We start from the raw sequence: 56,675 nt of genomic DNA, 5'->3' as shown, positions 1-56,675 counted from the left end.
GAACATGACGGAGAACCCTTCTCCTTCCGCGATCTGATCCTGGCCAGGAAATATGCCGGGTTGATCGCATCGGGCGCCAGCTGGGGCACGATCGCAAGGTCTGTGCGCCGATCCGGCTCGATCGCCTCGCTGACCGCGCTTTCGCTGCACGCCGACCGTGACAACGCCATCTATGCGCGTTCGGATGACGGCGTCAGCGAGCTCGACGGCCAGGCCTTGCTGCCGCTCGGCCGGGCCGAGCCGGAAGATCTCGACGAGCTCTTCGCCCTGGCGGAGGAAGCCGAGGAGGAGGGTCGGCATGGCGACGCCGCCGAGCTCTATCGGCGCTGCATCGCCATCGATCCGAGCGATCCGGTCATCTTCTTCAACCGCGGCAACTGCCTGCTCGCCGCCGGCAGAGCCAAGGAGGCCGAACAATCCTATCTCGACGTGCTCAAGCGCGACCCGCGCTTCGTCGAAGCCTGGTTCAATCTTTCCGGGCTGCTCGCCGGCGAAGGCAAGAAGGATACGGCACGCCGTCATCTGCTTGCCGCGATCGCCATAGACGGCGCTTACGCCGATGCCGTCTTCAATCTCGCAAACCTCGACTATGAAGCGGGTGATCTGGCCGGCGCACGCAAATGGTGGTCGCGTTATCTCGAGCTCGATTCCACATCGCAATGGGCCCGCACAGCCAGCAATGGCATCCGGCTGGTCGACCTGGCGCAAAGAACAGCGAGTTGAGCATGTCCTTCCTTTTCGACGGCCCGGAAGACGCCGCCTGTACCATCCTGCTCGGCCACGGGGCAGGGGCGCCGATGGACTCCGCCTCCATGAACGCCGCCGCCAAGGCGCTTGCCGAGGTCGGGTTTCGTGTCGCGCGTTTCGAATTCTCCTATATGGCGAGCCGGCGCACCGAGGGGAGTCGCAAACCACCGCCGCGCGCCGAGACCCTCAATCCCGAATATGCCGCCGCCGTAGCGGATCTGGCCGCCAAGGGGCCGCTGATTATCGGCGGCAAGTCGATGGGCGGCCGCATTGCCTCGATGGTGGCTGACGAGCTTTTCGCCTCGAGCAGGATCGCCGGCCTGCTTTGCCTCGGCTATCCATTTCATCCGCCGGCCAAACCACAGCAGCTGCGCACCAAGCATCTTGCCGATCTGAAGACGCCAACGCTGATCATGCAGGGCACGCGCGACGAGTTCGGTACTCGGGAAGAGGTGCCCTCATACGCGCTGTCGAAGGCGATCGAGGTTTTCTGGCTGGAAGACGGCGACCATGATCTGAAGCCGCGCAAGAGCGTGTCCGGCTTTACGGCGGCCGATCATCTCAAAACAATGGCCGAGAAGGTTTCGGCCTGGGCCGAAAAGCTCAAGCGCTGAGCGATGAAAATCGCGACGTTCAACGTCAATGGCATCAATGGCAGGCTTTCGGTGCTGCTCGACTGGCTGTCTGAGGCCGAGCCCGATGTCGTCTGCCTGCAGGAACTGAAGGCGTCGGGCGACAAGTTTCCGAAAACGGCACTTCGCGATGCCGGCTACGGCGCGGTGTGGCTGGGGCAGAAAAGCTGGAACGGCGTAGCGATCTTGGCGCGTGGCGTCGATCCGATCGAGACGCGGCGCGGCCTGCCCGGCGACGAGGACGACACGCAAAGCCGCTATATCGAGGCGGCAGTCTCCGGCGTGTTGGTCGGATGCCTCTATGCGCCAAACGGCAACCCGGCTCCGGGGCCGAAATTCGACTATAAGCTCCGATGGTTCAGCAGGCTTCAGCAGCATGCCGCGGAACTGCTCACCCATAACATCCCGGTCGTCCTTGCCGGCGACTACAATGTCATTCCGACCGAACTCGACGTCTACAAGCCCGAGCGCTGGCAGGATGATGCCTTGTTCCGCCCGGAGGTGCGGCTGGCATTGCACAAGCTCGTCGGCCAGGGGTGGACGGATGCCATCCGGGCGCTTCATCCCGATGAACGCGTCTACACATTCTGGGACTATCTGCGCAACGCTTGGGGCCGCAATGCCGGGCTCAGGTTGGATCATCTCCTGCTCAGCCCCGCAATCGCCGGCCAGCTCACCGCTGCCGGCGTCGACCGCGAAGTGCGCGGACGGGAAAAGGCCAGCGATCATGCTCCAGCGTGGATTGAGGTGTCGGTTTAGCCACAATACCGCGCTGGAAACCACGAAAAGATGTTGATCTTCGCGCTCAGCGCATTCGGCTTGCTGCTCGTGCAGGCCTAGGCGGGCTGTTTTACGCAGCCAATCGGACGCGGATCGCGATGACGAACACCTGGTATCAAACCTTCGCGCCGTCCAAATGACGAAATCTGTCGACTGCGAACAGGAAGTGAACTCGAACCTCGTGGCAGTCCTGCGTGGCCGTGTCCAACAGGCTAGACAAGTCGAAAATTCCGATAGCATTATCGGCGGAGGTGACGGGGCTTAGCAGGCGCGCAAGCGATGCCTGTTGGTGGTTGGAAGCAGCAAACCGGTACAGCCGTACTATCCACGGTTGTAGATGAGGGAACCCCAACGATGCCGAACCCAAGCCAAAATAGCGACCAATGGTGGATCAACGACCAGACGCCCGATAACCCCTATGGCAAGAGCGAGGATTACGAAGCCTACCTCGATTATCTTGGAGCATTGGACCGCAGCCTGACGCCAGCGATCGCGGCGGGAACGCTGAGGATCAACGTCTACGAACTCAACGACCACCCCGAATACAAGGCCGCCGCGATCGGCGCCCTGGAGATGTGGTCTCTTGTCACCCCTTTGAAGTTCGAAATCGTCGACGACGCGCCATACAACAGCGCGACTGACTGGATGCAGGTTGTCAGCCCCGAAGTGGGCGAGGAAGACGACGGCAGTGCCTATTCAAACGATCGTTATGTCAGCATAGGCCAGCGTTTCCACGACACGGAGCCCAACAAGACAGACATTGGCGGCTATGTGTTCGATTCCTTCATCCACGAATTCGGCCATGAGTTCGGCCTGAACCATCCCGGACTCTATAATTACAGCGGTCCCGGCGGCGTCCAGATCAACTATCTGAACAATGCGACCTGGACCTACGACCGTCAGCAATACAGCGTCATGTCCTATTTCGATGGCATCGACGTCGGCGAAACCAGCCGCTGGTCGGCTTCGACGCCGCTCATGGCCGACATCGAAGCCGTCATCCGTCGCTTTTTCTCGACCGTCGACGCGAATGGTGAGCGCACCTATCAGGAGATCAACCTCAACACGGGCGACAACGTCTACGGCTTCGGCAGCACGCAAGACGGCTACCGGCTCTCCGCCTCGGGCATGCAGCACGATATCGGTTTTACGATCCATGACACAGGTGGAACCGACACGATCGACTTCTCCGGTTCTACGGCGGGCACGATCCTTGACTTGCGCGCCGGGCAGTTCTCCAGCGTGAACGGCCATAGCAACAATGTGTCGATCTTTGCTGGGCACAATGCCGATACGACCGCCTATTACATCGAGAACGGCATCGGCAGCAGCTACGACGACATACTGATCGGCAATGACGGCGCCAACGTCCTCGACGGCCGCGGCGGCGGTGACCGCATGGCTGGTAATAGCGGCGACGATATCTACTTCGTCGACTCCCTCGATGACATCGTGCGCGAGGAAGCGAATGGCGGGAACGATACCGTCGTCCTGCTGTCCAGGGACCTGAAGATCGGGAAAATCGCGAACGTCGAAAACATCATTTACGCCGACGAGTCGACGCTTCAACCAGGAGGCGGTAGCCCCGAAACACCCGTCGTCGGCGACAACACGATGACCAGCATTATTTTCGGCACCGGCGGAAATGATACGCTCGACGGCGGTGGTGGCGATGACACCATCTTCGGTCAGGGTGGTGATGACCTCATCATCGGCGGTCGCGACTCGCTCGCCAGCCGCGACATCAACAACACGATCGACGTCGCGGACCTTGAAGACCAGACCGAGAGTGATGACGGCAATGACACGCTCTACGGCGGCGGTGGCAATGACACCATCCTCGGCGGCCAGGGCAATGACATCCTCGACGGCGGCGACGGCGACGACACGCTGAGCGGCCAGGACGGCATCGACATATTCAGGGGCGGCGCCGGCGTCGACACGGTCGACTACAGCAAGGAAAGCCCGTTCCAACTGCTCGTCAACCTGGAGACGAATGTCGCCAGCGGCGGCACCGCCTCCGGCGACACCTTCGACAGCATCGAGAATTTGATCGGGTCGGATGACCGCATCGACCGTTTCATCGGCACGTCGGAAGCAAATCATTTCTGGGGCCAGGGCGGCGGCGATTACTTCAACGGCCGCGACGGCGATGACATACTGGATGGCGGCAACGATGGCGACATCCTGTACGGTGAAGGCGGCAACGACACGATCATCGGTGGCGCCGGCCAGGACTATCTGGACGGCGGCGACGGTATCGATACGGTTGTCTATGCGGGCAGCTCCGACGGCGTGACCATCGACCTCGCCAATGGCACTGCCAGTGGCGGCGATGCCGATGGCCCGGTGCAGATCGTCGGGCGCGGCACCGTTATCCGGCACGATATCCTTGCCGGCTTCGAAAACGCAGTTGGTTCCTTCTTCGACGACCATATCATCGGCAACGCCCAGGCCAACGAACTGTCCGGCGGTGGGGGTGACGATATCCTGACCGGCGGCGGTGGTGCCGACAAGCTGAATGGCGGCGCCGGAAGCGACACGGCGGACTACGCCGATGCGACCAGCGGTGTCAAACTCCATCTCGGCGGCGGCAAGTCCGCCGGGGACACCTATATCTCGATCGAAAATCTCGCCGGTTCGGGCTTCAACGATCAATTGACCGGCGACGGCGCCGCCAATGTTCTGACCGGTCAGGGCGGCAACGACACGATCAACGGCGGCGGCGGCGATGACACCCTGCTCGGCGATTTCGCCTATCAGGGCGACGCACCGCCACGGCCGGGCATGGGTACCGGCTACGCCACGCTCGGGGCCGATGCGACGAACAATTCGATCGCAACCGCCTTCGACATCTCGAACAACTTCTCGCTGGCCGCCGACCCGGATATCTTCGATTCGACGACCACTCTTCACACCACCGTCAATGCCACCGGCAACGGCAAGGGCGGATACTATGGCATCACACTGGCGGCCGGTACGGTCATCTCGATCGACATCGACGGAATTGCCGATCCCAACGTCCATGACAGCTGGGTCAGGCTGCTGGACAGCAACGGCAACATCGTCGCCGAGAACGACGATGGCGGCGGCGATCCCGGCTCCACGACCAGCCGGGATTCAAGCGCGGTCTTCGTCGTCAAGGAAACCGGAACCTACTACATCCAGGAAGGCATGTGGTCGCCCGACGTGCCCGGCGATGGCTGGGCGGATGCCGTGCCGGAAGGCTCGACATACAAGGTGAACGTGTCGGTCGAATTCCCGCCTGCGCCGGCTCAGCCGGGCGTTGCAGGCGCCGACAAGCTCAACGGCGGCACCGGCAGCGACCTTCTGGATGGCGGTCTGGCGGCCGACACGCTGACCGGCGGCGCGGGCGAGGATTCCTTCCGCTTCTCGACAGCGCTTGGGAACGGCAATGTCGACTTGATCAAGGACTTCAACGTCGCTGACGACACGATCCTGCTGGACAACCTCATCTTTACGAGTGTGGGCGACGACGGCGCTCTTGCCTTGGGCGCATTCTTCAAGAGTGCGTCGGGTGTTGCCCATGATGTCGACGACCGCATCATCTATGACACCGACAGCGGAGCGTTGTCCTACGACGCCGATGGCTCCGGGCAAGTCGCGGCTGTTCAGTTTGCGCAACTGAACGCACATCTGAACCTTTCGGCAGCAGACTTCATTGTCGCCTGACCTCAGCACAGAAGGGGCGCTTTCGGGCGCCCCTTCTCTACACGGTGTTGGTCACCCTGTGCATTTAGAGCCTGCATAGGCACCGCAACGATCACGGAGAGTTTTGTGATGAAGCGCCCGACCAATCGCCGCACCGTACTGATGGCAGCGGGAGCCGCGGCTGTCGCCGCAGCCACCGCGACGGCCACCGCGCAATCAACAGATATTCGTGGGACGGTCACGTTCAAGGGCAACGTGGCCATCCCGGAAGGCCATATCGAGATTTATCTTGAGGACCCCGCCATCAAGAACAAGACGCAACGCCGTGCCGCGGAAACGCGCGTCGAAAGCAACGGCGGCTCAAAGAAGCTGGAATTCTCCTTGCCCCTGACCGCAAGCCCTGCTGCTGCATCGCCAACGCTGCAGGTCGTTGCGCGCCTGGAGCGCGCGGACGGCTGGCTGATCGCGCGGGGCAGCGCAAAAGTCGAGGCGGGCTCGCCCGTCCACGTCACGCTCAACACAGTCATGTACTAAGGGTCGAGACCAATGGCGAAGATGCCTCATTCCAATTGCGAGCTTGCATGAAGTCGACGCTATCGCCGTCGCTGACGCTGGTCGGAATTCTATCGTCTTTTCGACGTGCTTTTTCGGGCATTGTCCTGATGAGCGGCGTTGTGAACGTACTGACCCTGACCGGTTCGTTTTTCATGTTGCAGGTGTATGACCGGGTCGTTCCGGGTCGCAGCGTACCGACGCTGGTCGGCTTGGCGGTGCTTGCCGCCACCCTGTTCACGTTTCAGGGCGTGTTGGAGTTGATCCGTTCGCGCCTCATGGTGCGGCTGGGGCAGGGGTTGGACGCGAAACTCAGTCCCTCGGTCTATTCGGCGCTGATGCGTCTGCCGCTGCGCTCCAAAACTTCCGGTGACGGCTTGCAGCCCTTGCGGGATCTGGACCAGGTCCGCTCCTTTATCGGAAGTGCCGGACCGACCGCGCTGTTCGATCTGCCGTGGATGCCCCTCTACATAGGCATCTGTTTCATCTTTCATTTCTGGATCGGCGTTACCGCGCTCGCTGGCGCCATTGTCCTGTTCGCACTGACCCTTCTGGCTGAGTTCCGGACCAGCGGCCCGACCAAGATCGCCGGGCAGCATGCGGCGGTCCGCAGCACATTGGCTGAAGCGACAAGGCGCAATGCCGAAGCCATACAGGCCATGGGGTTTGGCGGGCGCATCGCCGAGCGGTGGTATGCCGTCAACGCCGACTACCTGAACGCACATGCGGCAGCCAGCGATGTTGCAGGAACGCTTGGCACGATCTCCAAGATTCTGCGGTTGATGTTGCAATCCGGAATACTGGCGATTGGCGCTTATCTGGTCATCCGGCAGGAAGCGACCGGTGGCATCATGATCGCAAGTTCGATCATGATGGGCAGGGCGCTGGCTCCGATCGAACTGGCGATAGCGCATTGGAAGGGTTTCGTTGCGGCGCGCCAGGGCTGGGCGCGCTTGAAGCAGCTTCTGTCCGCGCTTCCGGAAAGCGCAACCAGCGTGACCCTGCCGGCACCTGTCAGCGCATTGGCCGTTGAAACCGTCAGTGTCATGCCACCGGGCGAGCGGACACCGGTGGTCTGGGATGTGAATTTCACGCTGGCGAAGGGATCGGGCCTGGGGATCATCGGTCCCAGCGCTTCCGGCAAGTCGTCGCTGGTGCGTGCGCTTGCAGGCGTCTGGCTGCCGGCGCGGGGCTCAGTGCGACTGGACGGCGCGACGCTCGATCAGTGGCCGACCGATGAGCTGGGTAAACATATCGGCTATCTGCCGCAGGACGTGCAGCTGTTTGATGGAACGATCGCGCAGAACATTTCCCGCTTTGACCCGGACGCATCGTCCGAAATGGTGCTGGCGGCATCCAAGGCCGCGGGCGTGCACGATCTCGTCGTGCATCTGGCCGAAGGTTACGACACCAGGGTTGGCGAGGCCGGCGCCTCGCTGTCGGCTGGGCAGCGGCAGCGTATAGCCCTTGCACGTGCGCTCTATGGCAATCCGTTCCTGGTCATCCTGGACGAGCCGAATTCCAATCTCGATGCGGAGGGTGAAGCGGCGCTGTCCGGCGCCATCCGGGGCATCAGGGAACGCGGCGGCATCGTGATCGTCGTCGCACACCGGTCCAGTGCCCTGGCCAATGTCGATACGGTGCTGATGATGGCGAATGGACATGCTCAGGCCTTCGGCCCGAAGGATGAGGTGTTAAGCAAGGTTCTGCGATCGGCAGCGCCGCTGAAGGTCGTTACCGCGGAGAGAGGTGTCCCTGCATGAGCAAGGACACTTCGCATCAAAGACAGATCCGCCGCTATCTCGTAGCGGGGGTTGCTACCTGTCTGCTGCTCGTCGGAGGTGTCGGTGGCCTGGCGGCAGTGACCAAAATGTCGGGGGCGGTAATTGCTTCCGGCCGGCTGGTGGTCGATTCCAATGTGAAGAAGGTCCAGCATCCGACCGGCGGTGTGGTCGGTGAGATCCGGGTGCGTGAAGGCGACCTGGTCAAAGCCGGTGATGTTCTGGTGCGTCTGGACGAGACGACGACGCGCGCCAATCTGGCAATCGTCTCGACAGGTCTGGACGAGTTTTATGCAAGGCTGGCTCGCCTGGAGGCGGAGCGTGACGGCCACGACAAGATCACCTTTCCCGAGGTTTTGACATCGCGACGCGACGAATCCGGTGTCGCGGCGTCGATGGCTGGAGAACAATCGCTGTTCGATTTCCGGCAGCAGGCGCGATCTGGCCAGCGATCGCAATTGCGCGAACGGATCGCCCAGCTGGCGCAGGAGGCCGCCGGATTGACCGAGCAGAGGCAGGCAAAACGGCGTGAGATCGAGCTGATCCAGGTCGAGCTGAAAGGCGTGCGGGACTTGTGGGATCGCAAGCTGGTATCGATCAACCGCATGACGGCGCTGGAACGGGACGCTGTGAAGCTTGAAGGCGAGCATGGCCAATTGACCGCGGGAATAGCCCAGGCACATGGCAAGGCTGCGGAGGTCGAACTGCAGATCATCCAGATCGATCAGGATCTTCGCAGCGAGGTCGCGACCGAGCTGCGTGAAACGCAGGCAAAGATCTCCGAGTTCGTCGAACGCAAGGTTGCCGCCGAAGATCAGTTGAAACGCATCGACTTGCGCAGCCCACAGGATGGCGCGGTGCTTCAGTTGGCCGTGCACACAGTCGGCGGGGTCATCACGCCCGGCGAGGAGGTGATGCAGATCGTGCCGATAACGGATGACCTGACCGTTGAAGCACATATTGCGCCGCAGGATATCGACCAGGTGGCCATGGGCCAGGATGCGATCTTGCGCCTGTCGGCCTTCAATCGGCAAACCACGCCGGAACTGACAGGGACGCTGTCACGAATTTCGGCGGATCTCACCATCGACGAACGCGCGGGAACAAGCTTCTATGTCGCGCGGGTGAAGCTGCCGAAAACGGAGGTCGCCAAACTGCACGGGCTGGCACTGGCACCGGGTATGCCGGCCGAGGTGTTCTTCCCAACAGGCGATCGGACAATGCTTTCCTATCTGGTGAAGCCCCTGTCGGATCAGATCCAGAAAGCCTTCCGGGAAGAGTGAGGCCGCTCATTTGCGAGTGAGGCCGAGAGCGGTAGTCTTCTTTTGAGAAGGATGGTTGGCTGGGGAACCTGGATTCGAACCAGGACTAACGGAGTCAGAGTCCGTGGGTCTACCGTTAACCTATTCCCCAAAAAGCATTGAACTCAATGCTTTGGCGAAACGAGCTGAAGTGTGTTCCTGGCTGGAAGCCGGCGGCTCGGTATGCCGCGTGCCCGTTTCTGCGCTGCCTTGTAGCCATGCTCCGAAAATAGTCAAGCCTCGTCAGCGTTTCAATTGGCAGCACGGCCGAACTGCGAGCGCTCGAACAGCAGCACGACAATCAGGGCCAGGATGAGCGGGATGATGAGGTAGAACAGCCGGAACACCAGCAGCGCCGCGATGACGCCGGCCTGGTCCATCTGCGGCAGGCCGGCAAGGAACACGACCTCGAACACGCCAAGGCCGCCGGGTGCATGCGAGATCTGCGCCGCCGAAAAGGCGACAAGGAAGATTGCAAAGACGACGAGGTAGCCTGGATTGTTTTCGACAGGCAGCGCGAAATAGAGGATCGCGCCGGCCGCCAGGATTTCGAGCGGGCCGATCACCAGTTGGCGCGCCACGATCGGCAGCCTCGGGTAGTGGATCTGCACGGAGCCGATCTTCAGCGGGTTCAGATGCAACCAGCTGCCGAAGACATAGGTGCCCACCAGAAGAATCATGGCGATGCCGGCGCCCGCCGACAGCCCGCCATAGCCGATCTCTTTGAAAGCACTGACATCGGCGAATCGATCGAACAGGTCCGGGATGAGGATCAGCACGATGCCGCCCAGCAGGATCGACGACAGCACGAAGGTGATCCAGCAGATCGCCACCAGCACGCCGACTTGCTGGCCCGACAGGCCACGCGTGGCATAGGCCCGATAGCGGATGACAGCACCTGAGAACACCGAACCACCGATATTGTGCGACAGCGCATAGGTGGTGAAAGAGCAGAGCGTCACGAACAGCCACGACACCCGTTTTTCAAGATGCATAAGGGCGATGTGATCATAGCCGGCAAGGGCGGCGTAAGCGACGACCGAACTGAATGCCGCCAGCAGCCAATGCGTCCAGCGTATGGCGGCAAGGCTGGTCCAGACATCATCCAGCGAAATACCGCGCAGTTCGTTGAAGAGAACCCAAACCGAAAAAGCGACAGCCGCCAGCCCTATCACCGGCCAGATAAAACGCCTGAAATTCATGCCGTCATGGCCATCAGCAACCCCAACCCATCTTATTTCGATGCCCCGCGCAGGTTTTGCACCGACGACGAGCGCCAGCAAACCCGTTGAAACCAGAAATGCCTGATCGAAGCCGGCTATTCAACACTTGTGGCACGTTTACGGCGACACTTGTGACGCTACTGCGGCGGTCGACAATTTTCGTGCGGGTCTTGGTGATTGGGCCTTGCGCTGCTAGTCTGGCGCCAACTTACGAATATTCGTGCCAGCAGCGTCCGGACCACCGGTTCGCGCGGCACTGGAAGGAATTGACAGTGAAAGACCGCGACGCCGGCGCTGGAGCGCCGGAGGGCGGCATGTCGGAGAGGATTTCGGCATCGCCCGAGCCTGGATCCCGGGCCACAGGCCGCGAGGGACAGAGCCATGCTGGCGTGCGATGGGATTCGCATGCTTCAGCCCCACCGGGAGCCAAGGGACGTAAACGACGCAAGCGGCGGCGCGGGCGAAAGGTTTTTGCGCCCACGGACGGCGTCGTGCCGAGGCCTGCCACAACCGAGGCTCCGCAGGGAACAGGACAATCGTCCGTCGCCGCGAATCCTCAACCAGCGAGACCTGCCAACCCTGCCTCGCAGGAGCAGAGATCACGTTCGGCGTGGAACGGCGAATTGCCGGTCTTTGCCGCCCTCGACCTCGGCACCAACAATTGCCGCCTGCTGGTGGCGGTACCGGGTCGCCACGGACAATTCAGGGTGATCGATGCCTTTTCGCGCATCGTGCGGTTGGGCGAGGGGCTCTCGGCAAGCGGTCGGTTGGGCGACGCAGCCATGAACCGCGCCATCGAGGCGTTGAAGGTCTGCGCCGACAAGCTACGGCTTCGCAAGGTCGCGGGAGCGCGGCTGATCGCCACCGAAGCCTGCCGGTCGGCGGCGAATGGCGCCGAGTTTCTGGAACGGGTTGAACGCGAGGCCGGGCTGAAGCTGGAAATCATCGACCGCGAGACCGAAGCACGCCTCGCCGTTTCGGGCTGCGGCTCGCTGATCGAGCGCGAGACCAAGGGCGTGGTGCTGTTCGACATCGGCGGCGGGTCTTCCGAGATCGCATTGATCGATCTGAGTAACCGCCGCTCGCAACGCCTTGCAAATCATATCGTCTCCTGGACTTCCCTGCCGGTTGGCGTCGTCTCATTGGCCGAACGCTTCGGCGGCCGCACGGTGACGCGTGAGAGCTTTGCAGCGATGGTGGATGATGTCGCCGGGCGCCTTGCAGCCTTCGAAGGACGCCATCGACTGAGCCATCTGGTTGCCGGTCCGCATTTCCATCTGCTCGGCACCTCCGGCACCGTTACGACGCTTGCGGGGGTCCACCTCGATCTGGAGCGCTACGACCGCCGCCGCGTCGACGGCTTGTGGATGGGGCGCGAGAATGTCGACCGCATGGTGCAGAAGCTGCTGGGCTGGGATTTCCAGCAGCGCGTCGCCAACCCCTGCATCGGTGCCGACCGCGCCGACCTGGTTCTCGCCGGTTGCGCGATTCTCGAGGCGATTCGAGCCGTGTGGCCGTCGGAACGCCTGCGCGTGGCCGACCGTGGCTTGCGCGAGGGTATCTTGAGTGAATTGATGGCCGACGACCGCGCTGCGCGCGGTTCCTGGCGGACAGAGGGCCGGCAATGACCAACAAAAAGGACGGTGCTGGCAGCACGACGCGTGTCTTGCGCACCAAGGTCAAGAAGAAGCGCGGCCTGAAGGAATCGTCCCGGCGCTGGCTGGAGCGGCACCTCAACGACCCGTATGTCCAGCGCTCCAAGGCGGATGGCTATCGTTCGCGCGCTGCCTACAAGCTGATCGAGATCGACGACAAGCACCATCTGTTGAAACCTGGCCAGAAGGTGATCGACCTCGGTGCCGCGCCGGGCGGCTGGTGCCAGGTGGCGGCCGCGCGCACGAAATCGACGGCAGAGGCGCCGCATGTGGTCGGCATCGACTATCTGGAAATGGATGCCGTGCCCGGTGCTGCCATCGTGCAGATGGATTTCCTCGACGACGCGGCGCCGGGACGACTGATCGAAGAATTGGGCGGCGAACCGGATATCGTTCTCTCCGACATGGCGGCGCCGACGACCGGGCATCGCCGTACCGACCATCTTCGTACCATGCATCTGTGCGAGGTGGCGGCCGATTTCGCCATGTCGGTCTTGAAGCCCGGCGGCCACTTCCTGACCAAGACCTTCCAGGGGGGCACGGAAAACGAGCTGCTGGACATGCTGAAACGATCGTTCCGCTCGGTCCATCACGTCAAGCCGCCGGCCTCGCGTGACGAATCTGTCGAGCTCTATCTGCTGGCCAAGGATTTCAAGGGGCGGGCGCCGGCTCAAGAATAAGCGTGGCCCCTCAGGCCGTTGGCGCAGCGCTTTCGATCGGCTTTCCAGGCTGTGCCTTGTAACCGGAGACGGCATTGCCGGCATCCGGCGACAGACGCATGAAGGACAGCGCTGCCAGCGCGGCCACCGCGGCAACGATGAAGAAGGCGATATGGAAGTCGCTCAAGGTGAGCGGGCCGCCATGCACCTTGGTGGAGACCTCCAGGATACCGCCCGCCAGCGCCACGCCGAGCGCGATGTTCAACTGCTGCGCCACCGCCGTGATGGGCGTTGCCTTTGACGTGTCCTCGGCCGGGATCTCGGCGAAGGCAAGCGCGTTGACGCCGGTAAAGAACATCGAACGGATGAAACCTCCGGCAAGCAGCACGGCCAGCATCAGGAAATAGGGCGTCGTCGGCGTGAACAGCCCGTAGATGGCAATGGAGGCTGCCGCCAGAAGCGAGCCCCATATCAGGACACGCCGGAAACCCGCGACCCGGAACAGCCAGGCGGTGACGAATTTCATGCCGATCGCGCCAAGAGCCGAGACGAAGGTGATCATGCCCGACTGAAAGGGCGTCAGGCCGAAGCCGATCTGGAACATCAGCGGAAGCAGGAACGGCACGGCGCCAATGCCGATGCGGAACAGGCCACCGCCGAGGACCGATGCGCGAAAGGCCTGGTTCTGAAAAAGATCGAGCGCCAGGAGCGGGTTCCTGGCGTGGCGCGCATGCCAAAGATAAAGCCCGCCACAAACCATGCCGACGACCACAGTGACAAAGCCGACGATGGGCGGCAGCGCAGGCAGGCTGACCACCGAGAGCCCGAAAACGATGCCGGAAGCAGCCAGCCCGCTCAATATGAGGCCTACATAATCGAGCGGCGGCGTTTTGCCGGGAGGCGTCTTCGGCAGATAACGCGTAGCCAGCAGCATGCCGACAATGCCGATCGGCACGTTGATCAGGAAGATCCAGTGCCAGGAGAAGTAGGTGGTGATGAAGCCGCCGACCGGCGGGCCGACGAGGGGACCGACCAGTGCCGGAATGGTGAGCCAGGACATGGCTGCAACGAGATCGCTCTTCGGCGTTGCCCGCACCAGCACCAGGCGCCCGACCGGCGTCATCATCGCGCCGCCCATGCCCTGGAAGAAGCGGGCAAGCACGAAGGTCTCAAGCGAATAAGCCATCGCGCAGGCCACCGAGCCCAGGATGAAAACGGCAATCGCTGCCCGAAACACGTTCCGCGCACCGAAGCGGTCGGCCATCCAGCCACTGATCGGGATGAAGATCGCGAGCGCCACGAGATAGGCGGTGAGTGCCAGCTTGAGCGCGATCGGGCTCGTCTCGATATCCGTCGCGATCGCTGGCAGCGACGTGGCGATGACAGTGGAGTCCATGTTTTCCATGAACAATGCGACGGCCAGAACGAGCGGGATGATTCTGTTCACGAAAAGTCCGGACCTTGAAACCGCGGCGGGATCGTTCGGTCGACGCCGTTATCACGGCAATGCGGTTGCGTCCTATTTCGTTCGGTCACTTTTGTGCGACCCAGCCAGTATTGCAAGCATCCAGGACCGGGAGTGGATCACACCAGAACGCAATACCAATGAAACGGCAGTGTGACGGTGGCACGCACTTTCCATTGGCGATCAGACGTGTTACCAGCCACCGCCAATCCTGAAAGGGAATTTCGAGTCGGCGCACCCATCCGGGTCAGCGCCCGTTTCGTTTTTAGACCCCATTTTGTCTGGATAGGGATCGGCAATGGCAAAGATCATCGAAACCGCTACCGGCGCTCTCGCGCTGACCTTCGACGACGTCTTGCTGCAGCCGGGACATTCGGAAGTGATGCCGGGCGAAACCGATATCCGCACGCGCATTGCCAACGACATCGAACTCAACGTTCCCATCATCTCGGCCGCGATGGATACGGTGACCGAAGCAAGGCTGGCCATCGCCATGGCGCAGGCCGGCGGCATTGGCGTCATCCATCGCAATTTTACGCCCACCGAACAGGCCGAACAGGTCCGACAGGTGAAGAAGTTCGAATCAGGCATGGTGGTGAACCCAGTCACCATCGGCCCCGATGCGACATTGGCGGATGCGCTCGGGCTGATGCGCCACTACGGCATTTCGGGCATCCCTGTCGTCGAGAACGGCGGCACCGGTGGCCAGATCACTGGCCGTCTGGTCGGCATCCTCACCAACCGCGACGTGCGTTTTGCCTCCAATCCCGCGCAGAAAGTCTATGAACTGATGACGCGGGAGAACCTGATCACGGTCAAGGAAAACGTCGATCAGGACGAGGCCAAGCGCCTGCTGCACTCGCACCGCATCGAAAAGCTGCTTGTGGTCGACAAGAAAGGCAACTGCGTCGGTCTCATCACCGTCAAGGACATCGAGAAATCACAGCTCAACCCGCATGCCACCAAGGACGCGCAGGGGCGCCTGCGCGCTGCGGCGGCAACCAGCGTCGGCGATGATGGTTTCGAACGGGCCGAACGCCTCATCGACGCCGGCGTCGACCTGCTCGTCATCGATACCGCGCACGGCCATTCGCAGCGCGTGCTGGATGCGGTGACGCGGGCGAAGAAGCTTTCCAACGCCGTGCGCATCATCGCCGGCAATGTCGCCACGGCGGCCGGCACCCAGGCGCTGATCGATGCCGGCGCCGACGGCGTCAAGGTCGGCATCGGGCCTGGCTCGATCTGCACCACCCGTATTGTCGCCGGTGTCGGCGTACCACAGCTCTCGGCGATCATGTCGGCGGTGGAAACGGCCGACAAGGCCGGCATTTCGATCATCGCCGACGGCGGCATCAAATATTCTGGCGATCTTGCCAAGGCGCTGGCCGCCGGCGCCAATGCGGCCATGATCGGCTCGCTGCTGGCCGGCACGGACGAAAGCCCGGGCGAGGTCTACCTGCATCAAGGCCGTTCGTTCAAAGCCTATCGTGGCATGGGTTCGGTCGGTGCGATGGCGCGCGGTTCGGCCGACCGCTATTTCCAGGCCGAAGTGCGCGATACGCTGAAGCTGGTGCCGGAAGGTATCGAAGGACAGGTCCCCTACAAGGGTCCGGTGGCCGGGGTACTGCATCAGCTGGCCGGTGGCTTGCGGGCGGCAATGGGCTATGTCGGTGCTCGCGACCTTGGCGACATGCGTGAGCGGGCAACTTTCGTGCGGATATCCAATGCCGGTCTGCGTGAAAGCCATGCACATGACGTGACGATCACGCGCGAGAGCCCGAACTACCACGGCGGTGCCTGAGCGCGAACTAGGCCTTGCAATGGGCGAGGGCGTTCCTCGCTCTCGTTTTCAAGCTTTCAGGTCGAAGACAGCAATCCTGCGCTTCTCGAACTTGATGCCGATTTCACCGCGCACGAGCCGCAGGGCGGCGTCGCCGAACACGGCGCGACGCCAGCCTTGCAAGGCCGGCACGTCGGCATCCTCGCCCTCCGCGGCAATCCGATCGATATCGTCGCTGGTCGCCAGCACCTTGGCGGCAACGCCTTGTTTTTCGGCGACGATCCGAAGCAGGACCTTCAGCAGTTCCGACGCTGCGCTTGTGCCTTCCGGCGGCTGAAACACCTTTGGCAGTTTCGGCATCTCTTCCTTCGGACGAGCCAATGCAGCATTGACCGCTTCGAGCAGGGCGGTCGCCGTCGCCGAGCGTTCCCATCCTTTCGGTGTCGTACGCAGGCGGCCGAGTGCGTTGGCGTCGCGTGGCGCCTGTTGCGCGATCTCATAGATCGCATCGTCCTTCAGCACCCGTCCGCGCGGCACGTCACGCTCTCTTGCCTCGCGCTCACGCCAGGCAGCGACCGCCTGCACCACAGCCAGTTCCTGCGGTTTGCGCAACCGCATCTTCAGCCGCTTCCAGGCATCTTCGGGATGAGGGTCGTACGTCTCGCGGGAGGTGAGCACCTCCATCTCCTCATTCAACCAATGGGCGCGATCCTCACGGGCCAATTGGTCTTTCAGGTGCTTATAGACGTCGATCAGATGGGTGACATCGGCCAGCGCATAGTCAAGCTGCTTGTCGGAAAGCGGCCGGTGGCGCCAATCGGTGAAACGCGACGACTTGTCGAGGCGGGCACCGGTAACCTTCTGCACCAGCTGGTCATAGGAGACGCTGTCGCCAAAACCACAGACCATCGCAGCAACCTGGGTGTCGAAGACCGGGTGCGGCACGAGATCACCCAGATGGACGACGATTTCAATGTCCTGGCGCGCCGCATGGAAAACCTTGGTGACCTTCTCATTGCGCATGAGGTCGAAGAACGGCTTCAAGTCGAGGCCAGGGCTCAGCGGATCGATCAGAGCGGTAACGCCCGGAGCCGCCATCTGGATCAGGCAAAGCACCGGCCAGAATGTGGTTTCGCGGATGAACTCGGTATCGACGGTGACGAATTCGGATTTGGCGAGTTCGCGAACAACCGCATCCAGTTCTTCTTGGCTTGTTATCAGATGCATCAAAATCTCATTGGCAAGGAATGCGATCTTGTCTCGCCTGCCGACCGGTTTCGTCAAGTCATAGATGGGCGCATTCTTGCTATCGGCTGCGTATAACGGCCTTTTTCCCGCCAGATTTGAAACCGCTCAGTGAGAATCGCAAATATCGCGGCAAACGGAACACCAAAAAGACATTCCGAATCCGCTGACCTCTATTCAAGTGAAACCTCAGGTGTCCAATGGTGATGCTGACCGTCAGCACGGAAGTCGATGAGGACATCGCCGATATGATCGGCGAGGGACTGGACGAATACAACGTCGCAAAGGGCGGGCCCTACAATCACCAGGAGCTTTGGATCCTGGCGCGCGACGACGATGGCAGCGTGCTGGGCGGTCTCAAAGGCAATACCGGCTATTCTTGGATGTTCGTCGACTGGTTGTGGGTGAGCCCTGAGAATCGCAAGGGCGGCCTTGGCAGCCAGTTGCTCGCCAAGGCGGAAGCGATCGCGCGCGAACGCGGCTGTCTCGGTGCCTATCTCGAAACCTTTTCCTTCCAGGCGCCGGAATTCTACAAACGTCACGGTTTTCAGGAGTTCGGCCGCATTGACGACTATCCGCCAGGACACGCCACCATCTGGCTGAAGAAGCAGTTCTGACCGGTAACGGCTCCGGCTGAGCGGCCGGTCGGGCCGCATGGCTGTTCAGTTGTCGCGTTCACCTTGACAAAAGCCGGCTTGCATGCGCTTTTCGCGCCAATTTTCGGGCATCGCGCACACTGCGCCGCCCGTTCGCATGAACCCCTGAAATCTTGGAATGGCAGTCCTATGCATCGTTACCGCAGCCACACCTGTGCAGCTCTCAGGAAGTCGGATGTCGGCCAGAATGTCCGGCTCTCCGGCTGGGTCCATCGCGTGCGCGATCACGGCGGCCTGCTGTTCATCGATCTGCGCGACCACTACGGCCTGACCCAGATCGTGGCCGATCCGGATTCGCCGGCCTTCAAGGCGGCCGAAACGGTGCGCGGCGAATGGGTGATCCGCGTCGACGGTGACGTCAAGGCGCGCACCGCGGAGACTGCGAACGCCAACCTGCCGACCGGCGAGATCGAGATTTTCGCGCGCGAGATCGAAGTGCTTTCGGCTGCCAAGGAACTGCCGCTGCCGGTGTTCGGCGAGCCGGATTATCCCGAGGACGTGCGCCTGAAGTACCGTTTCCTCGATTTGCGCCGCGACACGCTGCACAAGAACATCGTCAAGCGCACACAGGTCATTGCCGCGATGCGCCGCGAGATGACGGCTGCCGGTTTCGCCGAATACTCGACACCGATCCTGACGGCCTCCTCGCCGGAGGGCGCGCGCGACTTCCTGGTGCCGAGCCGTATTCACCCTGGCAACTTCTACGCGCTGCCGCAGGCGCCGCAGCAGTACAAGCAGCTTCTGATGGTGGCGGGCTTCGACCGCTATTTCCAGATCGCGCCCTGTTTCCGCGACGAAGACCCGCGCGCCGACCGCCTGCCGGGCGAATTCTATCAGCTCGACTTGGAGATGAGCTTCGTCACGCAGGAAGACGTCTGGAACACCATGACGCCGCTGATGACCTCGGTGTTCGAGCAGTTCGCCGAAGGCAAGCCGGTGACCAAGGAATGGCCGCGCATCCCTTATGACGAAGCGATCCGCAAATACGGCTCGGACAAGCCCGACTTGCGCAACCCCATCATCATGGAAGAGGTGACGCGCCATTTCGCCGGCTCCGGCTTCAAGGTCTTCGCCAATATGATTGCTTCGAACCCGAAGGTTCAGGTCTGGGCAATTCCTGCCAAGACAGGCGGTTCGCGTGCCTTCTGCGACCGTATGAACGCCTGGGCGCAGCAGCAGGGGCAACCCGGTCTCGGTTACATCTTCTGGCGCAAGGAAGCCGAAAAGCTGGAAGGTGCAGGCCCACTCGCCAAGAACATCGGCGAGGAGCGTACCGAAGCCGTCCGCACCCAGCTCGGCCTTGATGACGGTGACGCCTGTTTCTTCGTCGCTGGCGAACCGGACAAGTTCTACAAGTTCGCCGGCGAGGCACGCACCCGTGCGGGCGAGGAACTGAACCTCGTCGACCGCGATCGCTTCGAATTGTGCTGGATCGTCGACTTCCCCTTCTTCGAGTGGAACGAGGACGAGAAGAAGGTCGACTTCGCGCACAACCCGTTCTCGATGCCGCAAGGTGGCCTGGAGGCGTTGAAGAACCAGGATCCGCTCACCATCAAAGCTTTCCAGTACGACGCCGTCTGCAACGGCTTCGAGATCGCTTCCGGCTCGATCCGCAACCAGTCGCCGGAAACCATGGTTGCGGCCTTCGAAAAGGTGGGGTTGAGCCAGCAGGACGTGGAAGAGCGCTTCGGCGGTCTCTACCGCGCCTTCCAGTACGGCGCGCCGCCGCATGGCGGTGCGGCGTTCGGCATCGACCGCATCATCATGCTGCTGGTCGGCGCCAAGAACCTGCGCGAGATCTCGCTGTTCCCGATGAACCAGCAGGCACAGGACCTGCTAATGGGCGCGCCGAGCCCGGCGACGTTGACACAGCTGCGCGAGCTCGAACTGCGCGTTACGCCGCAGAAGAAGGACGTCTGATCGGCACTGCGAACCAATCGCCGAAAAAAAGGGCTCCGGATTCCGGAGCCCTTTTTGTTCGCAAGACCGGGGTTCTCGACCAGATCAGTGTTTGGAATGATGCTTGGGCTCGTAACGCCCATCAGCCGTCTTGTCGAACAATTCGTTGATCTGCGGGTGCCGTACCGGCTCGCCGGAATCGTCTTCGAGCAGGTTCTGCTCCGAGACGTAGGCTATGTACTCGGTCTCCGAGTTCTCGGCCAACAGATGATAGAAGGGCTGATCCTTGCGCGGCCTGACTTCCGCGGGGATCGATTCATACCATTCTTCGGTGTTGGCGAATTGCGGGTCGACATCGAAGATGATGCCGCGAAACGGAAACAGCCGGTGGCGAACCACTTGTCCGATCGAGAATCTGGCTGTTTTCATCATACTCACCACACAACTTTCCATTGTTATTTGGCGCAGGAACTGCCGCAATTCAATCCTGCTAAGCTTGCACCCTCCCTGATCAGCCTATAGGCCGGAGCGAGAATTGTCGGGGAACGGCATGTCGGAAGTCATCGGTCTGGTCCTGCCTTTCTTCGGGTTGATCTTCCTGGGTTTTCTGGTGGCGCGACTGACCAGGCAGCCGCTGGAGGCGCTGGGATGGATGAACACCTTCATCATCTATGTCGCTTTGCCGGCGCTGTTCTTCCAGCTTCTTGCCAAGACGCTGTTCGAGAAGCTGACCGAATGGAATTTCATCCTCGGCTCGGTCTTTTCGACCTATGTCGTCTTTTCCCTGATGTTCGCCGCTTCTGTCATCATTTCGCGCGGCGAGATCGCCCAGTCGACAATCAAGGCGCTGGCGGCGGCCTATGGCAATATCGGCTATATGGGGCCTGGGCTCGCATTGCTTGCTTTTGGCGAACAGGCCGCGGTGCCGGTGGCGCTTATTTTCTGTTTTGAAAACATCATCCATTTTGCCGTTGCACCGATGATGATGGCGTTGTCTGGCGGCGAAAAACGCCCCGCGCCGGAACTGATCCTCGAGGTTGTTCGCAAGATCGTCCTCCATCCCTTCATCATCGCCACGGCCGTCGGCGTTGCCGCGGCCTATTTCCAGTTCCGGCCACCGGTGCCGGCGGAAAGGCTGCTGGTCTACCTGTCGAACGCGGCGGCGCCCTGCGCGCTGTTTGCCATGGGCGTAACGCTTGCGTTGCGACCCCTGAACCGTGTGCCGGCCGAAATGCTGCCGATCGCGCTGCTGAAGCTCATCGTGCATCCTCTGCTCTGTTATGTGGTGCTGAGCGCTGTTGGCAATTTCTCGCCGGCCTGGCTCTTTTCGGCCGTGCTTCTGGCTGCCTTGCCGACGGCGACCAACGTCTTCGTCATTGCCCAGCAATATGGCGTTTGGGTGCAGCGCGCTTCGGCCAGCGTGCTGATCACCACCTGCCTGTCCGTCTTCACGGTGACGGGGCTGCTCTATCTGATCCGCAACGGCATCCTACCGCCGGATCTGTTCCCTTAAGCCTCCGGCCAGGGCCGCGAAGCCGCTGCCGGGGCGTAGACCCTCGCGCATGAAGAAGGCACGGAGCGGCGCGAAGCCGCCGAGCAGGCCAAGGCCCGCGCTGCGCGCCATCTGTGCCGGCAGCATGTCCGACAGCAGCGACATGTTGAGCAGGTTGACTGCGCCGCTTCTCGCCAGGATGTCGGGCCGCCGCTTGAAATCGTAAGCGGCGAGTGCCGCAACAGCACCCGGATCACCTTGGTTTTTCAAAGCAACATCAATGAGATCGTCGATATCCCTGATGCCGAGGTTGAGGCCCTGCGCGCCGATCGGTGGAAAGACATGGGCCGCTTCACCGACCAATGCGATGCGTTTTGCAGCAAAGCGCAGCGGTGTGGCGGCTGAAAGCGGGTATATCTGCCGCCCGGGTTCGACGCTGACGCGGCCGAGCATCGACTGCATCCGTTCCTCGACCTTGACCGAAAGTGCGGCATCGTCGAGCGCCGCCAATTCCTTGGCCATTTCCGGCTCGACCACCCAGACCAGGCTCGAACGATTGCCGGGCAGGGGAACCTGAGTGCACGGACCTGTCTCGGTGTGGAATTCGGTCGACACAAAGCTATGCTCGACCCTATGACCGAAATTCAGCACCAAAGCGGCTTGCGGATAGGTGCGTTTGGCCGTCGTTATGCCTGCGGCTTCGCGCGCAGGCGACAGACGACCATCGGCGGCAACGGCAAGGGCACCGGAAACAGAAGTGCCGTCGGCAAGGATCGCTGTCGCCTTATCTCCGTCGAGAGACCAGCTCGTGACGAGGGACTTGCGCCAATCGATCCCGGGCGAGACCTCCACGACCTTGGCCAGAACGGGGTTGAGCACATTGTTGGGGAAGTTCAGGCCGAACTGCTCTTCGTCGATCTCGCTTGCACGAAAAGTAACGACCGGACTGCGGATGAGACGTCGCGTGGCATCGACGATGCGCATGATCTTGAGGGGAGCGGCCACGGGCTGCAGTTCGCCAAGGACACCGATGCGGTCGAGCACTTTCAGCGCCGGATTCATCAGTGCGGTGGTGCGGCCATCGGAGGCGTTAGCCTCCGGGCCAACCAGGACGACCGGAAATCCGGCATGGGCAAAACCAAGAGCGGCGATCAAGCCGGCCGGACCGGTGCCGGCGACAAGGATAGGGGAATTCGAGATCGTGTCTGGCATCGGCACTCGCATGGTTTTTCTGCTGGCGGATCGAAGAGTGTCCGGTAGCGGTCGACCTGCCATGAACAACGCATATAGTGCAGCCGGACTTGAGTGATCAACGTGGCGATTCAGCCTATGACCGGCCAGAGTGACGATTTCAGCCATCTCGACCGCGTTGGGCGGACTGTTGCCGGCGTCGGCGCCAAACCGCGTTACGTGGTTGTGGCAGTGCTTGGCGGAGCCGTTCTCCTGGCATGGCTGCTGCTGGCCGGCATGGCGATACGCGGCGCACGGGCGGGGTTTTCCGGCTCCGTTCCTGGCGGTGGCCTGCTGCGAGATCTACCGACGATACCGCTGCCAACCGTGCTTGAACGTTTCGTCGCGCTCTGCGTAGGACCGGCACCGTTCCAAGCTTATTCGATCAGCCAGTTCTCGGCCCTGACAACGATGTGGTTTCTGATGGCTGTGGCGACCATGTTGCCTTCCGCAGCGCCAATGATCCGCACCTACTGTGAGATCGCCGATACCGCTCGCATCAAGGGTGAACCCGTGGTGCATCCGCTGATCCTCGTGGCGGGTTATCTGGCAGTCTGGCTGGTCGCGTCATTGGCCTTCGCCGGCCTTACACTGGGATTGCAGGCGATAGCCCCGGACGGGCAGGCATTCGGTCCAGCCAGAGGCGTCGCCGCCGCCGTGTTGCTGGGCGCAGCTGGCCTCTACCAGTTCAGCGGCTTGAAGGAAGCCTGCCTCAAGAAATGCCGGCGGCCGTTTTCCATTCTGTTTGCGCGCTGGAGTGATAAGCCCCAACGCATTTTCCGATTGGGAACGGAGCAGGGCATATGGTGCCTCGGCTGCTGCTGGGCGCTGATGCTGGTGATGTTTGCCGTAGGCATCATGAACCTGTTCTGGATGGTGCTGCTCGGCCTGTTCGCCTTGCTCGAAAAACAAGTGAATGGCCGCCTGCCAAGCAGGATCGCCGGAGCGATACTGCTTGTATGGGCTACCGCCCTGCTATTAGTGTCCCTGTGTTAGAGGGACACCAGGCGATGACCGACCATAGTTGGGCAATGAAAGGAGAGCTTGTACTCTCTTGCAATTGCACGGTTTTTTGTCCCTGTGTGCTGTCGCTCGGCAATCATCCGCCTACGGAAGGCTATTGCCAGACCTGGGCTGGCTTTCGAATCGATGCCGGCCATTTCGGTGATGTCGATCTTTCTGGGCTCAATCTCGGCCTGATCATGGAAATTCCGGGCTATATGAGTCGCGGCAACTGGACCGCGGGTCTGTTCATCGACAAGCGGGCGTCGATCCATGCCGTGAAGGCATTGACCAAGATCTTCACCGGCAAGGCCGGTGGCACGACGTCACTTCTGTCGATCCTCGTCGGAAAGTTCCTCGGTGTCGAACAGGCCCCCATCACCTACGAGACCCAGGACCGAACGCGCGTTTTCCAGATCCCGAAGATCATCGACGGTGCGATCACGCCTGTTCCCGGCAAGGCGCGCGGGAAGGACACGGTGATCAGCAACTCCGAATACTGGATTGCGCCAGAGATCATAGTTGCCAAATCCGACAAGAGCCGCATGCGTGCCTTTGGTCGCAACTGGAATTTCGCCGGCCGCTCGGCCGAAATCTGCAAGCTGGATTGGCGAGGCCCGTGAAGAAGAAAACAACCGCAAAAAAGATCGCCGAGCGTATCCCACGCCCTAAGAAGAAGGTGACGTGGCCGCAGGCTAGGGCGTTCTCAGTCCACCTGCTCACCGCGTCCGGCTCATTCCTGGCTTTCCTGTCGCTGGTCGCGGCGAGCGAAGAACGCTGGACGGCGATGTTCTGGTGGCTCGGGCTCGCGCTGTTCGTCGACGGCATCGACGGGCCGATTGCGCGCAAGCTGGAAGTGAAGGAAATCCTGCCAACCTGGTCGGGTGAGCTGCTCGACAACATCATCGATTATGTGACCTACGTGCTGATCCCGGCCTTCGCGCTCTACCAGCGCGGTTTCATGGGCGAGGGGCTTTCGTTCCTGTCGGCCGCCATCATCGTGGTGTCGAGCGCGATCTACTACGCCGACACCGGCATGAAGACGAAGGAGAATTTCTTCAAGGGCTTCCCGGTGGTGTGGAACATGGTGGTCTTCACGCTGTTCGTCATCGAACCGGGGCAATGGGTGTCGTTTGCCGTGGTGGTGATAGCCGGCATCCTCACCTTCGTGCCGATCAACTTCCTGCACCCTGTCCGCGTTGTGCGGTTGCGGCCGGTGAACCTTACGGTGACGCTGTTATGGTGCGGTTTCGGCGCGCTTGCCCTGGCGCAATCGGCCCTTGCCAATTTCTACAACCAGATCGGCGTTCTGGGCGAACAGGTCAGCCTTTTCACCAAGATCGGTATCAGCCTGACCGGCATCTATCTGTTCTGTATCGGCGGCGTCATGCAGTTCTTCCCCAATCTTGGCGCCAGGAAAGTTTGAAAATGAGCAAGGCAATCTGTATCCACGCCCATGGCGGTCCTGAGGCATTGGTCTACGAGGGTGCCGATCCTGGTCGTCCGGGGCCCGGTCAGATCCTTGTCAGGCATACGGCGATCGGCCTCAACTTCATCGACATCTATTTCCGTACCGGCCTCTATCCGGCTCCGAATGGCCTGCCATTGATCCCTGGCGGCGAGGCAGCTGGCGTCGTGCTGGAGATAGGTGAAGGGGTCAAAGGGCTTAAGCAAGGCGACCGCATCGCGTATGTGATCAATACCGGTGCCTACGCCGAACAGCGCGTGATCGCTGCCGACCGTGTCGTGAAGATCCCGGACGGCATCAGCGATGAGCAGGCCGCCGGCATGATGCTGAAGGGCATGACGGCCGAATATCTCCTGCGGCGCACTTTCAAGGTCGGCCCGGACGACACGATCCTCTACCATGCCGCTGCCGGCGGTGTCGGGTTGATCCTCGGGCAATGGGCCAAGCATCTCGGCGCCTCGGTGATCGGCACGGCCGGTTCGCCGGAAAAAGTCGAACTCGCCAAGGCGCACGGCTATGACCATGTCATCGACTACCGAACGCAGGACTTCGTTGCCGAGGTCGCCCGGCTGACCGATGGCCGCAAATGCGATGTCGTCTACGACTCGGTTGGCAAGGATACATTCCCGGGTTCGCTGGACTGCCTTCGCCCGCTCGGCACCTTCGTCAGCTTCGGCCAATCGTCCGGACCGATCCCGCCCTTCAATATCGCGCTCCTGGCCCAGAAGGGCTCGCTCTTTGCCACCCGGCCGACACTGTTTGTCTACAATGCCAGGCGCGAGGATCTCGAAGCCTCGGCCAAGGCATTGTTCGACGTCGTGCTGAAAGGCATCGTCGAAATCAAGATCAATCAGACTTATGCTTTGAAGGACGCTGGAAGAGCCCAGGCCGACCTTGAAGGGCGCAAGACGACGGGAACGACTGTGCTTGTTCCATAAGCATTCACGGCGCTTTGCTGAAATTCTTGAAGCTCTTTCAATTTGCGTGCTGCTATCGGAGTTGAGCCGCTGCTGCCTACGATGATTGCGGGAACAAAGAACATATTCGGGAAAACCGAATGGGAGGCACTGTGAGTGCACAAGAAGCCGCCGCGAGCCTGCTCGAGGTTCGCGGACTGACGAAGGTATTCGGCACGCTGACGGCGTGCGACCATATCGACCTCACCATCGAAAAAGGCGAGATCCACGCGCTTCTCGGCGAAAATGGCGCCGGCAAGTCGACGCTGGTGAAGATGCTGTTCGGTTCGTTGGAGCCGCATTCCGGCGAAATCCGTTGGGACGGCCAGCCGGTCAGGATGACCAGCCCGAGCGTGGCAAAAAAGCTCGGCATCGGTATGGTTTTCCAGCATTTTTCATTGTTCGAGGCGTTGACTGCAGCCGAGAATATCGCTCTTTCGCTGGATGACGGCGCGCCGATCGGCTCGATCGCGGCAAAGGCGAGGGCGCTCTCCTATTCCTACGGCCTGCCGCTCGATCCCGACTCGCTTGTCGGCGACCTTTCGGTCGGAGAACGCCAGCGCATCGAGATCATCCGTTGCCTGCTTCAGGCGCCGCAACTGATCATCCTCGACGAGCCGACTTCAGTGCTCACGCCGCAGGAAGCCGACAAGCTGTTCGAAACGCTGGAGCGCCTGCGCGCCGAAGGCAAGTCGATCCTCTATATCTCGCACCGTCTTGAAGAGGTGAAACGCCTCTGTGACCGTGCAACGGTCCTGCGCCACGGCAAGGTCGTCGGCCACTGCAATCCGCGCGAGGAAACGGCGGCGTCGCTGGCCCGCATGATGGTGGGCAACGAGGTGAAATCCGCCGAACGGACGCCGATCACGCTCGACGGCGCGCAGGAATTGCTCAGCGTCTGCGGGCTGAGCCGCAAGCCGGCTGGCCCATTCTCGATGCCGCTCAAGAACATCTGGCTTTCCGTGAAGGCAGGCGAGATCCTTGGCATCGCAGGCGTTGCCGGCAACGGCCAGGGCGAATTGTTCGAAGCGCTGTCCGGCGAAGTGCAGCAAACCAGCGCCGACGCGGTCCGCATTCGTGGCAAGGACGCCGGCAAGCTGGACATCACCGGCCGCCGTCTGTTGGGTGCTGCGTTTGTACCGGAAGAGCGGCTGGGGCATGGTGCGGCGCCACGCATGAAGCTTTCCGAGAACCTGCTGCTTTCGCGCTACGCCACCGACGGCAAGGCTTTCGTCGGCTCGGGCGGCATGGTCAAGAGTGGCGCCGTCTATGAGGCGGCCCAGCGCATCGTCAGGATCATGGATGTGCGTAAGAGCGCGCCGGATCCGGAGGCTGCGGCGCTTTCGGGCGGCAACCTGCAAAAATTCATCGTCGGCCGGGAACTCGACCGCCAGCCGACGGTCATGATCGTCAATCAGCCGACTTGGGGGGTCGATGCAGGCGCCTCGGCGCACATCCGCCAGGCGTTGATCGAATTGGCGCGTGGCGGCTCGGCCGTGCTGGTCATCAGCCAGGACCTCGACGAACTGTTCGAGATCTCCGATGCCATCGCCGTCATGCACAATGGCGAACTGTCCAAGCCTATCCCGATCGCGGAAGCGACGTTTGAAAGGATCGGCCTGTTGATGGGGGGCGCGGCACCCGGACACGTCTACCAAAAGCTGGAGACCGCGTGATGCGCCTGGAACTCGTCAAGCGCCCGCAACGCTCCATGCTGTTTTCGGCGCTATCGCCGTTCATCGCCTTCGCGCTGACCGTGGTCGCCGGCGCGATCCTGTTCGCGCTGCTTGGCATCAATCCGCTGACGGCCTTCTATACCTACTTTATTTCGCCGATTACCGAAGTGTGGCAACTGCATGAGCTGGCGATCAAGGCGGCCCCGCTGATCCTGATCGCCGTCGGCTTGTCGGTCTGCTTCCGTTCCAACATCTGGAATATCGGCGCCGAGGGTCAATTCGTCTTCGGTGCGATCGTCGGTTCGGTCGTACCGGTGCTCTATCCGGAAATGCAGGGCCCATTCGTGCTGCCGCTCATGCTCCTGATGGGCATGGTGGGCGGTGCTGTCTATGCCGCGATCCCGGCTTTCCTGAAGACACGCTTCAACACCAACGAAATTCTGACCAGCCTGATGCTGGTCTATGTCGCGCAGCTTTTCCTCGACTGGCTGGTGCGCGGACCCTGGCGCGACCCCAAGGGCTTCAACTTCCCGCAGACAGTGCAGTTCAACCCGTCCGCCGTGCTGCCGGAACTGATGCCGATGTCGGGCCGCGCCAATCTGGGCTTTGTCTTCGCGCTGGTAGCCGCTGTGCTGGTCTGGATCCTGATGAGCCGTATGCTGAAGGGTTTCGAGATCCGTGTGCTGGGATCGAGCCCGCGGGCAGGGCGCTTCGCCGGCTTCAGCTTCAACCGTATGGTGTTCTTTGCCTTCATGCTGTCGGGGGCGCTCGCAGGCCTCGCCGGAATCTCGGAAGTTTCCGGCGCGATCGGCCAGTTGCAGCCCTCGATCTCGCCCGGCTACGGCTTCACCGCCATCATCGTCGCCTTCCTTGGCCGCCTCAACCCGCTCGGCATCGTCGCCGCCGGCCTGGTGCTCGGCCTGACCTATCTCGGCGGCGAAGCCGCCCAGAGCGTGCTCGGCATCTCCGACAAGGTGGCGCGCGTCTTCCAGGGCATGCTGCTGTTCTTCGTCCTGGGTTGCGACACGCTGATCCACTATCGCATCCGGCTCGTCGGCCTGGCACCGGCGCCCAAGCTCGACGCTTCACCGAAGCTGGAAGAGGCTAACTGACATGGATATGACCGTCAGCATTCTCCTGACCATCGCCACAGCTGCCACGCCGCTCCTGATTGCCGCTATCGGCGAACTGGTGGTCGAACGCTCCGGCGTTCTGAACCTCGGTGTCGAGGGTATGATGGTGATGGGCGCGGTCGCCGGCTTCGGAGCCGGTTTCCTGACCGGTTCGCCCTGGATCGGCCTCGTCGCCGCTATCGTCGTCGGCGCACTGTTTTCGCTGTTGTTTGCCGTGATGACCCTGTCACTCGCGACCAATCAGGTCGCCACAGGACTGTCGCTGACGCTGCTCGGCCTCGGCCTTTCCGGCATGATGGGCACCGGCTTTGTCGGCCTGCCGGGCGAGCGCCTGCCCAACCTCTACATTCCCGTGCTGACGGATCTGCCGGTGGTCGGCAAATTGCTGTTCGGCCAGGACCCGATCTTCTACATTTCGATTGCACTGGTGTTCGGGGTGTCGTGGTTCCTGTTCAAGACCCGCACGGGGCTCACCTTGCGCTCGATCGGCGACAGCCACACCTCGGCGCACGCGCTAGGCATCCAGGTCATCAAATACCGCTACCTCGCGGTCATGTTCGGCGGCGCATGCGCCGGCCTTGCCGGCGGTCATCTCTCGCTGGTTTACACGCCACAATGGGTGGAGAACATGACAGCGGGACGCGGCTGGATTGCGCTGGCGCTGGTGGTGTTCTCGTCCTGGCGGCCACTGCGAGTCCTCGCCGGCGCCTATATCTTCGGCGCCGTCTGGATTGGCCAGCTGCATGCGCAAGCCTTCGGCATTCCGGTCCCCTCGCAGTTCCTGTCGTCGCTGCCATACCTCGCCACGATCGTGGTCCTGGTCATCATCTCGCGCAACAAGCGACTGACCATGATGAACACGCCGGCATCACTTGGACAGGCCTTTGTTCCGGATCGTTGACAACCTGAAAAAACAGAAGCATAGCAAGGTTAATCCAGAGAGGTAACATCATGAAAAAATTACTGATTGCCCTGATGACTTCGGCGGCGGCGATGTCCGTTGCCGTCTCCGCCGAAGCCGCTGAGAAACTGAAGGTCTGCTGGGTCTATGTCGGCCCGATCGGCGACTTCGGCTATTCCTACCAGCACGACCAGGGCCGCCTCGCGGTCGAAAAGAAGCTGGGAGACAAGGTCGAGACCGCTTACCTCGAAAACGTCGCCGAAGGCCCGGATGCCGAACGCGCTTTCGAACGTCTGGCGCGTCAGGGCTGCAAGCTCATCTTCGGCACCTCGTTCGGCTTCATGGACGCCGAAGTGAAGGTCGCCAACAAGTTTCCCGACATCAAGTTCGAGCACGCCACCGGCTACAAGACCGCGCCGAACCTCGGCATCTACAATGCCCGCTTCTACGAAGGTCGCTACATCCTCGGCCAGATCGCAGCCAAGCAGTCCAAGAGTGGGGTTGCCGGCTACATCGTCTCCTTCCCGATCCCGGAAGTGGTGATGGGCATCAATTCCTTCATGCTGGGCGCGCAGTCGATCAACCCGAACTTCAAGGCCAAGATCGTCTGGGTGAATTCCTGGTTCGATCCGGGCAAAGAAGCCGACGCCGCCAAGGCGCTGTTCGATCAGGGCGCCGACATCATCGTGCAGCACACCGATTCCACCGCGCCGCTGCAGGTTGCTCAAGAACGCGGCCTGCATGGCTTTGGCCAGGCTTCGGACATGATCAAGTTCGCGCCGAAGTCGCAATACACCGCGATCGTGGACGATTGGGGCCCTTATTATATCGAGCGTGTCGAGAAGGTCCTGGACGGCTCCTGGAAGCCGGAAGACCGCTGGGAGGGCATCAAGGCCGGCGCGGTCTTCATGGCACCCTACACCAACCTGCCGGATGACGTGAAGGCGATGGCGGAAGCCACTCAGAAGAAGATCGCCGACGGCTGGAATCCCTTCACGGGTCCGGTCGCCAAGCAGGACGGCTCGGCGTGGCTGAAGGACGGTGAGGTAGCCGACGACAAGACGCTGCTCGGCATGAATTTCTACGTCAAGGGCGTGGACGACAAGCTGCCGCAGTAAGCAGGCGGGACGGAATGAAAAGGGCGCCTCTCGGCGCCCTTTTTTGATTCAGCTGTGCTGTGCTCGGCGGTCGAAAAATCAGACAGCCATGCCGTGCAGATCGTAGGCATCAGCCCTGTCGATCTTGACGGTCACGATATCGCCGACACGCAGCGGCCGGCGCGACTGGATATGCACCGAGCCGTCGATCTCGGGCGCATCGTATTTCGTGCGCCCCTTGGCGACGGTGCCATTCGCTTCGTCGATGATGACAGGCAGGCGCCTGCCGACCTTCTTCTGCAGTTGCGCAGCGGAGATCTTCTGCTGGCGCTGCATGAAGCGGTGCCAGCGCGCTTCCTTGACTTCGTCCGGAACCTGCTCGAGGCCGAGCTCATTGGAACGTGCACCCTTCACCGGTTCATATTTGAAGCAGCCCGCGCGATCGATCTTTGCTTCATCCAGCCAGTCGAGCAGCATTTCGAAATCGTCTTCCGTCTCCCCGGGAAAGCCGACGATGAAGGTCGAGCGGATGGCGAGATCGGGGCAGGCGTCTCGCCACGAACGGATGCGCTCCAGCGTCTTCTCGCCATGGGCGGGACGGCGCATGTTCTTCAGGACCTGCGGCGAGGCATGCTGGAAGGGAATGTCGAGATAAGGCAGGATCTTGCCTTCAGCCATCAGCGGGATGACATCCGCGACATGCGGGTAGGGGTAGACGTAGTGCATGCGTACCCAGATGCCGAGCTCGCCGAGTTCCTGCGACAGGTCGAGGAACTTGGCGCGAATTTCACGATCTTTCCATGGGCTGCTTGCGTATTTGATGTCGACGCCATAGGCGCTGGTGTCCTGCGAGATCACCAGCAACTCCTTGACGCCGGCGGCGGCGAGTTTTTCCGCCTCGCGCAGCACGTCCCCGGCCGGCCGCGAGACAAGGTCGCCGCGCAGGGCAGGGATGATGCAGAAGGTGCAACGGTTGTTGCAACCCTCTGAAATCTTGAGATACGCATAGTGGCGTGGGGTCAGCTTGACGCCCTGCGGCGGCACCAGATCGGTGAACGGATCATGGGCCGGCGGTGCAGCCTCATGCACGGCCTCCATCACGCTTTCATAGGCCTGGGGACCGGTGATTGCGAAAACATTCGGATGTTTCTCGCGGATCAGCTCAGGCGTTGCGCCCATGCAGCCGGTGACGATGACCTTGCCGTTCTCCTTCAAGGCCGTGCCGATGGCATTCAGGGACTCATCGCGCGCGGAATCGAGAAAGCCGCATGTGTTGACCACGACAAGGTCTGCGCCGTCGTGCTTGCGGGATATTTCATAACCCTCCGCGCGCAGCCGCGTCAGGATGCGCTCGGAATCGACAAGTGCTTTCGGGCATCCGAGGCTGACAAAGCTGATACGTGGCGCTGCGGTCATCGTGGCGTTCCAATGGACGCGGGCCGGAACCCTTGAAGGGCCGGCCCGGAAATCTCTGGTTTTCAGTTGGTGCGCTTTAAGCAGCGCTCAATTCAGCGGCGCAATAGCACAGTTCCAAAGTCAAGCAAACCGCAGGGTGCAGCCCTCTCAATGCGCTGCACCGGCTTCCTTGCCGAACCATGGCGTCAGGAACTGGAATTGTTCGGGGAACTGCTCGACCGCACCGTCGAGCAACATCTTCAGCGCGACGTAGAGGATGATGAGCAAGCCGATGTAGGCGATCCAGCGGTAGCGGTGCAGCAGCCGAGCGACAAAGGACGCGGCAAAGCCCATCAGGGCAATCGACAGCGCAAGGCCGATGATCAGCACCGTCGGGTGCTCCATCGCGGCACCAGCGACGGCGAGCACATTGTCCAGCGACATCGAGACGTCGGCGATGACGATCTGCCAGGCAGCCTGGGCAAATGTCTTGCGTGCAGGCCCCGATGACGCCTTTCCGCTGTCGATATCGTCCAAGGCCTCGGTGGCCTCGTGCTCCTCCTCGTGGGTGACACGCAGCTCGCGCCACATCTTCCAACACACCCACAGGAGTAGCAGACCACCGGCTATGAGCAGCATCGGTCCGATCGCAAGCAGCCATTGGGTGATCAGTGCGAAAATGATGCGCAGAACGGTCGCGGCTGCGATACCAACGAGGATCGCCTTCTTGCGCTGGTCCTTTGGGAGTCCAGCCGCAGCAAGGCCGATGACGATTGCGTTGTCGCCGGCAAGGACCAGATCGATGGCGATGACCTGGAGGAGGGCCGACAAACCTGCTGCGGTGAAGATTTCCATCGATGGAAGCACTCCTCATCAGGGGGTATGAATCTGGCCCTACGAGCATCGACCTGTGGCGTCAAGCGCAGGGGCGTGGAATGATCGTGGAAAGCCGGCACTTCGGCCATCGCTTGATTATCCTAACATCGGCGACAATCGTAATGACACCATCGATCCCGTTGACGCTGGGAACCGGAAAGCGCTAAAGCCGGTTTCGACCCGTTCGGCACGGCAAGACAATCGCTTGCTGGGCACTGAACAGTGGAGGGATGGCCGAGCGGTTTAAGGCACCGGTCTTGAAAACCGGCGTGGCAGCGATGTCACCGTGGGTTCGAATCCCACTCCCTCCGCCAACGACCTTTCCCATACATATTCAATCACTCCCACAAGCCACTGAAATAACGGCATTTCATGCTGAATTTCATTGCCATGCGTTGCCATTTCACACCACGCCTACCCGATGGAAGTCGGGTATAAAACCGGGTATCTTTCCCATGGACCGGGTATTTCAAGGGGAAAGCGTCATGTTGACAGACATGCAATGCAAGGGCGCAAAGAAGGCGGATAAGCCTTACAAGCTTACCGATGGCGGCGGTTTACACCTGTTTGTCAGCACGGCAGGCGGCAAGTTATGGCGATTCCGGTACGAGTTTGGCGGAAAGGAAAAGCTACTTTCTCTGGGTGCGTATCCACAAATTTCTCTTGCTGATGCGCGCGCGGGGCGTGACGAGGCAAAAGCTACTCTTCGCAGTGGCCGCGACCCTGGCATCACGAAGAAGCTTCAGAAGCTTGCTCACGTCACAAGCAGTGCAAACACGTTCGAAGCCATCGGACGCGAATGGTACGAACTGCAGCAGCCACAATGGGCGGACCGGCATGCGCAAGACGTGATCGACAGTCTCGAAAACGATGTCTTCCCGACCTTTGGCAACGTTCCGATCAAAGACATAACCGCAGCCGAGGTATTGGCCTTATTACGACCGATCGAAAAGAGGGGAGCGAAGGAAACGGCTCGCCGCATTCGTCAACGTATGTCGGCCATCTTTGTCTACGCTGTCTCTTCAGGGCGAGCCGATAACGACCCGGCTGCAGTTGTGAAGGGTGCAATGGCACCGATAAAGAAAGGCAAGCAGCCCGCCATAGTCGACTTGGACAAAGCGCGGGAAATGCTGGCCAAGGCGGAGGCAGAGCCCGCACATCCAGTAACGAAGCTCGCCTTGCGCATCCTCGCACTAACAGTCGTGCGGCCCGGCACGCTGGCAACAACGCCATGGTCGGAGTGGCCGGCCAATCTCGAGCTTTGGCACATTCCAGCCGAGCGGATGAAAATGCGGCTGCAACATAAGGAGGACGAGGCTCGCGACTTCCTCGTGCCGTTGTCGAGGCAAGCCATTGAGGCCATCGACGCGCTCCGCACGATATCGGGGCGTGGGCCGCTCGCCTTTCCAAATACGCGGCACGCCCACAAGCCTATGAGCGAGAATGCAATAGGGTATCTGCTCAACCGTGCTGGATACCACCACAAGCACGTCCCGCACGGATGGCGAGCGACTTTCTCTTCCGTGATGAATGAGCAATTCAGAACCGACAAATCCGTCATAGACCTCATGTTGGCGCATGTGCCGAAAGACAAGGTGGAAGGCGCCTATAACCGCGCGCTGCATTTAGAGCGGAGGCGGGAACTCGCCCAAATTTGGGCGGACCTCATTCTTGAGGGCGCAAGGCCGGCTGCTGACCTTCTGGTCGGGCCGCGACGATAAATGGGATAAATCCTGAAAGGAATTAATAGTTGCAAACGCAACGTAAGGCCGATCCACGCGAAGCCGCGTGGCGGCCATTCATTGAAATGTGCCACCGTCTATCTGGCGACCCTGTTCTCATTCCGGACGGCAAGACGGAAATCACCCGCGACGATCTAACGAAGCTATCGCATTGGGATGACATCAGCGAAGCAGACATTCCTCGTCTCGCAATCCTCACCGACAGCTTCGTCCGGTTCATAGGCGATGGCGACGACGCGTCCGTGTTGACGGTTTGGAATGAAGGTACGCCGAACGTTATGCTTATCGAGGGCGAATTCGTACCGGCGCTAGACGCAGTGATGGATGTCATATGCGGGAATGAGGCCGAACTTGTCGAACAGTCGCGGCCCGACCCACAAGAGCGATTGGCAAAGATCGCTGACAAGTTAGAGCGACGGATAGAAGAGCGGCATGCGAGGGAGGCGGCCAACAACAACACTCAGGCCATAAAAACCGGCTTTGTTCGGACAAACACAACCGACCTCCTGGCGCAGACCTTCGCGCCAATCAAGTGGATCATTCCGGGATACGTGCCGGAAGGTCTGACCCTACTGGCCGGTAAGCAGAAGCTTGGCAAAACATGGATGGCGATCGATTGGGCTGCTGCCGTGGCGTCTGGCGGGTACACCATGGGAATCGGCTGCGAACAAGGCGATGTGCTCTATATCGACATGGAGAACGGCGACCGCCGCATACAGCGGCGCATTTTCGCCATGTGGCCACTGAAGCCGGTGCGCCCCGATCTGTCACGGCTCGAATGGGCGAGCGCATCACCTGTCATCGGCAAGGAATTCTATGCTGCATTGGACGAATGGTATGCGGCCGTTGCCAACCCGCGACTTGTCATCATTGACGTTTTCCAGCGCATCAAGCCAAACGGCAGTGCAGCCAAGAACGCCTATGAAAATGACTACGCAGCGCTGACGGGGTTGCAGCAATGGGCAACGTTACGGGGCGTTGGCGTCGTGGCGCTACACCATCTCAAGAAAGGTGGATCCGATAGTGACGATCCGTTTGAGAAGCTTTCCGGTTCCAACGGGCTTTCGGCTTGCGCGGACACGACGCTTGTTCTCGACCGAAGCGCGCAAGGCTGCACATTGTATGGCAGAGGCCGCGACGTGGAAGAGATAGAGTCGGCGGTAACGTTCGATAAGACGACTTTCCGATGGAATGTGCAGGGCAATGTTACCGATGTTCGCCGTTCAGACGAGCGCGGTAACATTCTGCAAGCACTGCTCGACGCGGGCGAATCCATGTCTCCGAATGTGATCGCAGATGTTACCGGCCAGCGACCCGGTAACGTTCGACGGCTGCTTTTGAGCATGGTGAAGGCCCAAGAAGTACGGAAAACCGGGCGTGGCAGCTATGCGCACCCCGCTGTTACCGACGAAACGCACACCACCGGTAACAACGGTAACAAGGTAACAACGCCTAAAGATGACATGGTAGGTAACAAGGTAACAGAGGAGATTGTCAGCGATGACAATCACCCACTTGGGCAAGCCATTGTTACCGATGTTACCGTTGTTACCGCCCCCTTGGATGACGACGACATTCCATCATTCTTGAAGCGGAAAGCATCATGAGCAAGTGGCCATACAACACAACCGCTTGGCGCGATCTGCGCCAGGCGAAGCTGTCCAGCCAACCGCTGTGTGAGGTGTGCTTGAGGCGGGAGGTTGTGGAGGTTGCGAACACCGTCGACCATATCGTGCGCATCAATGATGGCGGGGAACCATTCCCGCCTCTGGCTGGCCTGATGTCGCTGTGCCCTGCCTGCCATCAGCACAAGACCAATGCCGAACGTGATGGCACCGGCCGCAAGGTCAAGGGGTGCGACGTCAACGGCAACCCATTGGATGACAGCGACGGCTGGTACGAACCGGGGGGCTTCGCGGAACGGGAGTCGACGCGCAGAGGACCAGCGGGGCAGCCAAAGACAGAATTAGTTTCACCTGACAACCAAATGGAGTCCGAACTGTGGGTTTGAGAGGCCCCGGCGCCAGAAAGAAAGGCGCCTCCATCATATCCGCACCAGCCCGTGAACTGCCTTGGACGCGGCCTGATCTGACCCGTGTAGAGCGGCTGGTTGCGTTCATGGAGTTCCTGCCCATCACCAAGGGTATTTTGGCTGGTCAGTCCATGAAATTGCTGCCGGAGCAGATCGATTTCATCGACGCCGTCTATGGGAATGTCGATGACGAAGGCCGGCGCAAGGTGCGGCTGGCGATTAGGTCGGAACCGCGTGGCGGTGGCAAGACTGGCTTCCTGGCAGGCTTGTGTCTCGCTCATTTGCTTGGACCGGAAAGCGAGCAGCGCGGCGAATGCTACAGCGCTGCGATCGACAAGCAGCAGGCCGGCCTCCTTTACCGCGAAATGGAAGCCATCATCCTCGCCGTGCCGGAATTCGACGGCAGGGTAAACTGCCAGCGCTTCCACAAGCGGCTCGAGGTTTTGGACGGTGACGGCAAGGGATCAATCTATGAATCCTTGTCAGCAGATGTTCGGCGCGGTCACGGCTTGGCCCCGTCGTTTTGGGTCTATGATGAATTCGCCCAAGCGAAGACGGACGAACTGCTGCACAACCTTCAGACCGCGCAGGGCAAGCGGAAAGAGTCGCTTGGCGTCGTCATCAGCACACAAGCGGCCAACGATCAGCATCCGCTTTCGGTGATGATTGATGACGCGCTGAAAGGCGAAGATCCATCTGTTTTCTGTCAATTGATCTGCGCGCCGGAAGACGCCGACCCGTTCGATGAAGAAGTCTGGAAAGCCTGTAACCCCGCATGGGGCATCTTCCTCGATGAGGTGGAATTCAGGGCACAGGCGGAGCGCGCCAAGCGCATATCGTCGTTCTTGCCGCGGTTCTTGAACCTGCGCTTAAACAGGCGAGTGGAGGCACAGGAACGCTTTATCAGGGCGGATGAATGGAAGCGGTGCGGTGGGCCGGTGGACGTTGCCAGGCTGGCCGGTCGGCGTTGCTATGGCGGCTTGGATTTGGGTTCGACGCGAGACCTGTCGTGTCTAACTCTGGTCTTTCCCGATGACGAAGGCGGCTTCGACGTGGTGCCTTTTTTCTGGTGTCCTGGCGACAACCTCTTGGAACGGGAGGACGTGGATCGAGTGCCATATTTTGCCTGGTCGAAGGCCGGACATATCGAGCCGACACCGGGCGCGGCAACCGACTATAGCTTTATCGTCCATCGTCTAGGCGAGTTGGTGCAGATGTACGACTTGCAAGCTGTGGCGTTTGACAGGTGGCGCATCGAAGATTTCCGGCGCGACCTGTCTGAGGACGACATCACTGTAGATCTTGTCGAATTCGGGCAAGGCTACAAGGACATTTCGCCGGCCTTGGATTTCATGGAAACGCTTATCATTGGCGGTAAGCTGCGGCACGGGGATCACCCCGTCATGACGTGGAATGCGTCAAACGCCGCCGTAACCCGCGACCCGGCAGGCAATCGGAAGCTCGATAAGGACCGCAGCCGCGAAAAGATCGACGGGCTGGTTAGCCTTTGCATGGCTCTCGGAATTGCGAGACGCCATGAGGAAGACAGCTTGCCTGCTTGTTTGATGGACTTGGCGGCTTAAAGGAAAAGGGCACCCCGTTTCCGGGATGCCCTTCTTCATCAGAACAGCCGTGCAATGGCGGCCAGGACCGAAACCAAGGCTAGAGGCACGGAGCACCCTAGCGCCAGGCGGAACGTTGCGCCGCTCGGCTGGCTGGTTTCGATAGCAAGTGTCAGGGACATGCCCTTTTCCTTTCTACCTTGCGCGTGCCTCTTGATGAGCCGAACATCGCGCATAAGACCAGCAACGGGATCGTTTCAGACCATTGGAATTCAGCTGGTGCGGCGATCCCACGCCTTCGGCTGACTCGTGTTGCATATGAAGATGATGCTGAAAGCGCTGGCGTTCAAGACCAAGCCGAAAAATATGCAAGTTTGCATATTCAGCCCGAAAAAATATGCAAGTTTGCATATGAAAAACAATGTGTTGACTGATTTTATTAAGCCGATCATTGTGCCTCTGTGAATGCGGAGGGCATCCAATGATTGGTCGGCTTTGCATCGTGCTGGACACCGGTTTTCGCGGGTTGGTGGTCGCCAAGCTATCGCGACTTGGCGAGGCCGACCGTTACGCGGTCCGCCTCCACGGTGGTGAAGAGGAATGGTTTGAGGCGTACGATTTAGAATTTCTCTGAAACAGGAAGGGCTTGGGAAAATGGCACAGGGACTTGCAATAACGCGCGGGCAACTCGCCAAGATGCGGCGAGAGGCTGCCGATCGTGTACAAGGTGAGCATCATAAAGACCAATTGGCGGAACTGGTGCGTCTGCACCTTGCGATTGAGGCTATCGACGCGGTTCTAGCGGAGCGAAAAATAGGGGATGCCAAATCCCCATGGGATGATCCGAACTTCAAGCTATCGCGTTGAAGGAATGGCAGCGATGAACATTGAAAAGAGATACAAGGTCGCGACGCTCATGGCGGCAATAGCGGAAGTCCCCGACGATAGATTCCGCTATGCTGGTTACGAAGACAAACAACTCTTCGCAGCACTTATTGAAATCGTCCCGAATCCGGAAATGTTGGCCCGCTATGCTGTTGATCTTGATCGGGCACATCAGCGAGGCGACCTCTTCCTAAAGAAGCTAGAGGGGGACGTTACGTCGACATCTGGAAGCTATGACTATGTTGGGTTGTTCCGGGGAGCGTATGCCGCATTGCAGGACGTGCGGAAGAATCTGGTCAATGCTCAAATGGCAAACGCGCTACCCTTTGATGACGACCTGCCGTCGATCACCAGCGTTATGAGCCACATTGAGGTCGAGCGGCGAGGATAAGATTTTACGGTCGGCGCTGGAATTTTTCGGCGCTGACCACTATATATAGATTACGGATGCGAATGAACCGCATATCTTGTGTCTTGGACCTAAAAAAGACACATTGATGTGCGATCCTATTATCGTAATCGGTTTTTTGCCGATTCGACTGCGGCCAAGCCGCATGAAAGACCTCGCCCTGTGCGGGATGAAAACCGGCCAACTAAAGGACCGGAAATGAATTTGGGGATGGCAGCTAACGCTGCTGGGAGTTTCACAATCTAGAGATTTTTAGCCTGCCGGCGTCTGCCGTGCGGGCTTTTCGTGTTTTCCGGAATTTCTCCGGGAAAACCCGCAGGTACCTGCGGGAATCAAACGGGCCGGCTCGCCCTGGAAAGCAAAAAGCCGACCCATTCACAAACTGTCTCGAAAGGACAAACTTTGAACGTTCATCAATATCAAGAACAGCGTGCAGCCAAAATCGCAGAAATGAAGTCGCTTGGCAACGACCTCGACGGCGAAAAGGCTACGCGGTTCGACACTCTGGAAGGCGAAGTCCGCGCGCTCGACACCAAGATTGCACGTGCGGTCAAGCTGGCCGAATTCGAACGGCAAGCGGAAACTGTCGACCAGAAATTCGAAGCCGAGACCCGCGAGTTCTCGATTACGAAGGCGCTCCGCGAAGGCCCGGATCACCTGTCCGGCCGTGAGCGCGAAGTTCACACGGAGTTGGCCAAGGGCCGCGAAACTCGTGGCGTGATGGTCCCCACCTCGCTCATCTTGGGCGAAACCCGCGCCATGACCACGGCCACGGCAGGCGACACTGTTGCCACGAACCTGGGCGGCATGATCGACCGGCTGCGTCCTACCATGGCTGTGCAGCGCCTTGGCGCAACCGTACTGTCCGGCCTTACCGGCAATCTGGACCTGCCTAAGCTGACTGGCGGCCCGTCCGCGTACTGGATCGCGGAAGACGCCGCGACCACGGCTTCAGACTCGACCTTCGACAAGATCAGCCTGGCACCTAAAACGGTCTCCGGCGAGATGTATCTGTCGCGCCGACTGGTGCTGCAGAACAGCGTCGCCCTTGAGAACGTCCTGCGTTCGGATCTTGCCTTCGTGCTAGGTCAGGCGCTCGACAAGGCCGCAATTGCTGGCACTGGCGCGTCAAACCAGCCGAGCGGTATCACTACGCTGGTTGCGGAGTCCGCCACGGCTTCGACCGCCTACAGCGATATCGCGGCCGACTTGATCGCTGATATCGAGGCCGACAATGTTGATGGCACGGGCGGCTTCCTGTTCGACTCGTATGTGCAGAACATCCTTCGCAAGCTGAAGGAAACGTCCACTACGCTGCCGATCCCGATCGGCGCGACGCTGCACAGCGAGCCGCACGTGATGTCCAACAATGTCCCGCTGGTCGCGACTGAACATCCTTTCGTGTACGGCATCTGGTCGAACCTTATCCTCGCCTACTGGTCGGGTGTGGATCTTCTGGCGAACCCGTACAAGGACGCGAGCAAGGGCGGCCTCTGGCTCCATGCCTTCCTCGACGCGGACATTTCCGTCCGGCACGAAGAGGCCTTCTCCTGGAAGGGCGTTGCCTAAGTCATGGCCGTCTCACTAGCTGAAGCTAAGGCGCACCTGCGCATCACCCACAACACGGATGATGCCTACGTGACCAGCTTGATCGAGGCGGCGCAGGACTACGTTGTGCAGGTGGGGGTGGCAATCGCCCCCACCATGCCGACCCCTGTCAGGCACGCTATCCTCCTGCTGATTTCGCATTTCTATGAGCATCGCGACGCAGCGACCGACCGTCCACCAGCGGCCATCGCGTACGGCGTCAATGCGTTGCTATCCCCATACAGGACACAAGACATTTAATGGAAAAGAGACAAGCTACGGAGCTTCGCGCCGAAGGGCGGAAGCTGACCGGCTACGCTGCGGTTTTCGGCCAGGAAGCGCGGATTACGGACTTTGTTGAGACTATCGAAGTTGGCGCATTCAAGCGCAGCCTAGCCGCCAAGTCAGACATCCTGGCACTGGTCGACCACGACTCCGGCAAGGTGCTGGCCCGAACCAAATCCGGCACCCTGCGGCTTTCTGAAGACGAGCGTGGGCTGAAATTCGAAGTTGATCTGCCTGACACCGGCCTTGGCCGCGACATTGCCGCTATGGCGGCGCGCTCTGACCTTGGCGGTATGAGCTTCGGCTTCAGCGTTCCGGATGGCGGCGACGAATGGCGTGGCGACCGGCGCACCCTGCGCAATGTCGTGCTGCACGAAATCAGTGTGGTGCAGTCCTTCCCAGCATATTCCGGCACGTCGGTTTCTGCTCGCGCCAAACAGAAACGCACCGCAGAAGCACGCCGGCTGGCAAGATTGGAGCTTGAGCATGTGGCCGTTTAAATCCGCAGAAAAGCGCATCGCCACGTCCGACCCGTACCTTGGCGAGTTCCTTGGCGCGCGTTGGACGGCGCGTGCGGATATCGAGAAAGCATCCGGGCTGGCCGTGGCTCACAGGGCCGTGCAGACGATCAGCGAGAACCTGGCCGCGATGCCCTTGAAGGTCTACCGAGAGGGCGACAACGGCGACCGGAAGGCCGCAACCGATCACCCGCTTTACGGTGTGCTGCACGACCAGTTCAGCCCGACGCTGACCGCCTTTGAAGGCCGCGAGATGATGCTTGCCGCGGTCCTGATCCACGGCAATGGCTATGCCCGTATCGAGCGTAACGGCCGAGGACAAGTGGTAGCGCTGCATCCGATCATGCCCGGTTCGGTTACGGTCGAAGTTCTGACGAATGGCCGCCATCGGTACAAGGTCGCGCTGGCCAACGGCGGCACTGATACGCTGTTGCAAGAGGAAGTCCTGCACCTGCGCTATAGGACAGCGGACGGCGTGCTTGGCATGTCCCCGATCCAGATCGCGGCTGGCACGTTCGGGCTGGCGATTGCGCAACAGGATCAGGCCGGCGCGGCTGCTGAGAACGCCTTCCGTCCTGCCGGCGCGCTGGTGTTCCCTGACAAGCTGGCAACCGGCACAGGTGCGGGCAGCAAGGACAGTGTTATCCAGAAGTTCAAAGAACGCTTTGTCGGCCAGTTAAAAGCCAACGAAGTCATGGTGTTGGACGGCGGCGCTAAGTTTGAAACTTTCCAGTTCTCGGCCAAGGACAGTGAGTTTCTAGAAAGCCGGAAGCTCACCAATTTGGACATCGCCCGTGTTTATGGCGTGCCGCCTTCAATCGTTGGTATCACTGACAACAGCACGTATAGCAACGCCGAAGCGGAAAGCCGCGCCCTTGTCATGCGCTGCCTAGCGCCGATGGCGCGCCGGATTGAACAGGCGCTGAATTCATCGCTGCTATCGCCGGAAGCACGCAAGACCCTCCTGATTGAGCACGACATGAATTCGCTCCTGAGGGGCGATCTTGTGACCCGATACAATGCTTTCAGGATCGGACGCGAAGGCGGTTGGCTTTCTGTCAACGAAATCCGCGCCTTTGAGAACCTTGGCAAGATCACGGATGGCGATAGCTACGTTCAGCCGCTGAATATGGGCGTGCTTGGCGGGGCTAACGACAATCGGGCCGTCATCGATGAGGCCGCAGCATGAGCAGCACTGTCGAAGTGAGGCGCCAGCTTGCCGCGATGGATGCGGTCGGCTGGGCAATGGTCGGCCTTGACGCTGATGGTCCCGGCTGGCGCCGTTACATGAGAGATGACGAGCATCCTCGTTTCCTCCGTCAGTACCGCGATCTGCGCGATCTCCTGCATGAGGAGGTCGCATGACGGCGGGGCAACTTCGGGAACTCGTAACGCTCCAGTATGCCACCTTGGAAGACGATGGCGCAGGCAATGAGATTCCCACTTGGCACGACATCATCGTGCCGGCGAGGATCCGCTACCTCAAGGGAAGCGAAGAAATCATCGCAGCCCGCCTCACTGGCGTACAACCGATTGTCATCACGATCAGAAACGGCGGCCCTGCGGCCGCTGTAACAACCGACTGGCGGGCCATCATTACCCGGACAGCCGAGACATTGCAGATCAGAAGCAAGATCACAGACGAGCGGGGCGCTTGGATCGACCTGCTTTGCCAATCAGGAGTGCCAGCATGACCATCTTCAACACTGAAATTCGCGGCATGACGTTCTTCAGGGGAGCCGTCAGCAAGTCCGGCGTTCATCGCCTTGCGCTAGCCGAAATCTACATTCCAGAACTCCAGATGATGATCCGGGGCGTGCAACTCACGTGGACTCCGGGCAAGGGCTATGGGGCTCAATCACCGGCCGCACTGATCCACGGCGCAGTCTATGCAATAGGTTGGAACCTGAAGAGCGCCTTTGCCGTCGACCTAGCCGCAAAGATGGTCAAGATGTTCGAGGCCATGGGCGGTGTACTACCCGCACCCAAGCCAGTAAGTCGGCATGATCATGTGACCGGAAAGCCAATCGGGTCCGACCCGTTCGAGGCTGCAAAATCTGGCGAGATCGAAAGGCGCGTTTTCCCCGCTGAATTCAAGATCGGAACAGTGAATGGTCGGCCAATCGCAGAAGCAGTGGCAGAAGCTAATAGCCTCATCGCAGCAATGGATGACGGCGTAGACGATACGGAAGGCTTGCATCGTACACTTGGCGTCAACCCGGCAGTTTCCGAGACGTGCGACCGTGCAGGGCTTTGAGATCAAGATTAGGGCACTTCGGCCGGTAGCAATCGCTGCCGGTCCGAACTGGGACGCCATTGCTAGCTTTGACGCCGAGATTGGTGATTTCCGCGTGCGCAACGGTCTGCTTAAGCGCAGCGCGGTCGATGGACGCCACATCGTCGCGCTCGGCGCGCACAAGGACAGGCGACTAACCCTGCCGGCTATGTGTGAGACTCGCGATCGGCTCGTTGAGGCTGTGCTCGAAATCTATGAGGGGAGGGAACATTGAAGGCGGCTAATGACAACCTGCCTGAAAGGCTTTTGAAGCTAAAGGAAGTCATGCACATGACGAGCCTTGGTAGCAGCACGATCTACCGAAAGATGGCAGACGGCACATTCCCGCGCCCCCGCGTTCTCAGCGAGGCTTGCGTGCGGTGGATGGAATCGGAAATCCTAGCGTGGATGACTGCGTTACCCATCGCCAAAGCCGCCTGATTCAATCCCGGGTATTCTATGGGGTATTTTGTCGCATCATCTATAAAAATGACAAGCAATAACAATGGCATAGATAGGTTAGTTTGGCGGTCACTCCCTCCGCCACTTCAGCTCCTGAGTGGGCGCTGAGCTTACACCACTATTTCCCACAAGCGCCTGAAGCAGCCGGGACTTCCATGTCGGCCGCGCCCAGCTCGACGGCGTCGCAGACACGCCAGAGGCGCAGTTCTGATTGGACGCACGCTTGTTCAGCTCGGCGATGTGCTCGCGGCGGCGCTCGGGCTGGAGAATCCGATCTTCCAGATGGATCCTGAAGACAAGGGAACGTTGCCGAAGTCGGTGTGGCAGTCGGTTTCGATTCTGCTGCGGATTTTCAGCCTCTCGTTCATGCAGCTGTAGCCCGAGCAATATACACAAGCGCGGTTCTGCGGATGAGATTGCTCTTCATTGTACGGATAGACAAAAAGGTCAGAAGAAACAGAAATTTGAGAGCTTGCCGCTAATACTTGATCTTTGACCCGCAGTCGGCTGAACGGAAATTCTGAAGACCCATGTTTTTCGATCAGGTCACTCTTCTACTCGCGGTAGGCGTCGCCTGTAGTGCGCTGTGTGCGACTCTGTTCGGGGCTTGGATCGGATCGCGCCGCGACACTTTCCTGTTCAACTGGTCGTTGGGCTTGGGTTCCATCGTCTTGGGCATCGTGCTGATCAGTGTGGTGGGTCACAACTACGATCCTTTGCTCCACATGGCGTCCTTCACCGCGCTTCTTATGGGATTTGGGTTCATCTATGCTGGCTCCATGCAGTTCCGGCTCGGCAATATCCGCTGGACAGCGGTCTGGATTGCTACCGGACTGGGAGTTCTCTCGACGGCCAGCGCTTTTGCACTGGGATTATCCGGCGTCGGTGCCGCAGTCGCCAACCTTGGGATCGCGCTCCTGCTGATGTTGACGGGTTGGCAATATTGGGTTGGCCGCGCGGAAGGGCCGATTGTGATGGTGGCGGACGCGATACTTTACGTCATCACGGCAATCTCGTTTGCTCTTTGCGCTCTGGCGATCGGGCTTCAGCGCAAATGGACCCTGACGGAACTCCCGATAAACTGGGCAGAAGCCATCAACTCCATCGTGGTCATTATTGGTTTGGTGAGCATCGGCGCACTGTCGCTTGCCGCCAATCAGGCCAGGATTTCACATTTTCATCGGATGGAGGCACTGACGGACCCTCTGACGAAGCTCCCCAACCGCCGAGCCTTGATGGGACGCTACTCATCGACGGCGCACGCCCGCACGGCCGCGCTTCTGTTCGATCTGGACCATTTCAAATCGATCAACGACAGCTACGGCCATGCAGCGGGAGACCTCGTCCTCTGTCACTTTGCCGAAATTCTCTCTACCAGAATCCGCGTCTCAGACGTCGCCGCTCGAGTGGGCGGGGAAGAGTTTTGCGTCATTCTTCCCAATGTCGACCTGAAGATGGCAGTAAAATTCGCCGAGCACATCCGGATGAAGACTGAGGAGAAAAAAGTCGCCTGGGTCAACGAACAGATAGCAGTGACAGTCAGTGTCGGCGTGGCATACACTGCGAAGGGCGAGGAGAACTTCAACACACTGTTGGAGCGGGCGGATCAAGCACTTTATAAGGCAAAGACGGGTGGCAGAAACAGGGTGGGAAGCGACGGTATCCACCTCGTAAGCCAATAAGCTGGTTCCCGGCCCACAGCTTGCCGCCGATCGTCAGAAGCGGGAAAGCATTTCGCCCGAGATCGGTGTTCAGTGAACCTCTTCGAGAAGATGCGTGGAGTTCAGGCCGCCACATGAACTCGCTTCCGGCTCGGGCACGATGGCTGCGGCTTAACGGGTAGGCTCGCCGCTGTGCAAAGCCACCGTTCCGCCACAATCTCGCCGGTTTCGGACCATAGTCGGTTAAGCGCATGATAAGCAATTCCTGCGCAAAAAGGGGCTCTGGGGATCGGGGCGTCGGACAGGCTTGTCACACGAAACGCGTCGGCTTCGCCTGTGTTTGAGTAGCGTCGCCGTTGTTCGGAGGGGACAGTTCCAGCATGCCAAGTTCGGCGCGTTTTCGTCGTATCTCCACCTGTGCGCTATTGGCCGTTTCGGTCGGTTTTCTCGCCGCTTGCGCGTCATCCGAGCCGAAAAGCATGGTGAGCAAGAAGCGCTCCAAGGAATATTTTGCGGAATCCGACTACGGCGTGAAAGCCAGCCCGCGCGTCGCCATGCGTCGCGGAGGAGGGCGCGACCAGCTTGGCAAACCTTACCAGGTGCGCGGCAAGTGGTATTACCCGAAGGAAGAGAAACGCTACTCCAAGACCGGAACCGCGTCGTGGTACGGCGAGGCTTTCCACAGCCGCATGACCGCCAATGGCGAAGTCTATGACCTGTCGCAGCTCACTGGCGCGCATCCCACCATGCCTTTGCCGAGCTATGCGCGCGTTACCAATCTCGACAATGGCAGCTCGGTTATCGTGCGCGTCAACGACCGTGGCCCGTATCACGAGGGCCGCCTGATCGATTTGTCGAAGCGCGCAGCTGACATGCTGGGTTATTCGAAAATCGGCACGGCGCGGGTCAAGGTCGATTATGTCGGCCGTGCGCCGCTCGAAGGCAACGACGATTCCTATCTCGTGGCGTCCTATCATCCGGGCAACAAGCTGCCCGATCCGTCCGACGGGCTGCCGACCGGCGTGATGGTCGCCATGAACGGCTCGATGCCGAGCATGCCGGCGCGTGCCAGTGCCGCCATTCCGTTTCCTGGCCAGTTGACGGATTCGACATCAACGCCCGAACCTTTCCCGGCAGCACAACCCGTCAGCGCCGACAGTGTCGTGCTGCCGGATTTCGGCCCCATCGCGCCGGTACGGCCCGATATCGCCGGGAGCCCGAAACTGACATTTGAAATGGCGAGCCTCAACTATGCGGCAGAGCGCACGGAGCGCTCCGCCGCTGCCTTCGCAGCGCTGGAGGGGCCGGCAGCTGCCATGGGCAACTGGAAACAGCCGGAGGATCCATCCGACGACTATGTCGCCGCAGGCACTTTCGACGATGCTGCGGAAGCAAAGCAGGTGGCGGCCGCGCTGACGGCTTATGGGCGCGTCGAGATCGACCAGGCCAAGCTTGACGGCAAGGACTGGTTTTCGGTCAATCTCTACCAGGACGGCCGCATGAGCCTCGACAACATGCTGGAAGCAGCCTGGAGCCACGGCGCGCCGGACGCTTTCGCCGTTCGCGATTGAACAGGCAGGGCATCGTCCGCAATCCATCTGCCGTACAGCACGATTGATCCGTTGTGGGCGATCCTGATAACGTCCCAATATGATTGCCAAATCTCGTTTTTTCTCCCCTTTGATCGCCTTGATCGGCTCTGTCCTGCTCATGCTGTCGGCTTTTCCGGCAGTCGCGCAGTTGTTCGAGACCAAGGCGGCGACAGCATTCATGATCGACGCCGAAACCGGCACGGTGCTTTTTGCCAAACAGGCCGACAAGCCGATCCAGCCCGCGTCGCTCGCCAAGCTGATGACGTTGGAAATGGCCTTCAATGCCGTGAAAAGCGGCCGCATGACGCTCAATGACACTTTCGTGGTCAGCGAAAACGCCTGGCGCAAGGGTGGCGCGCCATCCGGCACGTCAACCATGTTCGCCGCACTCAAATCGGTGATCCGGCTCGAGGATCTGATGAAGGGCATTGCCGTGCAGGCCGCCAATGACGGCTGCATCATCATTGCGGAAGGATTTGCCGGCTCCGAAGGAAATTTTGCGCTCCAGATGAATGAGCGCGCGAGAGAGATCGGCATGCCGATCTCGACCTTCGTCAACGCCACCGGCTTACCTGCGGACGGGCAGAAAACGACCGTGCGCGAAATGACCCAACTGGCTTTGCGTCTGTCGCGGGAATATCCGCAATTCTATCCCTATTTCGCCCTGAAGGACTTCACCTGGAACAAGATCACCCAGCGCAACCGCAATCCTCTGTTGGCCATGGATGCCGGTGCCGAGGGGCTGGCGGTCGGCGCCAGCGAACAGGATGGTTTTGCCATCGTCGGAGCACTCACCCAGGGCGGCAGGCGGGTGATTGCCGCCATGAGCGGCTTGGCTAATGATCGCGAACGCTCCGAGGAATCCCGCAAGCTGCTGGAATGGGGCCTGCGTTCCTTCGAGAAGACGGAAGTTTTCGCCAAGGACGAGATCGTAGGGGAGGCGGACGTGTTCGGTGGCGCCAAATCGGGTGTGGCGCTGAAAGCCGATGGACCGATCGATCTCCTGTTGCCCATCGCCAACCGTGACAAGGTCACCGCGCGTATCGTCTACAATGGCCCGCTGCCGGCACCTGTCGAGGCCGGTCAGCCCGTTGGCACGCTGCGCGTCTGGATCGGCGATACGCTAAGCCAGGAAAAGCCGGTGTTCGCGGCCGAAACGGTGGAAGTGGGTTCGTTGCCGCGCCGCGCGGCGGACGCCGTCAAGGAGCTTGCGGTTGGCTGGCTGCGCTAGTTGTGTGGATGAAATCACGGGCATCCACACCAATTCTTGTGCACGCTTTTGCGTGTCAGTTGTGGACCTTGCTGCCGGCCCGCACTATGAGGGTGTGATCGGCAGGATGCCCTAGTCCTCTCGCCGCGGCGGCATAGGACACCTATGTTTGATGTCGGGGCCATAACCGAGGCGCAGTGTTTGGCGAACGGATATTTCATCACTTTCGAAGGCGGCGAGGGCGCCGGCAAGTCGACGCAGATCAAGCGGCTGGCTGAGCGGCTTCGCGGCAAGAAATATGATGTCCTGGTCACCCGCGAACCAGGCGGTTCGCCAGGCGCGGAAGCCATCCGGCACGTGCTGCTGTCCGGCGCGGCGGAATCCTTTGGACCGAAGATGGAGGCGCTGCTGTTTGCCGCTGCACGCTCGGATCACGTCGAGCAGGTGATCCGGCCAGCCGTGGAGCGTGGCGCGATCGTGCTGTGCGACCGTTTCATCGATTCCTCCCGGGTCTACCAGGGCGCCACCGGCGGCCTCGACCCGGCCTTCATCGACACGCTGCAGCGTGTCGCCATCAACGGCATGGTGCCGGCCCTGACACTGATCCTCGACATAGATCCGCAAGAGGGGCTGCGCCGCGCAACGGCACGCCGCAATCCCGGCGAAACGCCTGACCGGTTCGAGAAGGAAACGCTGGCCATCCATCAGCAGCGCCGCGACGCCTATCTGGCCATCGCCAAGGCCGAACCCAAACGCTGCGTGGTCATCGATGCTTCCGGAGATGCCAATGCCGTCGAACATGCGGTGACGGATGCCGTTTTCGCGATGCTGCACAAGTCCAGGCCAACCAAGGCCAATCACAAGGCACCGGCATGAGTTTCGAGCGGCTGGCGCCCGAACAGCACGACACGCTGGATGATGTTCCGGAGCCTGCGGAGAACCCGCGCCTGATCGGGCACGGGGAAGTCGCGACAACATTGGCCTTGGCCTACAAAGCAGGCAAGCTTCCGCACGCATTGATGTTGTGCGGGCCGGCAGGCATCGGCAAGGCCACGCTTGCTTTTCATCTTGCGCATCACGTGCTGAAACACCCTGACGCCAGGCTGGCGCCGGAAACACTGGCCGTTCCCGATCCCGCGTCAGGGCTTTTCCGACAGGTCGCCATGGGCGCTCACCCCTCGGTGCTGCATCTCACTCGGCCGATGAATGACCGCACGAAGGCATTCAAGAGCGTGGTGACGGTCGACGAGATCCGAAAGGTCGGGCAGTTCCTGTCGATGACCTCGCACGACGGTGGCTACAGGGTGGTGATCGTCGATCCTGCGGACGACATGAATACCAATGCTGCCAATGCCTTATTGAAGAATCTTGAAGAGCCGCCTGCGCGCACGGTTTTCATTCTCGTTGTTCATGCGCCGGGCAGCCTTTTACCAACCATCCGCTCGCGCTGCCAGGTGCTCAGGCTCGCACCGCTTGAAGAGTACGACCTCATGACCGTGCTCGCCACGATCGGCCAGGCAAGCCCTGATGATGCCGCCCAGCGCACCGCGCTCGCCGAACGGGCAGGGGGCAGCGCCCGCGCCGCGATCCTGCTCACCCAATATGGCGGTCTCGAAATCGCCGCCGCGCTTGAGAAGCTGGTTTCCGCGGGCAGGATGGATATCGCCAATGCCCACAGATTGGCGGAGACGGTAGCTGGCCGCGATCAGGCGATCCCCTTTGCGACCTTCAACCGCCACGCTCTCGAATTGTTGTCGGACGCTGCAAGTTCGTCTGCCGTTGCCGGCGATCTCGCGCGAGCCAAATCTCTATCCGACACTTGGCAAGATGCGCAGCGCGCTATATCTGAAACCGAGACGTACAATCTCGACAAAAAGCAGCACGCACTCACGATGATCGACCGCCTGAATTCTGCAATGCGAATGTGACGGCGTCAGTCCATCTGCACGCGCAAAGAACGCTCTATGGCTTTCGCCATGCCGATGCGATATCCACGCCCCCGATATCCGTTCAGACATTCTTCCATTCAGACATTTATGACGGCCCACCATGTCCCGTGAGAAATTCTACATCACCACTGCGATCTCCTATCCGAACGGCAAGCCGCATATCGGTCATGCCTACGAGCTGCTCGCCACCGATGCGCTCGCCCGCTTCCAGCGGCTGGACGGCAAGGACGTCTTCTTCCTGACCGGTACCGACGAACACGGCATCAAGATGCTGCAGACGGCCAAGAAGGAAGGGATCACGCCGCGCGAACTGGCCGATCGCAATGCCGCCGAGTTCCAACGCATGGCGCAGGCACTCAACGCGTCGAACAATGACTTCATCCGCACCACAGAAGAACGTCATCATGCCTCTTCGCAAGCCATCTGGAAAGCGATGGAAGCCAATGGCGACATCTACAAGGGCGGCTATGCCGGCTGGTATTCGGTGCGTGACGAAGCCTATTACGGCGAGGAAGAAACCGAAGTCCGCGGCGACAATATCCGCTACGGCCCGCAGGGCACGCCGGTTGAATGGGTCGAGGAGGAAAGTTATTTCTTCCGCCTCTCGGCATATCAGGACAAGCTGCTGGCGCTCTATGAGAGCCGGCCTGATTTCGTCGGTCCATCCGAACGCCGCAACGAGGTGGCATCCTTCGTCAAATCAGGCCTGAAGGATCTGTCGATCTCGCGTACGACCTTCGACTGGGGCATTCCGGTTCCGGGCGACGAAAAACATGTGATGTATGTCTGGGTGGATGCGCTGACCAACTACATCACCGCGGCCGGTTATCCCGACACCCAGGCCCCATCGTGGCGCTACTGGCCGGCCACGCACATCATCGGCAAGGACATCGTGCGTTTCCACGCCGTCTATTGGCCTGCTTTCCTGATGTCGGCGGGTATCGAATTGCCGAAACGCGTGTTCGCTCACGGCTTCCTGTTCAACCGCGGCGAGAAGATGTCGAAGTCGGTCGGCAATGTCATCGACCCGTTCACGATGGTCGACCATTATGGTCTCGACCAAGTGCGCTATTTCTTCCTGCGCGAAGTGCCGTTCGGCCAGGACGGCAGCTACAGCCACGAGGCGATCGTCAATCGCACCAATGCCGACCTTGCCAACGATCTCGGCAATCTGGCACAGCGCTCGCTGTCGATGATCGCCAAGAACTGTGGCGGCGTGGTACCGCAGCGCGGCACGCTCGCCGATGCCGACAAAGCGATCCTCGATCAGGCGGCCGCCGCATTGGCGACGGCGCGCAAGGCGATGGCAGATCAGGGTATCCACCACGCACTGGCGGCGATCTTCGCTGTCGTTGCGGATGCCAACCGCTATTTCGCGGCACAGGAGCCGTGGGCGCTGAAGAAGACCGATCCAGCGCGCATGGAAACCGTGCTGTGGACGACGGCTGAGATCATCCGCCGGGTCGGCATCCTGTGCCAGCCCTATATCCCCGGCTCCGCGGCCAAGTTGCTCGATGTACTGGCGGTTGCCGCAGATAGGCGCGACTTCGAGCATCTGGCTGACGCTCATGCGCTGGTACCCGGCACCGCGCTGCCGGCACCGCAGCCGGTATTCCCGCGTTATGTCGAACAGCCGCCGGAAGCGACCGCCTGATGCTTGTCGACAGCCATTGCCATCTGGATTTTCCGGATTTCGCCGAGGAACGGGCGGACATCGTCGCCCGCGCCCTGGCGGCTGGCGTCGGGCGCATGGTGACGATCTCGACGCGCGTGAAGCGTTTTCAGCAGATCATTGAAATCGCTGAAACTTTCGAAGAAGTTTTCTGCTCGGTCGGCACCCATCCGCACAATGCCGCCGAAGAGCTCGACATCACCACCGGCGACCTTGTTCGATTTGCCGACCACCCGAAGGTGGTTGCCATCGGCGAGGCCGGCCTCGACTATTTCTACGACAAGGCGCCGCGCGATGCGCAGGCGCAAGGTTTTCGCGCCCATATCGCGGCGGCGCGCCAGACCGGCCTGCCATTGGTCATTCATGCGCGTAATGCCGACGACGACATGATCGCGATCCTGCAGGACGAAACAGGGAAGGGCGCCTTCCCTTTCATCCTGCATTGCTTTTCTTCAGGGCGCCGGTTGGCTGAGGTCGGCGTGGCACTGGGCGGTTACGTCTCGTTCTCAGGCATTCTGACCTTCAAGAACTCGGCCGAATTGCGGGAAATCGCCAAGGATGTGCCGCGCGACCGGCTGCTGGTGGAAACCGACGCACCTTATCTTGCGCCCGTGCCGCATCGAGGCAAGCGCAACGAGCCAGCCTATGTCGCTGAAACTGCAAAGGTTCTGGCGGAAACGATCGGCGTGGATGGGGAAGAAATCGCCCGGATCACCACCGACAATTTCTTCCGCCTGTTCTCGAAAATGCCGCGCCCAGCGCAGCAAGGCGGCTAAGCGTGGCCGATCGGCTCCGCCTTACCATTCTCGGCTGCGGCTCATCGCCTGGCGTGCCTCGCCTGAATGGCGACTGGGGCAACTGCGATCCGGCCAATCCGAAGAACCGGCGCATGCGCACCGCGGCTCTGGTCGAGCGTATCAAGGGCAATGGCGCAAGGACCACGGTTGCGATCGACACCGGACCGGATTTCCGTACACAGATGCTGATGGCATCGGTCAAGACCATCGATGCCGTGATCTACACCCATGCGCACGCAGACCATATCCATGGTATCGACGATCTTCGCACCTTTGTGATCGGCCAGCGTCGCCTGATGGACATCCATGCGGACGCAGCGACGATGGAGCGGCTGAAACAGGGTTTCGGCTACTGCTTCGAGACACCGCCCGGAAGCTCCTATCCGCCGATCCTGCAACCACATCTGATCGATCACGCCCAACCGGTCGTTGTGGAAGGAGAGGGGGGCGCCCTCTCCTTCGAGCCGCTGCCACAGGTGCATGGCGACATCGTCTCTCTGGGCTTTCGTATCGGCGGGTTGGCATATTGCCCGGACGTGTCGGACTTTCCGGCGTCGACGGCCGCTCGCCTGAAGGATCTCGACGTCCTGATCATCGATGCGCTTCAATACAGGCCGCATCCCAGCCATTTCTCGCTCGCCGAAGCGCTGTCATGGATCGAAAGGCTCGCGCCGAAACAGGCCGTGCTGACGCATATGCACGTGCCATTGGATTATGTGGTCGTGAAAGCCGAAACGCCGGACAACGTCGAACCAGCCTTCGACGGGATGATCATCGAAATCGCATACGATTCAATTTAGAGCGGGTGTTTGTTCGCACACGCTCTAAGCAGCGGATCTGGGAACCGAGTCGTCTTGCGGCTTCCAGGCTGTAAGGAGACAGCCGTCCGCGCAGGCAGAAGTCGCAAGACGTAATTGTGCTGCACGAGCCTTCTGCCGATATCCTCTAGTTCCATAATCTATCTTATGCGACTTTCGCTACCACCTCTGCGCGTTGAGGCGCTGCCTGCTCTCAGCCGCCATATCATCGTGTATGGCTTCGCTGAGTGCCGCTGACGTTTTTTCAACTCGGTCGCCCTCGACCAGGCCGACGTGGCGGCTTGTCGCCAAAAATCACGCCGAGGCTCGAAGCAGGAAATTAGGGCGTTAGCTGCTTCGTCATGTCGACGGTATTCAAGGGTATAGTCTCGTGCGGATAAACTCGGACCTCCACCCAACCACGCGAGGCATAGAACTTCCGAGATTTCACATTGGGTTCAAGGCACCGCAAACGACCAATAGTGAAGCCGCGTGCGGTAATTTCTCTTTCGAGGTCAGCCAAAAGATTCCCGCCCGCTCCGCGACCTTGCGCGGATGGATGAACCCATAGATCACTTACCGCGTCTGCCTGAGAAAGCTCGACACCGATGATGCGCTGTGCATCGCAAGCCACCCAAGCGCTCGTGGCTTCCATCGAAGCCTCCACGCACTGTTTGATGGCGGATAAGTCTGCCGAAAGAGCCCTGCGTGTAATGATCATGCTGATCCCTGAAGCTCATCGATCAATGAACGCAGGATGCCGTTCAACGCGACTGGCTTCTCCAAGGGCACATAGTGTCCACATTCCGGGATGATGATCAGGCGGCCATCCCGTGTCGCCCGCACCTGCTTCTCCATAATGACGGGACCGGGTTTCACCGAGGCCATACAACGTGGGAGCATGAGTTCGTCCCGGTAAGATATCCCGCTGTTCTACCCACATCGATCCGTCGAACGGCAGCGCGTGCAAAAGCACAAGTTCCAAATTGGGTTCCCTCGCGTCGACGATGAATCCGCTCCAATACCCTACCCCGCCTGAGACAACTTCAGGCAAATTGCGCCAGGCCGTGGCCGACGGACCAATTCTCCTTGGGGGAGTCAAAGATGTTCACGAACACGTCCTCCGGCCGAATGCCGGGGTTTTCGCCGAGCAGTTCCGCGATTCGCCCGAACAGTGCCTTTTTTTGTTCCACGGTGCGTGAGTTGAACACAGTGATTTGGATGTACACCACATCGGTGCTCCGGGCGACGCCGTAGGCATTACCGTGTCGGAAGTTCGCAGCGTCGTGCTCGCTGATTGTCATGAACTGATCGTCTTCGGGCACGTTAAGCGTCTCGCGCATCGCGCGGTACAGGTTGTCGAAGATCGCCTGACGGTAGGTCTCCGGCTTTCCGGCGCGCAGTGAAATGTGAACGAGCGGCATCGCGGATCCTTTCTATCGATCAAGACTTGACGTTACGGGCCTCTCGGTCATTTTCATATTCGATGAAAGCTAATTTCAGCGATTATGATTCAAAATGGTTGAACCTCCCCTCGATTTGGATGCCGTCCGGGCCTTTGTCCGCATAGCAGAGCTTGAAAGCTTCACGCGTGCGGCTGAAGCCATGCGGACGACGCAGGGTGCAGTCAGCTTGAAGCTGAAGCGGCTCGAAGAGCGGCTCGGCCGCCGACTCGTCGAACGGACGCCCCGGTCCGTGCAGCTTTCGGCGCAAGGCGCGGCCTTCCTCGAACACGCCCGCGAACTCCTGGAGAAACACGATCGTACCCTCGCCGTATTTGGCAGATCATCCCGGCAGCGCCTCACCATCGGCATCAGCGACCATGTTGCGGGGCCGGATCTCCCGGCGCTGATCGCCCGCATGAACGCGCAGGACCCGCAGTTGTTGATCGAAATCCGGATCGGTTCATCGGGCGACCTGCTTCAAAGCTTCGACCGGCGGGAACTCGACACGGTGATCGTCCGCCT

The 56,675-nt window shown here is 60.4% G+C and carries 58 protein-coding genes and 2 tRNA genes (2 of these 60 cut by a window edge); 47 read left to right on the top strand and 13 right to left on the bottom strand.

The window, feature by feature from the left end; genetic code table 11:
• The 7 genes from AO692_RS10175 to AO692_RS10145 all read left to right on the top strand — a co-directional run.
• Positions 1–723 carry the 3' portion of a tetratricopeptide repeat protein gene (locus AO692_RS10175; RefSeq protein ID WP_054309945.1) on the top strand. 360 nt of this gene lie to the left of the window's left edge, so the window shows 723 of its 1,083 coding nt (coding positions 361–1,083); its start codon lies beyond the left edge, outside the window; the stop codon is at positions 721–723.
• Complete coding sequence (locus AO692_RS10170; RefSeq protein ID WP_082407290.1) at positions 720–1,361, top strand: alpha/beta family hydrolase; 642 nt, start codon at positions 720–722, stop codon at positions 1,359–1,361. The genes AO692_RS10175 and AO692_RS10170 overlap by 4 nt, the downstream gene beginning before the upstream one ends.
• Before the next feature lie 3 nt (positions 1,362–1,364).
• On the top strand, positions 1,365–2,138 hold the full coding sequence (gene xth / locus AO692_RS10165; RefSeq protein WP_054309943.1) for an exodeoxyribonuclease III: 774 nt from the start codon (positions 1,365–1,367) through the stop codon (positions 2,136–2,138).
• Positions 2,139–2,513: 375 nt separating this feature from the next.
• Positions 2,514–5,852, top strand: coding sequence for a M10 family metallopeptidase C-terminal domain-containing protein (locus AO692_RS10160; RefSeq protein WP_054309942.1), 3,339 nt, complete (start codon positions 2,514–2,516; stop codon positions 5,850–5,852).
• 108 nt (positions 5,853–5,960) lie between these two features.
• A complete protein-coding gene (locus AO692_RS10155) occupies positions 5,961–6,365 on the top strand; it encodes a hypothetical protein (protein ID WP_054309941.1) in 405 nt (134 codons plus the stop codon).
• Positions 6,366–6,412: 47 nt separating this feature from the next.
• On the top strand, positions 6,413–8,146 hold the full coding sequence (locus tag AO692_RS10150) for a type I secretion system permease/ATPase (protein ID WP_054309940.1): 1,734 nt from the start codon (positions 6,413–6,415) through the stop codon (positions 8,144–8,146).
• Positions 8,143–9,447: an HlyD family type I secretion periplasmic adaptor subunit gene (locus tag AO692_RS10145; RefSeq protein WP_054309939.1), complete on the top strand. Its 1,305-nt coding sequence runs from the start codon at positions 8,143–8,145 to the stop codon at positions 9,445–9,447. Before AO692_RS10150 ends, AO692_RS10145 begins: the two co-directional genes overlap by 4 nt.
• 56 nt (positions 9,448–9,503) lie before the next feature.
• On the opposite strand, the gene AO692_RS10140 is transcribed toward AO692_RS10145, so the two are convergent.
• Together AO692_RS10140 and AO692_RS10135 are read right to left on the bottom strand one after the other, a co-directional pair.
• Positions 9,504–9,577: transfer RNA gene (locus tag AO692_RS10140), tRNA-Gln, on the bottom strand.
• Between the two features lie 139 nt (positions 9,578–9,716).
• Positions 9,717–10,667 carry a lysylphosphatidylglycerol synthase domain-containing protein gene (locus AO692_RS10135; RefSeq protein WP_054310030.1) on the bottom strand — a complete coding sequence of 317 codons (951 nt, stop codon included), beginning with the start codon at positions 10,665–10,667 and terminating at the stop codon, positions 9,717–9,719.
• 293 nt (positions 10,668–10,960) lie between these two features.
• On the opposite strand from AO692_RS10135, the gene AO692_RS10130 reads away from it, so the two are divergent.
• Positions 10,961–12,316, top strand: a complete 1,356-nt coding sequence (locus tag AO692_RS10130) for a Ppx/GppA phosphatase family protein (RefSeq protein WP_054309938.1) — start codon at positions 10,961–10,963, stop codon at positions 12,314–12,316.
• Complete coding sequence (locus AO692_RS10125; RefSeq protein ID WP_054309937.1) at positions 12,313–13,023, top strand: RlmE family RNA methyltransferase; 711 nt, start codon at positions 12,313–12,315, stop codon at positions 13,021–13,023. Before AO692_RS10130 ends, AO692_RS10125 begins: the two co-directional genes overlap by 4 nt.
• Positions 13,024–13,033: 10 nt before the next feature.
• Here AO692_RS10125 and AO692_RS10120 read toward each other — a convergent pair whose 3' ends face one another.
• Complete coding sequence (locus AO692_RS10120) at positions 13,034–14,449, bottom strand: DHA2 family efflux MFS transporter permease subunit (protein ID WP_054309936.1); 1,416 nt, start codon at positions 14,447–14,449, stop codon at positions 13,034–13,036.
• Positions 14,450–14,765: 316 nt separating this feature from the next.
• Here AO692_RS10120 and guaB point away from each other — a divergent pair, with 316 nt between their 5' ends.
• Positions 14,766–16,268 (top strand): IMP dehydrogenase, encoded by a 1,503-nt coding sequence (gene guaB, locus AO692_RS10115; RefSeq protein WP_054309935.1) that lies wholly within the window; start codon positions 14,766–14,768, stop codon positions 16,266–16,268.
• A gap of 48 nt (positions 16,269–16,316) precedes the next feature.
• On the opposite strand, the gene rnd is transcribed toward guaB, so the two are convergent.
• On the bottom strand, positions 16,317–17,474 hold the full coding sequence (gene rnd / locus AO692_RS10110; RefSeq protein ID WP_054310029.1) for a ribonuclease D: 1,158 nt from the start codon (positions 17,472–17,474) through the stop codon (positions 16,317–16,319).
• Positions 17,475–17,698: 224 nt separating this feature from the next.
• Between rnd and AO692_RS10105 the strand changes: the two genes are divergently transcribed.
• A complete protein-coding gene (locus AO692_RS10105; protein WP_054310028.1) occupies positions 17,699–18,109 on the top strand; it encodes a GNAT family N-acetyltransferase in 411 nt (136 codons plus the stop codon).
• 168 nt (positions 18,110–18,277) lie between these two features.
• Positions 18,278–20,068 carry an aspartate--tRNA ligase gene (gene aspS / locus AO692_RS10100; protein WP_054309934.1) on the top strand — a complete coding sequence of 597 codons (1,791 nt, stop codon included), beginning with the start codon at positions 18,278–18,280 and terminating at the stop codon, positions 20,066–20,068.
• A gap of 84 nt (positions 20,069–20,152) precedes the next feature.
• Here the strand turns inward: aspS and hspQ are convergent, their stop codons facing one another.
• The gene (hspQ, locus tag AO692_RS10095; RefSeq protein ID WP_054310027.1) at positions 20,153–20,476 is read right to left on the bottom strand and encodes a heat shock protein HspQ; all 324 of its coding nucleotides are present in this window, start codon (positions 20,474–20,476) and stop codon (positions 20,153–20,155) included.
• Between the two features lie 121 nt (positions 20,477–20,597).
• Between hspQ and AO692_RS10090 the strand changes: the two genes are divergently transcribed.
• Positions 20,598–21,560: an AEC family transporter gene (locus AO692_RS10090; RefSeq protein WP_054309933.1), complete on the top strand. Its 963-nt coding sequence runs from the start codon at positions 20,598–20,600 to the stop codon at positions 21,558–21,560.
• Here the strand turns inward: AO692_RS10090 and AO692_RS10085 are convergent.
• Complete coding sequence (locus AO692_RS10085) at positions 21,537–22,751, bottom strand: UbiH/UbiF family hydroxylase (protein WP_054310026.1); 1,215 nt, start codon at positions 22,749–22,751, stop codon at positions 21,537–21,539. The genes AO692_RS10090 and AO692_RS10085 overlap by 24 nt on opposite strands.
• Before the next feature lie 117 nt (positions 22,752–22,868).
• On the opposite strand from AO692_RS10085, the gene AO692_RS10080 reads away from it, so the two are divergent.
• From AO692_RS10080 to AO692_RS10045, 8 genes are all read left to right on the top strand, one after another.
• Positions 22,869–23,765 (top strand): DUF2182 domain-containing protein, encoded by an 897-nt coding sequence (locus AO692_RS10080; RefSeq protein WP_054309932.1) that lies wholly within the window; start codon positions 22,869–22,871, stop codon positions 23,763–23,765.
• Between the two features lie 14 nt (positions 23,766–23,779).
• A complete protein-coding gene (locus AO692_RS10075; RefSeq protein WP_054309931.1) occupies positions 23,780–24,394 on the top strand; it encodes a DUF1326 domain-containing protein in 615 nt (204 codons plus the stop codon).
• Positions 24,391–25,197 carry a phosphatidylcholine synthase gene (gene pcsA / locus AO692_RS10070; RefSeq protein WP_082407288.1) on the top strand — a complete coding sequence of 269 codons (807 nt, stop codon included), beginning with the start codon at positions 24,391–24,393 and terminating at the stop codon, positions 25,195–25,197. The genes AO692_RS10075 and pcsA overlap by 4 nt, the downstream gene beginning before the upstream one ends.
• Before the next feature lie 2 nt (positions 25,198–25,199).
• Entirely contained in the window at positions 25,200–26,177 is a 978-nt protein-coding gene (locus AO692_RS10065) for a quinone oxidoreductase (protein ID WP_054309929.1), read from the top strand.
• Positions 26,178–26,296: 119 nt separating this feature from the next.
• On the top strand, positions 26,297–27,871 hold the full coding sequence (locus AO692_RS10060; RefSeq protein WP_054309928.1) for an ABC transporter ATP-binding protein: 1,575 nt from the start codon (positions 26,297–26,299) through the stop codon (positions 27,869–27,871).
• Positions 27,868–28,983 carry an ABC transporter permease gene (locus AO692_RS10055; protein ID WP_054309927.1) on the top strand — a complete coding sequence of 372 codons (1,116 nt, stop codon included), beginning with the start codon at positions 27,868–27,870 and terminating at the stop codon, positions 28,981–28,983. The genes AO692_RS10060 and AO692_RS10055 overlap by 4 nt, the downstream gene beginning before the upstream one ends.
• A gap of 1 nt (position 28,984) precedes the next feature.
• Positions 28,985–29,905: an ABC transporter permease gene (locus AO692_RS10050; protein WP_054309926.1), complete on the top strand. Its 921-nt coding sequence runs from the start codon at positions 28,985–28,987 to the stop codon at positions 29,903–29,905.
• 50 nt (positions 29,906–29,955) lie between these two features.
• Positions 29,956–31,023 carry a BMP family ABC transporter substrate-binding protein gene (locus tag AO692_RS10045; protein WP_054309925.1) on the top strand — a complete coding sequence of 356 codons (1,068 nt, stop codon included), beginning with the start codon at positions 29,956–29,958 and terminating at the stop codon, positions 31,021–31,023.
• Between the two features lie 78 nt (positions 31,024–31,101).
• Here AO692_RS10045 and rimO read toward each other — a convergent pair whose 3' ends face one another.
• Positions 31,102–32,418: a 30S ribosomal protein S12 methylthiotransferase RimO gene (rimO, locus tag AO692_RS10040; protein ID WP_054309924.1), complete on the bottom strand. Its 1,317-nt coding sequence runs from the start codon at positions 32,416–32,418 to the stop codon at positions 31,102–31,104.
• 147 nt (positions 32,419–32,565) lie between these two features.
• Positions 32,566–33,252: a TerC family protein gene (locus tag AO692_RS10035; RefSeq protein ID WP_054309923.1), complete on the bottom strand. Its 687-nt coding sequence runs from the start codon at positions 33,250–33,252 to the stop codon at positions 32,566–32,568.
• A gap of 245 nt (positions 33,253–33,497) precedes the next feature.
• Here AO692_RS10035 and AO692_RS10025 point away from each other — a divergent pair.
• From AO692_RS10025 to AO692_RS10005, 5 genes are all read left to right on the top strand, one after another.
• Positions 33,498–33,587 (top strand) — tRNA-Ser (locus AO692_RS10025).
• A 171-nt stretch (positions 33,588–33,758) separates the two neighbouring features.
• Positions 33,759–34,994, top strand: a complete 1,236-nt coding sequence (locus AO692_RS10020) for an integrase arm-type DNA-binding domain-containing protein (RefSeq protein ID WP_054310025.1) — start codon at positions 33,759–33,761, stop codon at positions 34,992–34,994.
• A gap of 29 nt (positions 34,995–35,023) precedes the next feature.
• Positions 35,024–36,622: an AAA family ATPase gene (locus AO692_RS10015; RefSeq protein ID WP_054309921.1), complete on the top strand. Its 1,599-nt coding sequence runs from the start codon at positions 35,024–35,026 to the stop codon at positions 36,620–36,622.
• On the top strand, positions 36,619–37,026 hold the full coding sequence (locus AO692_RS32205) for an HNH endonuclease signature motif containing protein (RefSeq protein WP_082407286.1): 408 nt from the start codon (positions 36,619–36,621) through the stop codon (positions 37,024–37,026). The genes AO692_RS10015 and AO692_RS32205 overlap by 4 nt, the downstream gene beginning before the upstream one ends.
• Entirely contained in the window at positions 37,017–38,630 is a 1,614-nt protein-coding gene (locus tag AO692_RS10005; RefSeq protein WP_054309920.1) for a terminase TerL endonuclease subunit, read from the top strand. The genes AO692_RS32205 and AO692_RS10005 overlap by 10 nt, the downstream gene beginning before the upstream one ends.
• Before the next feature lie 38 nt (positions 38,631–38,668).
• Here the strand turns inward: AO692_RS10005 and AO692_RS33865 are convergent, their stop codons facing one another.
• Complete coding sequence (locus AO692_RS33865) at positions 38,669–38,791, bottom strand: hypothetical protein (RefSeq protein ID WP_280138589.1); 123 nt, start codon at positions 38,789–38,791, stop codon at positions 38,669–38,671.
• Between the two features lie 299 nt (positions 38,792–39,090).
• On the opposite strand from AO692_RS33865, the gene AO692_RS33110 reads away from it, so the two are divergent.
• From AO692_RS33110 to AO692_RS09945, 13 genes are all read left to right on the top strand, one after another.
• Complete coding sequence (locus AO692_RS33110; RefSeq protein ID WP_161808057.1) at positions 39,091–39,243, top strand: hypothetical protein; 153 nt, start codon at positions 39,091–39,093, stop codon at positions 39,241–39,243.
• A 20-nt stretch (positions 39,244–39,263) separates the two neighbouring features.
• The gene (locus tag AO692_RS10000) at positions 39,264–39,476 is read left to right on the top strand and encodes a hypothetical protein (protein ID WP_054309919.1); all 213 of its coding nucleotides are present in this window, start codon (positions 39,264–39,266) and stop codon (positions 39,474–39,476) included.
• Between the two features lie 13 nt (positions 39,477–39,489).
• Entirely contained in the window at positions 39,490–39,885 is a 396-nt protein-coding gene (locus tag AO692_RS09995) for a hypothetical protein (protein ID WP_152979782.1), read from the top strand.
• 303 nt (positions 39,886–40,188) lie between these two features.
• Positions 40,189–41,472 carry a phage major capsid protein gene (locus AO692_RS09990; protein ID WP_152979781.1) on the top strand — a complete coding sequence of 428 codons (1,284 nt, stop codon included), beginning with the start codon at positions 40,189–40,191 and terminating at the stop codon, positions 41,470–41,472.
• A 3-nt stretch (positions 41,473–41,475) separates the two neighbouring features.
• Complete coding sequence (locus AO692_RS09985) at positions 41,476–41,751, top strand: head-tail connector protein (protein WP_054309916.1); 276 nt, start codon at positions 41,476–41,478, stop codon at positions 41,749–41,751.
• Complete coding sequence (locus tag AO692_RS09980; protein WP_054309915.1) at positions 41,751–42,275, top strand: HK97 family phage prohead protease; 525 nt, start codon at positions 41,751–41,753, stop codon at positions 42,273–42,275. Before AO692_RS09985 ends, AO692_RS09980 begins: the two co-directional genes overlap by 1 nt.
• Complete coding sequence (locus AO692_RS09975; protein WP_054309914.1) at positions 42,262–43,482, top strand: phage portal protein; 1,221 nt, start codon at positions 42,262–42,264, stop codon at positions 43,480–43,482. The genes AO692_RS09980 and AO692_RS09975 overlap by 14 nt, the downstream gene beginning before the upstream one ends.
• Positions 43,479–43,658, top strand: coding sequence for a hypothetical protein (locus AO692_RS09970; protein ID WP_054309913.1), 180 nt, complete (start codon positions 43,479–43,481; stop codon positions 43,656–43,658). Before AO692_RS09975 ends, AO692_RS09970 begins: the two co-directional genes overlap by 4 nt.
• Positions 43,655–43,987 carry a head-tail adaptor protein gene (locus AO692_RS09965; protein ID WP_054309912.1) on the top strand — a complete coding sequence of 111 codons (333 nt, stop codon included), beginning with the start codon at positions 43,655–43,657 and terminating at the stop codon, positions 43,985–43,987. The genes AO692_RS09970 and AO692_RS09965 overlap by 4 nt, the downstream gene beginning before the upstream one ends.
• Positions 43,984–44,550, top strand: a complete 567-nt coding sequence (locus AO692_RS09960) for a hypothetical protein (RefSeq protein WP_054309911.1) — start codon at positions 43,984–43,986, stop codon at positions 44,548–44,550. Before AO692_RS09965 ends, AO692_RS09960 begins: the two co-directional genes overlap by 4 nt.
• Positions 44,537–44,803 (top strand): hypothetical protein, encoded by a 267-nt coding sequence (locus AO692_RS09955; protein ID WP_054309910.1) that lies wholly within the window; start codon positions 44,537–44,539, stop codon positions 44,801–44,803. The genes AO692_RS09960 and AO692_RS09955 overlap by 14 nt, the downstream gene beginning before the upstream one ends.
• A complete protein-coding gene (locus AO692_RS09950) occupies positions 44,800–45,009 on the top strand; it encodes an AlpA family transcriptional regulator (RefSeq protein ID WP_054309909.1) in 210 nt (69 codons plus the stop codon). Before AO692_RS09955 ends, AO692_RS09950 begins: the two co-directional genes overlap by 4 nt.
• A gap of 551 nt (positions 45,010–45,560) precedes the next feature.
• The gene (locus AO692_RS09945; protein WP_054309908.1) at positions 45,561–46,712 is read left to right on the top strand and encodes a GGDEF domain-containing protein; all 1,152 of its coding nucleotides are present in this window, start codon (positions 45,561–45,563) and stop codon (positions 46,710–46,712) included.
• Between the two features lie 289 nt (positions 46,713–47,001).
• Here the strand turns inward: AO692_RS09945 and AO692_RS33665 are convergent, their stop codons facing one another.
• Entirely contained in the window at positions 47,002–47,181 is a 180-nt protein-coding gene (locus AO692_RS33665; protein WP_244483319.1) for a hypothetical protein, read from the bottom strand.
• Between AO692_RS33665 and AO692_RS09940 the strand changes: the two genes are divergently transcribed.
• The 7 genes from AO692_RS09940 (at position 47,171) to AO692_RS09910 (ending at position 54,711) form a co-directional block, all read left to right on the top strand.
• A complete protein-coding gene (locus tag AO692_RS09940; RefSeq protein WP_280138587.1) occupies positions 47,171–48,262 on the top strand; it encodes a septal ring lytic transglycosylase RlpA family protein in 1,092 nt (363 codons plus the stop codon). The two genes, AO692_RS33665 and AO692_RS09940, sit on opposite strands and share 11 nt — an antisense overlap.
• A 79-nt stretch (positions 48,263–48,341) precedes the next feature.
• Entirely contained in the window at positions 48,342–49,514 is a 1,173-nt protein-coding gene (locus tag AO692_RS09935; protein ID WP_152979780.1) for a D-alanyl-D-alanine carboxypeptidase family protein, read from the top strand.
• A 180-nt stretch (positions 49,515–49,694) separates the two neighbouring features.
• Positions 49,695–50,369 carry a dTMP kinase gene (gene tmk / locus AO692_RS09930; RefSeq protein WP_054310023.1) on the top strand — a complete coding sequence of 225 codons (675 nt, stop codon included), beginning with the start codon at positions 49,695–49,697 and terminating at the stop codon, positions 50,367–50,369.
• Complete coding sequence (locus AO692_RS09925) at positions 50,366–51,421, top strand: DNA polymerase III subunit delta' (RefSeq protein ID WP_054309906.1); 1,056 nt, start codon at positions 50,366–50,368, stop codon at positions 51,419–51,421. Before tmk ends, AO692_RS09925 begins: the two co-directional genes overlap by 4 nt.
• A gap of 121 nt (positions 51,422–51,542) precedes the next feature.
• Positions 51,543–53,096 carry a methionine--tRNA ligase gene (metG, locus tag AO692_RS09920; RefSeq protein ID WP_054309905.1) on the top strand — a complete coding sequence of 518 codons (1,554 nt, stop codon included), beginning with the start codon at positions 51,543–51,545 and terminating at the stop codon, positions 53,094–53,096.
• Complete coding sequence (locus AO692_RS09915; protein ID WP_054309904.1) at positions 53,096–53,890, top strand: TatD family hydrolase; 795 nt, start codon at positions 53,096–53,098, stop codon at positions 53,888–53,890. Before metG ends, AO692_RS09915 begins: the two co-directional genes overlap by 1 nt.
• 2 nt (positions 53,891–53,892) lie before the next feature.
• Positions 53,893–54,711, top strand: a complete 819-nt coding sequence (locus tag AO692_RS09910) for an MBL fold metallo-hydrolase (RefSeq protein ID WP_054309903.1) — start codon at positions 53,893–53,895, stop codon at positions 54,709–54,711.
• A 337-nt stretch (positions 54,712–55,048) separates the two neighbouring features.
• Here the strand turns inward: AO692_RS09910 and AO692_RS09905 are convergent, their stop codons facing one another.
• The 3 genes from AO692_RS09905 to AO692_RS09900 all read right to left on the bottom strand — a co-directional run bounded on the left by AO692_RS09905 (position 55,049) and on the right by AO692_RS09900 (position 56,132).
• Positions 55,049–55,363 carry a GNAT family N-acetyltransferase gene (locus AO692_RS09905; protein ID WP_161808056.1) on the bottom strand — a complete coding sequence of 105 codons (315 nt, stop codon included), beginning with the start codon at positions 55,361–55,363 and terminating at the stop codon, positions 55,049–55,051.
• Positions 55,364–55,425: 62 nt separating this feature from the next.
• Positions 55,426–55,611, bottom strand: coding sequence for an alpha/beta hydrolase (locus AO692_RS32740; RefSeq protein ID WP_152979778.1), 186 nt, complete (start codon positions 55,609–55,611; stop codon positions 55,426–55,428).
• Positions 55,612–55,754: 143 nt separating this feature from the next.
• A complete protein-coding gene (locus tag AO692_RS09900) occupies positions 55,755–56,132 on the bottom strand; it encodes a tautomerase family protein (protein WP_054309901.1) in 378 nt (125 codons plus the stop codon).
• Positions 56,133–56,226: 94 nt separating this feature from the next.
• Here AO692_RS09900 and AO692_RS09895 point away from each other — a divergent pair, with 94 nt between their 5' ends.
• On the top strand, positions 56,227–56,675 hold the 5' portion of the coding sequence (locus tag AO692_RS09895; RefSeq protein ID WP_054309900.1) for a LysR substrate-binding domain-containing protein. 412 nt of this gene lie beyond the right edge of the window; only the first 449 of its 861 coding nucleotides appear in the window; the start codon lies at positions 56,227–56,229; the stop codon falls past the right edge of the window.

Origin of the sequence: Mesorhizobium sp. 1M-11 (assembly GCF_001303895.1) — a bacterium.
Taxonomy (GTDB): Bacteria; Pseudomonadota; Alphaproteobacteria; order Rhizobiales; family Rhizobiaceae; genus Mesorhizobium.
This window is presented reverse-complemented; position numbering and strand designations above follow the sequence as displayed.

What these genes read in the sequence shown, in the direction of transcription:
- xth (WP_054309943.1), top strand. Translation starts at nt 1,365, where the DNA reads ATGAAAATCGCGACGTTCAACGTCAATGGCATCAATGGCAGGCTTTCG.
- AO692_RS10160 (WP_054309942.1), top strand. Translation starts at nt 2,514, where the DNA reads ATGCCGAACCCAAGCCAAAATAGCGACCAATGGTGGATCAACGACCAG.
- AO692_RS10155 (WP_054309941.1), top strand. Translation starts at nt 5,961, where the DNA reads ATGAAGCGCCCGACCAATCGCCGCACCGTACTGATGGCAGCGGGAGCC.
- AO692_RS10150 (WP_054309940.1), top strand. Translation starts at nt 6,413, where the DNA reads ATGAAGTCGACGCTATCGCCGTCGCTGACGCTGGTCGGAATTCTATCG.
- AO692_RS10145 (WP_054309939.1), top strand. Translation starts at nt 8,143, where the DNA reads ATGAGCAAGGACACTTCGCATCAAAGACAGATCCGCCGCTATCTCGTA.
- AO692_RS10135 (WP_054310030.1), bottom strand. Translation starts at nt 10,667, where the DNA reads ATGAATTTCAGGCGTTTTATCTGGCCGGTGATAGGGCTGGCGGCTGTC.
- AO692_RS10125 (WP_054309937.1), top strand. Translation starts at nt 12,313, where the DNA reads ATGACCAACAAAAAGGACGGTGCTGGCAGCACGACGCGTGTCTTGCGC.
- guaB (WP_054309935.1), top strand. Translation starts at nt 14,766, where the DNA reads ATGGCAAAGATCATCGAAACCGCTACCGGCGCTCTCGCGCTGACCTTC.
- rnd (WP_054310029.1), bottom strand. Translation starts at nt 17,474, where the DNA reads ATGCATCTGATAACAAGCCAAGAAGAACTGGATGCGGTTGTTCGCGAA.
- AO692_RS10105 (WP_054310028.1), top strand. Translation starts at nt 17,699, where the DNA reads ATGCTGACCGTCAGCACGGAAGTCGATGAGGACATCGCCGATATGATC.
- aspS (WP_054309934.1), top strand. Translation starts at nt 18,278, where the DNA reads ATGCATCGTTACCGCAGCCACACCTGTGCAGCTCTCAGGAAGTCGGAT.
- hspQ (WP_054310027.1), bottom strand. Translation starts at nt 20,476, where the DNA reads ATGAAAACAGCCAGATTCTCGATCGGACAAGTGGTTCGCCACCGGCTG.
- AO692_RS10090 (WP_054309933.1), top strand. Translation starts at nt 20,598, where the DNA reads ATGTCGGAAGTCATCGGTCTGGTCCTGCCTTTCTTCGGGTTGATCTTC.
- AO692_RS10085 (WP_054310026.1), bottom strand. Translation starts at nt 22,751, where the DNA reads ATGCCAGACACGATCTCGAATTCCCCTATCCTTGTCGCCGGCACCGGT.
- AO692_RS10080 (WP_054309932.1), top strand. Translation starts at nt 22,869, where the DNA reads ATGACCGGCCAGAGTGACGATTTCAGCCATCTCGACCGCGTTGGGCGG.
- AO692_RS10075 (WP_054309931.1), top strand. Translation starts at nt 23,780, where the DNA reads ATGACCGACCATAGTTGGGCAATGAAAGGAGAGCTTGTACTCTCTTGC.
- AO692_RS10065 (WP_054309929.1), top strand. Translation starts at nt 25,200, where the DNA reads ATGAGCAAGGCAATCTGTATCCACGCCCATGGCGGTCCTGAGGCATTG.
- AO692_RS10060 (WP_054309928.1), top strand. Translation starts at nt 26,297, where the DNA reads ATGGGAGGCACTGTGAGTGCACAAGAAGCCGCCGCGAGCCTGCTCGAG.
- AO692_RS10050 (WP_054309926.1), top strand. Translation starts at nt 28,985, where the DNA reads ATGGATATGACCGTCAGCATTCTCCTGACCATCGCCACAGCTGCCACG.
- AO692_RS10045 (WP_054309925.1), top strand. Translation starts at nt 29,956, where the DNA reads ATGAAAAAATTACTGATTGCCCTGATGACTTCGGCGGCGGCGATGTCC.
- rimO (WP_054309924.1), bottom strand. Translation starts at nt 32,418, where the DNA reads ATGACCGCAGCGCCACGTATCAGCTTTGTCAGCCTCGGATGCCCGAAA.
- AO692_RS10035 (WP_054309923.1), bottom strand. Translation starts at nt 33,252, where the DNA reads ATGGAAATCTTCACCGCAGCAGGTTTGTCGGCCCTCCTCCAGGTCATC.
- AO692_RS10020 (WP_054310025.1), top strand. Translation starts at nt 33,759, where the DNA reads ATGTTGACAGACATGCAATGCAAGGGCGCAAAGAAGGCGGATAAGCCT.
- AO692_RS32205 (WP_082407286.1), top strand. Translation starts at nt 36,619, where the DNA reads ATGAGCAAGTGGCCATACAACACAACCGCTTGGCGCGATCTGCGCCAG.
- AO692_RS33865 (WP_280138589.1), bottom strand. Translation starts at nt 38,791, where the DNA reads ATGTCCCTGACACTTGCTATCGAAACCAGCCAGCCGAGCGGCGCAACG.
- AO692_RS33110 (WP_161808057.1), top strand. Translation starts at nt 39,091, where the DNA reads ATGATTGGTCGGCTTTGCATCGTGCTGGACACCGGTTTTCGCGGGTTG.
- AO692_RS10000 (WP_054309919.1), top strand. Translation starts at nt 39,264, where the DNA reads ATGGCACAGGGACTTGCAATAACGCGCGGGCAACTCGCCAAGATGCGG.
- AO692_RS09995 (WP_152979782.1), top strand. Translation starts at nt 39,490, where the DNA reads ATGAACATTGAAAAGAGATACAAGGTCGCGACGCTCATGGCGGCAATA.
- AO692_RS09985 (WP_054309916.1), top strand. Translation starts at nt 41,476, where the DNA reads ATGGCCGTCTCACTAGCTGAAGCTAAGGCGCACCTGCGCATCACCCAC.
- AO692_RS09980 (WP_054309915.1), top strand. Translation starts at nt 41,751, where the DNA reads ATGGAAAAGAGACAAGCTACGGAGCTTCGCGCCGAAGGGCGGAAGCTG.
- AO692_RS09975 (WP_054309914.1), top strand. Translation starts at nt 42,262, where the DNA reads ATGTGGCCGTTTAAATCCGCAGAAAAGCGCATCGCCACGTCCGACCCG.
- AO692_RS09970 (WP_054309913.1), top strand. Translation starts at nt 43,479, where the DNA reads ATGAGCAGCACTGTCGAAGTGAGGCGCCAGCTTGCCGCGATGGATGCG.
- AO692_RS09965 (WP_054309912.1), top strand. Translation starts at nt 43,655, where the DNA reads ATGACGGCGGGGCAACTTCGGGAACTCGTAACGCTCCAGTATGCCACC.
- AO692_RS09960 (WP_054309911.1), top strand. Translation starts at nt 43,984, where the DNA reads ATGACCATCTTCAACACTGAAATTCGCGGCATGACGTTCTTCAGGGGA.
- AO692_RS09945 (WP_054309908.1), top strand. Translation starts at nt 45,561, where the DNA reads ATGTTTTTCGATCAGGTCACTCTTCTACTCGCGGTAGGCGTCGCCTGT.
- AO692_RS09940 (WP_280138587.1), top strand. Translation starts at nt 47,171, where the DNA reads ATGGTGAGCAAGAAGCGCTCCAAGGAATATTTTGCGGAATCCGACTAC.
- AO692_RS09935 (WP_152979780.1), top strand. Translation starts at nt 48,342, where the DNA reads ATGATTGCCAAATCTCGTTTTTTCTCCCCTTTGATCGCCTTGATCGGC.
- AO692_RS09925 (WP_054309906.1), top strand. Translation starts at nt 50,366, where the DNA reads ATGAGTTTCGAGCGGCTGGCGCCCGAACAGCACGACACGCTGGATGAT.
- metG (WP_054309905.1), top strand. Translation starts at nt 51,543, where the DNA reads ATGTCCCGTGAGAAATTCTACATCACCACTGCGATCTCCTATCCGAAC.
- AO692_RS09915 (WP_054309904.1), top strand. Translation starts at nt 53,096, where the DNA reads ATGCTTGTCGACAGCCATTGCCATCTGGATTTTCCGGATTTCGCCGAG.
- AO692_RS09905 (WP_161808056.1), bottom strand. Translation starts at nt 55,363, where the DNA reads ATGGAAGCCACGAGCGCTTGGGTGGCTTGCGATGCACAGCGCATCATC.
- AO692_RS32740 (WP_152979778.1), bottom strand. Translation starts at nt 55,611, where the DNA reads ATGCTCCCACGTTGTATGGCCTCGGTGAAACCCGGTCCCGTCATTATG.
- AO692_RS09900 (WP_054309901.1), bottom strand. Translation starts at nt 56,132, where the DNA reads ATGCCGCTCGTTCACATTTCACTGCGCGCCGGAAAGCCGGAGACCTAC.